General features: G+C 41.3%; 50 protein-coding genes and 1 rRNA gene. 17 read left to right on the top strand and 34 right to left on the bottom strand.

Annotated elements, in window-relative coordinates; all coding sequences use genetic code 11:
• The first annotated feature begins 217 nt into the window (after nt 1-217).
• Nucleotides 218-327 (top strand): 5S ribosomal RNA (gene rrf / locus LA313_RS05015).
• 635 nt (nt 328-962) lie between these two features.
• On the opposite strand, the gene LA313_RS05010 is transcribed toward rrf, so the two are convergent.
• From LA313_RS05010 to LA313_RS05000, 3 genes are read right to left on the bottom strand one after another with little or no spacing between them, the layout of a single operon-like run.
• Nucleotides 963-1760: a DUF4249 domain-containing protein gene (locus LA313_RS05010; protein ID WP_228913571.1), complete on the bottom strand. Its 798-nt coding sequence runs from the start codon at nt 1758-1760 to the stop codon at nt 963-965.
• Between the two features lie 2 nt (nt 1761-1762).
• Complete coding sequence (locus tag LA313_RS05005) at nt 1763-4126, bottom strand: TonB-dependent receptor (protein WP_228913570.1); 2364 nt, start codon at nt 4124-4126, stop codon at nt 1763-1765.
• Nucleotides 4127-4161: 35 nt separating this feature from the next.
• Nucleotides 4162-4383 (bottom strand): DUF6095 family protein, encoded by a 222-nt coding sequence (locus LA313_RS05000; protein WP_228913569.1) that lies wholly within the window; start codon nt 4381-4383, stop codon nt 4162-4164.
• Nucleotides 4384-4576: 193 nt separating this feature from the next.
• Between LA313_RS05000 and LA313_RS04995 the strand changes: the two genes are divergently transcribed.
• Genes LA313_RS04995 through LA313_RS04960 form a run of 8 tightly spaced genes read left to right on the top strand, consistent with a single transcriptional unit; the run spans nt 4577 to nt 11574 of the window.
• Nucleotides 4577-5473 (top strand): MerR family transcriptional regulator, encoded by an 897-nt coding sequence (locus LA313_RS04995; protein WP_228913568.1) that lies wholly within the window; start codon nt 4577-4579, stop codon nt 5471-5473.
• A complete protein-coding gene (locus tag LA313_RS04990; RefSeq protein WP_228913567.1) occupies nt 5473-6969 on the top strand; it encodes a phytoene desaturase family protein in 1497 nt (498 codons plus the stop codon). Before LA313_RS04995 ends, LA313_RS04990 begins: the two co-directional genes overlap by 1 nt.
• Nucleotides 6953-7789, top strand: a complete 837-nt coding sequence (locus LA313_RS04985) for a phytoene/squalene synthase family protein (protein ID WP_228913566.1) — start codon at nt 6953-6955, stop codon at nt 7787-7789. Before LA313_RS04990 ends, LA313_RS04985 begins: the two co-directional genes overlap by 17 nt.
• Nucleotides 7786-8280 (top strand): hypothetical protein, encoded by a 495-nt coding sequence (locus tag LA313_RS04980; protein WP_228913565.1) that lies wholly within the window; start codon nt 7786-7788, stop codon nt 8278-8280. Before LA313_RS04985 ends, LA313_RS04980 begins: the two co-directional genes overlap by 4 nt.
• Before the next feature lie 45 nt (nt 8281-8325).
• Nucleotides 8326-8793 carry a sterol desaturase family protein gene (locus LA313_RS04975; protein ID WP_228913564.1) on the top strand — a complete coding sequence of 156 codons (468 nt, stop codon included), beginning with the start codon at nt 8326-8328 and terminating at the stop codon, nt 8791-8793.
• Complete coding sequence (locus LA313_RS04970; RefSeq protein ID WP_228913563.1) at nt 8793-9515, top strand: lycopene cyclase domain-containing protein; 723 nt, start codon at nt 8793-8795, stop codon at nt 9513-9515. Before LA313_RS04975 ends, LA313_RS04970 begins: the two co-directional genes overlap by 1 nt.
• Nucleotides 9512-10279, top strand: coding sequence for a TspO/MBR family protein (locus LA313_RS04965; protein WP_228913562.1), 768 nt, complete (start codon nt 9512-9514; stop codon nt 10277-10279). The genes LA313_RS04970 and LA313_RS04965 overlap by 4 nt, the downstream gene beginning before the upstream one ends.
• Nucleotides 10264-11574 carry a cryptochrome/photolyase family protein gene (locus LA313_RS04960; RefSeq protein ID WP_228913561.1) on the top strand — a complete coding sequence of 437 codons (1311 nt, stop codon included), beginning with the start codon at nt 10264-10266 and terminating at the stop codon, nt 11572-11574. Before LA313_RS04965 ends, LA313_RS04960 begins: the two co-directional genes overlap by 16 nt.
• A gap of 411 nt (nt 11575-11985) precedes the next feature.
• On the opposite strand, the gene LA313_RS04955 is transcribed toward LA313_RS04960, so the two are convergent.
• From LA313_RS04955 to LA313_RS04930, 6 genes are read right to left on the bottom strand one after another with little or no spacing between them, the layout of a single operon-like run.
• The gene (locus LA313_RS04955) at nt 11986-13314 is read right to left on the bottom strand and encodes a DUF58 domain-containing protein (RefSeq protein WP_228913584.1); all 1329 of its coding nucleotides are present in this window, start codon (nt 13312-13314) and stop codon (nt 11986-11988) included.
• A 3-nt stretch (nt 13315-13317) separates the two neighbouring features.
• Nucleotides 13318-14316, bottom strand: coding sequence for an AAA family ATPase (locus LA313_RS04950; protein ID WP_228913560.1), 999 nt, complete (start codon nt 14314-14316; stop codon nt 13318-13320).
• Nucleotides 14317-15516, bottom strand: coding sequence for a DUF4350 domain-containing protein (locus LA313_RS04945; RefSeq protein WP_228913559.1), 1200 nt, complete (start codon nt 15514-15516; stop codon nt 14317-14319).
• Nucleotides 15500-16246 carry a DUF4129 domain-containing protein gene (locus tag LA313_RS04940; protein WP_228913558.1) on the bottom strand — a complete coding sequence of 249 codons (747 nt, stop codon included), beginning with the start codon at nt 16244-16246 and terminating at the stop codon, nt 15500-15502. The genes LA313_RS04945 and LA313_RS04940 overlap by 17 nt, the downstream gene beginning before the upstream one ends.
• A 2-nt stretch (nt 16247-16248) precedes the next feature.
• Nucleotides 16249-17166 carry a hypothetical protein gene (locus LA313_RS04935; protein WP_228913557.1) on the bottom strand — a complete coding sequence of 306 codons (918 nt, stop codon included), beginning with the start codon at nt 17164-17166 and terminating at the stop codon, nt 16249-16251.
• Complete coding sequence (locus LA313_RS04930; protein ID WP_228913556.1) at nt 17144-18121, bottom strand: stage II sporulation protein M; 978 nt, start codon at nt 18119-18121, stop codon at nt 17144-17146. Before LA313_RS04930 ends, LA313_RS04935 begins: the two co-directional genes overlap by 23 nt.
• A 33-nt stretch (nt 18122-18154) precedes the next feature.
• Between LA313_RS04930 and LA313_RS04925 the strand changes: the two genes are divergently transcribed.
• Nucleotides 18155-18868, top strand: coding sequence for an RDD family protein (locus tag LA313_RS04925; protein WP_228913555.1), 714 nt, complete (start codon nt 18155-18157; stop codon nt 18866-18868).
• On the opposite strand, the gene LA313_RS04920 is transcribed toward LA313_RS04925, so the two are convergent.
• The gene (locus LA313_RS04920) at nt 18869-19612 is read right to left on the bottom strand and encodes a peptidylprolyl isomerase (protein ID WP_228913554.1); all 744 of its coding nucleotides are present in this window, start codon (nt 19610-19612) and stop codon (nt 18869-18871) included.
• On the opposite strand from LA313_RS04920, the gene LA313_RS04915 reads away from it, so the two are divergent.
• Entirely contained in the window at nt 19611-20252 is a 642-nt protein-coding gene (locus LA313_RS04915; RefSeq protein WP_228913553.1) for an NUDIX hydrolase, read from the top strand. The two genes, LA313_RS04920 and LA313_RS04915, sit on opposite strands and share 2 nt — an antisense overlap.
• 47 nt (nt 20253-20299) lie before the next feature.
• The gene (locus tag LA313_RS04910) at nt 20300-21103 is read left to right on the top strand and encodes a lysophospholipid acyltransferase family protein (protein WP_228913552.1); all 804 of its coding nucleotides are present in this window, start codon (nt 20300-20302) and stop codon (nt 21101-21103) included.
• Between the two features lie 134 nt (nt 21104-21237).
• On the opposite strand, the gene LA313_RS04905 is transcribed toward LA313_RS04910, so the two are convergent.
• From LA313_RS04905 to LA313_RS04895, 3 genes are read right to left on the bottom strand one after another with little or no spacing between them, the layout of a single operon-like run.
• Nucleotides 21238-21684, bottom strand: a complete 447-nt coding sequence (locus LA313_RS04905) for a hypothetical protein (RefSeq protein WP_228913551.1) — start codon at nt 21682-21684, stop codon at nt 21238-21240.
• A 2-nt stretch (nt 21685-21686) separates the two neighbouring features.
• Nucleotides 21687-22325, bottom strand: coding sequence for a hypothetical protein (locus LA313_RS04900; protein ID WP_228913550.1), 639 nt, complete (start codon nt 22323-22325; stop codon nt 21687-21689).
• A 10-nt stretch (nt 22326-22335) separates the two neighbouring features.
• Nucleotides 22336-22830, bottom strand: a complete 495-nt coding sequence (locus LA313_RS04895) for an RNA polymerase sigma factor (protein WP_228913549.1) — start codon at nt 22828-22830, stop codon at nt 22336-22338.
• Nucleotides 22831-22951: 121 nt separating this feature from the next.
• On the opposite strand from LA313_RS04895, the gene LA313_RS04890 reads away from it, so the two are divergent.
• Nucleotides 22952-24262, top strand: coding sequence for an NAD(P)/FAD-dependent oxidoreductase (locus LA313_RS04890; protein ID WP_228913548.1), 1311 nt, complete (start codon nt 22952-22954; stop codon nt 24260-24262).
• A gap of 57 nt (nt 24263-24319) precedes the next feature.
• On the opposite strand, the gene LA313_RS04885 is transcribed toward LA313_RS04890, so the two are convergent.
• From LA313_RS04885 to LA313_RS04860, 6 genes are all read right to left on the bottom strand, one after another.
• Nucleotides 24320-25096: a carbonic anhydrase family protein gene (locus LA313_RS04885; RefSeq protein ID WP_228913547.1), complete on the bottom strand. Its 777-nt coding sequence runs from the start codon at nt 25094-25096 to the stop codon at nt 24320-24322.
• Between the two features lie 140 nt (nt 25097-25236).
• Entirely contained in the window at nt 25237-25839 is a 603-nt protein-coding gene (locus LA313_RS04880) for a superoxide dismutase family protein (protein ID WP_228913546.1), read from the bottom strand.
• 276 nt (nt 25840-26115) lie between these two features.
• Nucleotides 26116-27330, bottom strand: a complete 1215-nt coding sequence (locus tag LA313_RS04875) for a bifunctional alpha/beta hydrolase/OsmC family protein (protein ID WP_228913545.1) — start codon at nt 27328-27330, stop codon at nt 26116-26118.
• A gap of 149 nt (nt 27331-27479) precedes the next feature.
• The gene (locus LA313_RS04870; RefSeq protein ID WP_228913544.1) at nt 27480-28214 is read right to left on the bottom strand and encodes a hypothetical protein; all 735 of its coding nucleotides are present in this window, start codon (nt 28212-28214) and stop codon (nt 27480-27482) included.
• Nucleotides 28215-28232: 18 nt separating this feature from the next.
• On the bottom strand, nt 28233-28862 hold the full coding sequence (locus LA313_RS04865) for a hypothetical protein (RefSeq protein ID WP_228913543.1): 630 nt from the start codon (nt 28860-28862) through the stop codon (nt 28233-28235).
• 156 nt (nt 28863-29018) lie between these two features.
• Nucleotides 29019-29894 (bottom strand): diacylglycerol/lipid kinase family protein, encoded by an 876-nt coding sequence (locus LA313_RS04860; RefSeq protein ID WP_228913542.1) that lies wholly within the window; start codon nt 29892-29894, stop codon nt 29019-29021.
• A 65-nt stretch (nt 29895-29959) separates the two neighbouring features.
• Between LA313_RS04860 and LA313_RS04855 the strand changes: the two genes are divergently transcribed.
• On the top strand, nt 29960-30922 hold the full coding sequence (locus LA313_RS04855) for an App1 family protein (RefSeq protein WP_228913541.1): 963 nt from the start codon (nt 29960-29962) through the stop codon (nt 30920-30922).
• 51 nt (nt 30923-30973) lie between these two features.
• On the opposite strand, the gene LA313_RS04850 is transcribed toward LA313_RS04855, so the two are convergent.
• The 3 genes from LA313_RS04850 to LA313_RS04840 form a co-directional block, all read right to left on the bottom strand.
• Nucleotides 30974-32329 (bottom strand): M28 family peptidase, encoded by a 1356-nt coding sequence (locus LA313_RS04850; protein ID WP_228913540.1) that lies wholly within the window; start codon nt 32327-32329, stop codon nt 30974-30976.
• A gap of 94 nt (nt 32330-32423) precedes the next feature.
• Nucleotides 32424-32690, bottom strand: coding sequence for a YtxH domain-containing protein (locus LA313_RS04845; protein ID WP_228913539.1), 267 nt, complete (start codon nt 32688-32690; stop codon nt 32424-32426).
• A gap of 146 nt (nt 32691-32836) precedes the next feature.
• Complete coding sequence (locus LA313_RS04840; protein ID WP_228913538.1) at nt 32837-35053, bottom strand: bifunctional alpha,alpha-trehalose-phosphate synthase (UDP-forming)/trehalose-phosphatase; 2217 nt, start codon at nt 35051-35053, stop codon at nt 32837-32839.
• Between the two features lie 95 nt (nt 35054-35148).
• On the opposite strand from LA313_RS04840, the gene LA313_RS04835 reads away from it, so the two are divergent.
• Nucleotides 35149-36966 carry a glycoside hydrolase family 15 protein gene (locus LA313_RS04835; RefSeq protein ID WP_228913537.1) on the top strand — a complete coding sequence of 606 codons (1818 nt, stop codon included), beginning with the start codon at nt 35149-35151 and terminating at the stop codon, nt 36964-36966.
• Here LA313_RS04835 and LA313_RS04830 read toward each other — a convergent pair.
• The 7 genes from LA313_RS04830 to LA313_RS04800 form a co-directional block, all read right to left on the bottom strand.
• On the bottom strand, nt 36914-37981 hold the full coding sequence (locus tag LA313_RS04830) for a mechanosensitive ion channel family protein (RefSeq protein WP_228913536.1): 1068 nt from the start codon (nt 37979-37981) through the stop codon (nt 36914-36916). The two genes, LA313_RS04835 and LA313_RS04830, sit on opposite strands and share 53 nt — an antisense overlap.
• Nucleotides 37982-38106: 125 nt before the next feature.
• Entirely contained in the window at nt 38107-39927 is a 1821-nt protein-coding gene (locus tag LA313_RS04825; protein WP_228913535.1) for an acyl-CoA dehydrogenase family protein, read from the bottom strand.
• A gap of 111 nt (nt 39928-40038) precedes the next feature.
• A complete protein-coding gene (locus LA313_RS04820) occupies nt 40039-41232 on the bottom strand; it encodes an acetyl-CoA C-acyltransferase (RefSeq protein WP_228913534.1) in 1194 nt (397 codons plus the stop codon).
• Between the two features lie 40 nt (nt 41233-41272).
• A complete protein-coding gene (locus tag LA313_RS04815) occupies nt 41273-41626 on the bottom strand; it encodes a four helix bundle protein (RefSeq protein WP_228913533.1) in 354 nt (117 codons plus the stop codon).
• A 47-nt stretch (nt 41627-41673) separates the two neighbouring features.
• Nucleotides 41674-44079 carry a 3-hydroxyacyl-CoA dehydrogenase/enoyl-CoA hydratase family protein gene (locus LA313_RS04810; protein ID WP_228913532.1) on the bottom strand — a complete coding sequence of 802 codons (2406 nt, stop codon included), beginning with the start codon at nt 44077-44079 and terminating at the stop codon, nt 41674-41676.
• A gap of 38 nt (nt 44080-44117) precedes the next feature.
• The gene (locus LA313_RS04805; RefSeq protein WP_228913531.1) at nt 44118-44555 is read right to left on the bottom strand and encodes a MarR family winged helix-turn-helix transcriptional regulator; all 438 of its coding nucleotides are present in this window, start codon (nt 44553-44555) and stop codon (nt 44118-44120) included.
• A 158-nt stretch (nt 44556-44713) separates the two neighbouring features.
• Nucleotides 44714-45466: a carboxypeptidase-like regulatory domain-containing protein gene (locus tag LA313_RS04800; protein WP_228913530.1), complete on the bottom strand. Its 753-nt coding sequence runs from the start codon at nt 45464-45466 to the stop codon at nt 44714-44716.
• A gap of 154 nt (nt 45467-45620) precedes the next feature.
• On the opposite strand from LA313_RS04800, the gene LA313_RS04795 reads away from it, so the two are divergent.
• Nucleotides 45621-46592, top strand: coding sequence for a type I phosphomannose isomerase catalytic subunit (locus LA313_RS04795; protein ID WP_228913529.1), 972 nt, complete (start codon nt 45621-45623; stop codon nt 46590-46592).
• A gap of 73 nt (nt 46593-46665) precedes the next feature.
• Here the strand turns inward: LA313_RS04795 and LA313_RS04790 are convergent, their stop codons facing one another.
• From LA313_RS04790 to LA313_RS04775, 4 genes are all read right to left on the bottom strand, one after another.
• Nucleotides 46666-47556 carry an SMP-30/gluconolactonase/LRE family protein gene (locus LA313_RS04790; RefSeq protein ID WP_228913528.1) on the bottom strand — a complete coding sequence of 297 codons (891 nt, stop codon included), beginning with the start codon at nt 47554-47556 and terminating at the stop codon, nt 46666-46668.
• Nucleotides 47557-47593: 37 nt separating this feature from the next.
• Nucleotides 47594-48604, bottom strand: coding sequence for an L-glyceraldehyde 3-phosphate reductase (gene mgrA, locus LA313_RS04785; RefSeq protein WP_228913527.1), 1011 nt, complete (start codon nt 48602-48604; stop codon nt 47594-47596).
• Between the two features lie 199 nt (nt 48605-48803).
• Nucleotides 48804-50582 (bottom strand): AMP-dependent synthetase/ligase, encoded by a 1779-nt coding sequence (locus LA313_RS04780; RefSeq protein ID WP_228913526.1) that lies wholly within the window; start codon nt 50580-50582, stop codon nt 48804-48806.
• Between the two features lie 78 nt (nt 50583-50660).
• Nucleotides 50661-51839, bottom strand: a complete 1179-nt coding sequence (locus tag LA313_RS04775) for a class-III pyridoxal-phosphate-dependent aminotransferase (RefSeq protein WP_228913525.1) — start codon at nt 51837-51839, stop codon at nt 50661-50663.
• A gap of 197 nt (nt 51840-52036) precedes the next feature.
• Between LA313_RS04775 and LA313_RS04770 the strand changes: the two genes are divergently transcribed.
• Nucleotides 52037-52624, top strand: a complete 588-nt coding sequence (locus tag LA313_RS04770) for a DUF4136 domain-containing protein (protein WP_228913524.1) — start codon at nt 52037-52039, stop codon at nt 52622-52624.
• Between the two features lie 75 nt (nt 52625-52699).
• Here the strand turns inward: LA313_RS04770 and purL are convergent, their stop codons facing one another.
• The gene (gene purL / locus LA313_RS04765; protein WP_228913523.1) at nt 52700-56368 is read right to left on the bottom strand and encodes a phosphoribosylformylglycinamidine synthase; all 3669 of its coding nucleotides are present in this window, start codon (nt 56366-56368) and stop codon (nt 52700-52702) included.
• Nucleotides 56369-56656: the final 288 nt, after the last annotated feature.

The raw sequence follows: 56656 nt of genomic DNA, 5'->3' as shown, positions 1-56656 counted from the left end.
TAATAATCCGTATAGCTTAGTGCACTTCCCCGGTAGCAATACCGGGGAGGAACAACCTAAAGCTTCAAAATGACCTTGCTCAATACATGTTTTCTTATATTTTTACTTTCCAATTATGTCAACTTATTGGCGCCGCTGGCGCAGGTTAGTAGTGAATTGTTATTAGTTACGGGTCTTATCCAATTAACTAATCACGAATCACTAATAACTAAAATCTTAAGGTGGTTATAGCAACGGGGCTCACCTCTTCCCTTTCCGAACAGAGAAGTTAAGCCCGTTAGCGCAGATGGTACTGCTATCTTGTGGGAGAGTATGTCGCCGCCTTTCTTTTAAACCCTTCATCATGAATTTGATGAAGGGTTTTTTTATGGAATAAATTTAAATTAGATACGACTGCCAGCTCCCCCCTCCTTCCAGGGAGGGGAAGGCTCCGCAAAGCAGAGGCGGGGAGGGTCTTACTTCCCCAGAGATTATAACTAACCAAGAACTATTAGGTCCCATGCACCACCCCGGCCTTCGGTCACCCCTCCTCAGAGAGGAGGGGAACACTATAGCGAGAAACTTACTGGTAAATCACTGGTAGCTCTACCTTCCTCCAAAGGAGGAGGATTTCAAAACAAAAGTAAAATCTGGAAACGAATCTCAGCTCCCCTCCCTTCCAGGGAGGGGCAGGCTCCGCAAAGCGGAGACGGGGAGGGTCTAATTCCCCAGAGATTATGAATAACCAAGAACTATTAGGTTCCATGCACCGCCCCGGCGGCCTGCGGTCACCCCTCCTCAGAGAGGAGGGGTGACCTTAATCGAGAAGCTAAATCTGTAAACAAATCTTAGCTCCCCTCCCTTCCAGGGAGGGGAAGTCCGGCATTTGGCCGGACGGGGAGGGTCTTCTTTCCTCAAATTTGAATTCAGGAAACGGACGGATAGGACTTTACTTTTTAAAAGTGTCTAAACATGGAGAAGAATTACTCCACCTCATACGTCAAAACATCAACTTCAGAAAGCCTGAAATAACCAAAGGGAAAATTATCAGGATTCGTTTGGTTCACGATGTTTCCCCGTACAATACTTGGCTGCGTTTGGAAAGGCCCTCCATTGGCGTTGCCCGATTGTGACCTCAGAATGAACATGTATTCATAAAATCCTTTGGAGATGCCCTGGATTTCAAATAAAACCAGATCGCCGGGGGCTGCATCTTCATCGTTGAAAAATGCAAAAGTTTGGTTTCCGTTAGTGAATTCGTCATCATAGATCTGAATATTGAAACGTTCATTAAGGTACCGAAAAAGGTAAAAATTCTCCCTGTCTGCAGGATCCTCATAATAAACTTTAAATTCATATTCGTCACCAGAAAAGCCTCCCAGTTCCTGTTCTACGAATAGTAGGTCTGGCGTAGGGATATATTGTTCTGTTGCTGTGTAGACCTCTTCTCCATAGATCACCTCTAGTTGGTAATTTATATTTTCTTTGGGCACCAGCCGGTCATTTTGATAAATACCGTCTTTAACCTCCTCAAAAAGGTATTCTTCCCCTGTATCTGTCGAGACTTTCACCAAAGCTCCGGTAGCTGGAGGTACCTCCTCGTCAAAATAAGGAGCTGTGAAAGAGAGTTTGATGATTTGAAAGTTGGATTCATTTTCTTCATTCCACACCAATGATGCCTCTATTACTAATCTTGGCTCAGATTCTTCAAGGTCTATATCTACCACCTCTTCACAAGAGGTTATTCCAAGTAGCAGAAGTATAAAAAAGATCTTTTTCATTTTCAAAACTTAAAATTGTAAGTTACAGAAGGTACGATTCCAAACAGTGAAAGCCGTACAGCTTCGTTACGTAAAGTATCATCGTTTTCTCTAAAGCTTATAGAAACCGCATTTTTGCGGGCATAAACATTATAGAGGCCGAAATTCCAGGAGGAACTGTAGCCACTTGTCGATTCTCTTCTAGGAGTATAAGTAGCCGAAAGATCCAGCCTGTGATAATCTGGCAACCTACTGCTATTACGCGGGGCGTAAACCGGAATAGACATATTTTCAAATTTATATTGAGCTGTAGGATAAGTTGTGGGTAAACCGGTCTGATAAATAAAATTGGCATTTAGATCCCATTTCCGACTAAGTTTGTAAGAAGCAGTTAATGAAAGATCATGTGTTTTATCGTAGGCAGTTGCGTACCATTGAGAATTGTTGATTCCCGGTTCTGTTGCAGTTCTTCCGGGGGTACGCTGTTCAGATTTTGAAAGCGTGTAGGCAAACCAGCCGGTAAATCTTCCTTTATTTTTTTTCAGCAATAATTCTGTGCCATATGCACGGGCTTCTCCCGGAAGGATCACCTGTTCAATTGCATCATTGGCAATGAGATTAGCGCCGTCAATATAATCAATGCGGTTTCTGAGGGTTTTATAGTATCCCTCGATCTCCAGGGAATATTCTTCATTTGCAAAATTCCTGTAATAACCTGCTGCTACCTGATCCAGGGACTGCGGCTCAATATACCTGCCGCTTGGCGTCCACACATCCAACGGTGTAGGGGAACTGGTATTGGTAATGAGGTGCAGGTACTGGGTCATGCGGTTATAGCTAAGCTTAATGCTTTGATCCTCGGTAAAAGTGTAAGCCAGGGCAAGACGTGGCTCAAAGTTCCCGAAGGATCGCTCCACCTTGCTTTTATCAAGTTCCCTGATGCCTATGGGATCTGCTTTTTCATAGATCCCGAATCTTTCATTATAAATTACAGGTTCTCCCTGGTACAGGTTTAATTCTTCCTGTCCCATTCTTAAAAAATTGCTGTACCTAATCCCATATTCTGCGGAAAGATTTTTTGAGATCGTATGCTCCAGTGACAAATACAAAGCCGATTCCAAAGCGTATTTTTTAATGAGTTCCCCCGGAATAATACCTGAAGAAGAGGAGCTGGGTTCAATTTCCCCCGGATTAAATTCGTGCCAGGTAGTATGGAAACCATAATCAAGATTCAGGTTCTTGTTGAGATAGTGGTCAAGATCGTATTTGAAATTTAAATTCTTGATCCCGCTGTTCCAGTTAAATCCAACAAAATCCAGGGTGAGTCCATAGTAATAGTCACTGTAGATGAGAGAAAGGTTGCTGAAAATGTTATCCCTTAGAACATGGTTCCAACGTAGATTGAAAACCGAATTTCCATAGATGTTATTAAAGCTTTCGCTAATGTTAAACACATCCCTTCCAAAGTACCCGGAGAATAATATCGTGTTTTTCGGATCAAGTCTAAAAGTCAATTTTGTATTAAGATCGTAGAAATAGGCAGAGTTGTCGTTATCTGTTAATTTCAGAAATAAATGCGCATACGAACTACGTCCCCCTATTAAATAGGAACTTTTCTCCTTCACTATTGGTCCCTGGGCTAAAAGTCGGCTGGAGATAAGGCCTATTCCGCCATTGGCCTCAAAATGACGGCTGTTGCCATCCTTTTGATAAATATCCAGTACAGAAGAGACCCTGCCGCCATAATTCGCAGGAATTCCTCCTTTGTAGAGTTTCAGGTTTTTGATCGCATCGGGATTAAAGACCGAGAATAAACCAAAGAGGTGACTGGCATTATAGATGGTCGCTTCATCAAGAAGGATAAGATTTTGATCGGCAGCACCACCACGAACGTTGAATCCTGAGGAGCCTTCCCCGGCATTTGACACTCCTGTAAGCAGGAGCAATGATTTTACAATGTCCACCTCTCCAAAAACCACCGGTAGCTTTTGGATGGTGGAAATTTCGAGTTTATTGACACTCATTTCCGGTTTACTAATGTTCAGTCGTTCGCTGTCATCAACTATTACAACTTCAGCAAGATCCTGTGCTGCAGTGTTCAGCTCGAAGTTCAGGTTCAGATTCTCCTGGATGTCTACTTTTTCAGAAATGGATTGATATCCAAGATAAGAGATTTCCATCTTATGACTACCCGCCGGAACTTTTAAGGAGTAAAAGCCATATTCATTGGTTACTGTTCCGGTTTGAAGCTCGGGGAAAAGAATATTGACTCCAGAAAGCGTCTCATTATTTTCGGCATCTTTTATCACCCCATTAACGACAAAACTTTCCTGTGCCCAGGCCGAAATAGAGGACAGAAATAAACAGAAGAGAATTATATTTTTCAAAAAAAAAAGATTTTAAAAATTGCCACTTTTGGCACTTAGTCAAACAGAGCTTTCATTATTGTCTGAATTCCTTTGAACATAAGAAAGATCGCTGCGGCCATGGCTGCTAAAGCGAAAATGAGGACCGGAATAAACCATGGATTTTCCTGGTTCTTGAAGGAACTAAAAAGTACCACTGGTCCAACGAATGAGAGAGGTAAGGCGCCGGCGAGGAATTTAAGCCCTTTTAGCAGGAGATCCTTGTTTGTATGTTTCATATAGCCAAAGATAAATATTCCACTCCTAAATTTCTCCTGAACCTCTACATCTTTTAAAATCTTAATATTCAAATATTTAGTACATTAATGAGCTGTTGTAAAAACAGGCACCAACTTTAGGTTTGTAATATTAATTCAGAATTAACATATTTCAAAGGTTTTTATGTTTAATTTTGATTTAAATAATTTAAACATGGATCAATTCTCCATCAGTCAGCTTTCCCAGTTTTCGGGTATTAAACCGCACACCATTCGCATTTGGGAAAAGCGGTACAACGCTCTCAGGCCCCACCGGTCTGAAGGAAATACCCGGTATTATGACGGTGCCCAACTGCGACGCCTCCTCAATATCGTAGGATTGGCAGAGACAGGAGTAAAGATATCAAAGCTGTGCGCCATGAGTGATGAGGAGCTTTTCAAGATGAGAGCGGACTATGAGAGTGAGGCCGGTTTGAAAGAAGATTACCAGTATTTTATCAATCAGCTGGTTGCTGCGGGGATGGGATATGACGAAGCAAATTTTGAGAAAACCTTCTCTCATTGTTTATTGAAGTTTGGTCTGCAAAAAACCTATGTTGAAATTATACTTCCATTGTTAAATAGAATAGGTCTTATGTGGTCTGTAAACAACATACCTCCTTCACAGGAACATTATATTTCCAATCTTTTGAAGCAGAAAATGTTTACAGCCATAGATTCTATGCCACCGGTCAAAAAAGCCGAAGAGAACTGGTTACTCTTTTTGCCCGAAGATGAATTCCATGAGTTGGGACTTTTATTCACAAATTATTTTTTACGAAGCAGGGGCAAAAATGTCATTTATTTAGGCGCTAATGTTCCATTGTCTTCTATTAAGCACACCCTAGAGGGACTTGAAATAGATAATCTAATGCTTTTCCTGGTGCATCATGACCTGCCCGAAAAGATAGACACTTACTTAAAGGAGCTTCGTGATCTGGCAGGACAACGTCAAATCTTTATTGCCGGGGGAGGTGTAGATCCCAAGATTTTAAAGGATAAAAAAGATATAATCCTACTTTCCACTGTTGAAGACCTGGAGCGGGAGGTAAAAGAAATAAAATTAGCCTAATGTCAAAAATTGCAGTAATAGGAGCAGGTTTTTCGGGTTTAAGTGCGGCGGCATACATGGGAGCTGCAGGCCACGAGGTGCATATCTTTGAGAAGAACAGCAGTGCCGGTGGCCGGGCCAGGCAATTCAAAACTTCCAGCGGTTATACTTATGACATGGGGCCAAGTTGGTACTGGATGCCGGGGGTTTTTGAAAAGTTTTTTGGCGATTTTGGACACAAGGTAGAAGATCTTTATCAACTTGACCTGTTGGATCCGTCTTTTGAAGTGGTTTTTCCTCAGAATGAAAAATTAAGTATTCCCGAGAATTATACTAAGCTTCGGGAACTGTTTGAAGAAACTGAAGCCGGGAGTGCCGACAAACTCGATAAATTTATGGAGGAGGCACAATATAAATATGAGCAGGGAATGGAAAGACTGGTTTATATGCCGGGCATTTCCCTTACCGAATTTGTAGACCTGGATCTCATTAAAGGTGCCATGCGCCTGCAGGTGTTCTCTTCTTTCAGCAAACATGTGCGAAAATATTTCAAAGATCCAAAGTTGATCTCCCTTATGGAATTCCCCGTCTTGTTTCTGGGAGCTATGCCGCAAGATACCCCGGCGCTTTATAGTCTTATGAATTACGCCGGACTTAAGCTGGGAACATGGTATCCCCAGGGTGGCTTCGGAAGTGTGATAGATGCAATGGTAAAAGTAGCCCGGGAACAGGGAGTTGAGATCCATTTTGATGCCCCTGTGGAGCAGATCATTTCAGCTGAAAGTAGCGTAAAAGGCCTTAGAGTTCATGGGGAAGAAATAACATTTGATGCAGTCGTAGCAGCGGCCGATTATCAACATGTGGAACAAAAATTGCTTCCGAAGGAGTTTCAGAATTACAGCGAAAAGTACTGGAACAATAAAACTTTTGCTCCATCCTGTCTTATTTACTATCTCGGAATTTCAGAAAGAATTCCGGAGCTGGAGCACCATACCTTATTCTTTGATGAAGATCTTTATGATCATTCCGTCGAAATCTACAAAGATCCAAAATGGCCTGCTAAGCCTTTGTTCTATGTATGTTGTCCTTCAAGAACCGATGATTCGGTAGCGCCCGAAGGTCACGAAAACCTCTTTATGCTTATGCCACTGGCACCGGGATTGAAAGATGAAGAGGCCACCCGGGAAAAATTTTTCCAGATTATGATAAAGCGGCTCGAAAAACAAATAGGCCGCAGCATTTGTGGTAAGATTGATTATAAGAAGAGCTACTGTGTTTCAGATTTTATTACAGATTACAACTCTTATAAAGGCAATGCTTACGGGTTGGCAAATACTCTGCAACAAACAGCCGTGCTAAAACCCAAAATAAAGAACAAAAAGCTTAATAATCTCTTTTACGCGGGGCAGCTTACAGTGCCCGGTCCGGGAGTGCCGCCGTCGCTTATTTCGGGAAATATCGCGGCAGAACAAGTTATAAAAGAATTAAAAAAGAAGAAGTATGAAGTCACTGTTTGATGATCTGTCGGTACAGGTAAGCCGGCTCACTACACGCTCCTATAGTACCAGCTTTTCGCTCGGGATCTATTTCCTACACGACAGGCTGCGTGACCCAATTTACTCAATCTATGGATTTGTAAGGGTTGCCGATGAGATCGTGGACAGTTTTGAAGGTTATGACCAGGAGTACCTGCTAAAGAAATTTAGGGAGGATACCTATGAGGCTTTGGAACAGAAAATTTCTGCCAACCCTATATTGAACTCCTTTCAGGAGGTAGTGCATGAGTTTGACATAGACAGGGAACTCATCGATACCTTTTTGAAGAGTATGGAAATGGATCTTCAAAAAGTGGATTATACAGATGAAAAATACCAACAGTACATCCTGGGTTCTGCCGAGGTAGTTGGACTCATGTGTCTGCACGTCTTCACCGAAGGAGACAAAAAAATGTTTGCAGAGTTAAAACCTTATGCGATGAAGTTGGGGGCAGCTTTTCAGAAAGTAAATTTTCTGAGGGATCTTAAGGATGATTATCATGTGTTGGGAAGAACCTATTTCCCAGGCGTGGATATGGAAAATTTCTCGGCAGAGGCAAAACAGCAAATTGAAGAAGAGATAGAAGAAGACTTCAGGATAGCACTACAAGGGATAAAGATGTTACCGGCTTCTTCAAAGGGAGGGGTCTATCTTGCCTATGTTTATTATCAATCTTTATTTAAAAAGATCAAGAGATTACCTGCAAAAAGAATACTTTCGGGAAGAATAAGGATCAATAATGGCCGTAAAGTTGGCTTAATGATCAACAGTCTTGTAGAATGTAAAATGAGAATTATTTGATGAAGTATTTAATGGTTTTACTTTTTGTGATGACGGGGATGGTGATGCAACAATCTAATATTTCAGAAGCCCGCAAGCTTTATAACAAAGCTGCCGAGAATGAGAAGGCAGCAAGAAGCCTTTTGGAGCTTTCAGAAAATGAAGAGCTTAAAGATCCTGTGGTGCTGGGTTACAAAGGTGCGGGACATATGATGATGGCGAAGCACGTGGGAAATCCATTCAAGAAGATGTCTCACTTTAATAAAGGCAAGGATATTTTTAGCAGTGCGATAGCAGCCGATAAACAAAACCTGGAACTGCGGTTCCTTAGGTTTGCTGTCCAAGCCGAAGCTCCAGCTTTTCTTGGATACCGTGATAATCTTGAAGAGGATAAAGCTTTACTTATTGCAGGTGTAGACACTCTCGAAGATAAGGAACTTCAAAAAATGATCCTTAACTACCTAAAAGCATCCAAAGGCCTTACTGCGGCCGAAAAAGAAAAATTAAAATAAAAAATTGAATTTTAGTATCTTAATACTTGAATTAAAAATAAAAAAATGGAGACGATAGCAATAAATTTTCTAATAGTACTGGCATCTTTTCTTGCCATGGAAGGTGTTGCATGGTTCACCCATAAATATATCATGCATGGGCTGTTGTGGACCTTACATAAAGACCACCACAAGAAGGAATCGAAGGGATTTTTTGAACATAATGATTTCTTCTTTCTCATTTTCGCCATTCCGGGGATCATCTCTCTCTATTTTGGAATGGAGGCAGGCTTCAATTTCCTGTTTTGGATAGGTTTGGGAATTACCCTCTATGGAATGGCATATTTCTTTGTTCATGACATCTTTATACATCAACGATTTAAAGTGCTGCGCAAAGCAGATAATTCTTATTTCAAAGCCATACGTCGTGCTCACAAAATGCATCATAAACATATTGGTAAGGAAGAAGGAGAGTGCTTCGGAATGCTTTGGGTACCAATGAAATATTTTAGGGAACAAAGAAAAACTGCCTAATGCAATACACATATCTGCTGGTCAACTTCTTTACTATCATCATTCCCTTCCTGTTTTCTTTTCATCCCCGGCTGAAATTTCACAAAACCTGGTGTGCATTTTTCCCGGCCGTTTTCCTCACAGGATTAGTTTTCGTGCTTTGGGATATGTTATTCACCAAAATGGGAGTATGGGGGTTTAATGACCGCTATCTCACAGGTATAGAAATAGGCAACCTTCCGCTTGAGGAGGTGCTGTTTTTCTTTTGTATTCCTTATGCCTGTGTCTTCACGTTTCACTGTCTTGATCTTTTCATGAACGAAATAGGGGGATCAAAAATGCAAAAAATCATCACACTTTTTCTGGTGGCTTTTTTATTGATCTTCGGAACGATCCATTTCTCAAAAAGCTATACTGCCACTACTTTCTTCAGTTTTGCCCTTCTGCTTTTATACGCCCAATTTATTCTGAAGATCAACTGGCTCACCCGGTTTTATGTGATCTATGCGGTATTGTTGATTCCCTTCTTTTTCGTGAACGGGATCCTTACCGGAAGCTGGATCGAAGAACAGGTAGTATGGTATAATCCCGAAGAATTTATGAACTTCAGGATAGGGACGATCCCTGTGGAAGATGCGTTTTACGGAGCCGAATTGATCCTCATGAACCTGCTTATCTACAAATATCTTTTAAACAGGAAAAAGGCTGTCGCAGCGGCAAATCTTAAGACTACAGCATTATGAAAAAGATCTTGCAAATCTCCAACATTGTAGCTTTTATTGCAATGGTGACCATTAATTACTTTTCGAACACCGGAGCGATCAATGGTGAGACCATGGCAACGGTTTCTGCGGAATATGAGAATTTGTTTACTCCGGCAGGATATGCGTTTTCCATTTGGGGACTAATCTATCTTTGCCTTGCCGGCTTTGTGACTTTCCAGGCGATAAGTTCCCGCGGGAAGGAGGCAGCTGTAAAAATTGGCTGGTGGTTCGTGATCACCTGTGTCCTTAACATAAGCTGGATCTTTGCCTGGTTAAATCATCTTACCGGCCTTTCAGTAATTTTAATGTCTTTATTGTTATTTTCTCTAATAATGATCATTATCAAAACCAGGATGGAGCTTGATGACGAACCATTAAAAGTAATAGCATTTTTGTGGTGGCCGTTTTCATTTTATTCCGGGTGGATCAGCGTTGCTCTAATTGCAAATACTGCTGCTTTTCTCACTTCTTTGGGATGGGATGGCTTAGGGATTTCTAATGTCACCTGGACCCTTATTATGATCATTGTAGCTGCCTTTATTAACTTACTAATTACCTGGACTCGTAACATGAGAGAATTTGCTCTGGTGGGTGCCTGGGGCCTTGTAGCTGTTGGGGTTGCTAACCAGGGAGAAAATGAAGGGATCTTTTTAACAGCTGTGATCACGGCAGGAATATTAGTGATTAGCAGCGGAATTCATGGTTATAAAAACCGAAAATACTCTCCGTGGAAAAAGCTGTAGACAAGGAAATTGCTGTTTGCTGGCTGCGAAGAGACCTTCGGTTATTTGACAACACAGCCCTTTACCATGCTCTCGACAGTGGACTCCCTGTGCAAGTCATCTTTATCTTTGACCCCGAAATTTTAAACACGTTACCTCATAAAAAGGATCAGCGGGTGGCTTTTATTCATCAGGAGCTGGAGAAGATAAATTTAAAGCTTTTAGAATTTGGCGCATCTCTTCTGGTACTTCATGAGGTGCCAAAAAAGGCATTTGAAAAGCTCATTTTTGACACCCCTGTTCGGGAGGTTTATGCGAATCATGACTATGAACCTTATGCCCGAAAAAGGGATAAAGAGGTAAAAGATCTTCTGAATGAAAATAATGTTGGATTCACCACTTACAAAGATCAGGTGATGTTTGAGAAGGCAGAAGTAATGAAACCCGATGGTACTCCTTACACTGTCTTTACACCATACTCCAAAAAATGGAAGGAAAATCTTTACCGGCAATCTGTTCCGGAATTTCCTTCTGAAACTCTTTTATCTCACCTGCTGAAAAAGGCAAACGGGAGAATACCTTCCCTAAAAGAAATAGGATTTCAAAATGTGGAGCTCCATATTTCTGAAGCAGATCTTTCTGAAGGATTGATAAAAGATTACCATAAAAAACGGGATCTTCCGTTTGTGGAAGGGACCAGCAGGGCAGGTATTCACTTGAGGTTTGGAACTGTGAGCGTGCGACAGCTTGTAAAGCAGGCATTGCAACAAAATGAAACCTGGCTGAATGAACTCATTTGGCGGGAATTTTTTATGATGATCCTGTACCATTTTCCTCATGTAGAGCAGCATAATTTCCGAAGGAAATATGACCGTATTCCCTGGCGTAATAACGAAAGAGAATTTGAATTGTGGTGCAGGGGAGAAACAGGATATCCCATGGTGGATGCCGGGATGCGGCAGCTTAACCAAACCGGCTGGATGCATAATAGAGTAAGGATGGTGGTTGCCGGTTTCCTGTGTAAACATTTATTGATCGATTGGCGCTGGGGGGAAGCTTACTTTGCCGAAAAGCTTCTGGATTATGAACTGGCTTCCAACAATGGAAACTGGCAATGGGCAGCAGGCACGGGTTGTGATTCGGCACCATATTTCAGGATCTTTAATCCTGAATCCCAACTTAAGAAATTCGACCCCGATCTAAAATATGTTAAAACCTGGATTCCCAATTTTAGGGCGGGTTATTTAGAACCTATTGTAGAGCATAAATTTGCGCGGGCAAGAGCATTGGAAGTGTATAAGAAAGCTCTGAATTAAAAGTGAAGCTATCCTTCAGAGGTCAGCTTTTGCGGAGCGAAGAATCTCTCCCGTGCTGAAGATATTCCTCCTACGTCGGAATGACATTTGAGTCGTTTGTCATTCAGAGCGCAGCTTTTGCGGAGCGAAGAATCTCTCGCGTGCTGAAGAGATTCCTCCTTCGTCGGAATGACATTGGAGGAGTTTGTCATTCAGAGCGCAGCTTTTGCGGAGCGAAGAATCTTTCGTGTGCTGAAGAGATTCCTCCTTCGTCGGAATGACATTGGAGGGGTTTGTCGTTCAGAGCGGAGCATTTGTAAAACGAAGATTCTTTCGCGTGCTGAAGAGATTCCTCCTACGTCGGAATGACAATGAGTAAAGCACAGAATAAGCACCATTGAATCCTGCCTCTTCAAATATTTAATAAAGTAGTTACAGAATCCCTCTTTTTTTGATCTCAAGGTATTTATTGATCGTGTTGACCGTGAGATCTTCGGGTCGGGTAAGGATGGTTTGAATTCCGTGTTTTTGAAGTTCCTTTGCCATTAATCGTTTGTCATAGCTAAATTGTTCGGCAATGGTTTGGTTGAAGATATCTGGTACTTTTTCAGCTTTAGTGTGAATAAAGCTTTCCAGTTCGGTGTTTTCGAAAAAGATGACTACCAGTAAATGTTTTCTCGCCAAAGCCAGCAGGTAAGGAATTTGCCTGTGAAGTGCACCCAAATGTTCAAAGTTAGTGTATAACAATAGCAAGCTTCGCTGTGGTAAGCTGCGATTCATATGAGTATACAGAAGGCCAAAATCTGAATCTCTAAAGCGCGTGCCAACATTGTAAAGCGATTCCAAAAGCAGGTTTAGATGGCTTTTTTTAGAACTTGCAGGGATCATCTTTTCCATTTTATTGGAAAAAGTGATCAATCCGGCTTTATCCTTTTTCTTTAGGGCAATATTTGAAAATGCCAGAGCACTATTTAAGGCATAATCCAGCAACTTGAGGTTATTAAAGGGCATTTTCATGGTACGCCCGGTATCAATGACAGAATAGACCGGCTGCGACCGTTCATCCTGGTACTGGTTCACCATGAGATCTCCCTGTTTTGCAGTAGCTTTCCAGTTAATGCTTCGCACATCGTCTCCCGGCACGTAATCCTTGATCTGCTCGAATTCCATGGTGTGGCCAATCTTCCTTATCTTCTTTAAGCCCGGCTGTGAGATCTTTCGATCTATAGCCATGAAGTCATACTTCTTCATTTGAATAAAAGAAGGATAAACTTTCAGCATTTGTTCTTTGCCAAACTTCTTCCGGCGTTTTGCCAGTTTTAGGGACGTGGAGGCAAAGACATTTAGGTTTCCGAAGAAATATTCCCCGCGTTCTACCGGTCGCAAAGAATAGCTGAAGGATAAGGAATCCCCGGCAGGAACTTTTAAGAGCTTCAAAAAATCCCTTTTTTGGAACTGTACCGGGATCTCATCTATAACTTCAAGTCGGGTTTTAAAACCGTAGTTGTTCTGCAGTAAAATATCTACGGGATTTTGATCGCTATTCGAGAATTTGTCGGGCAGGATCCTTTCTGCAGTTATTCCGCGGTTTTTATATAATGCAATAGTATCTGCCAGAAAGATCAGTAGAAAAACTACGGTGATGATCCACAGCACGGGGTAGAGCCATTCAAGCCAATAGGAGAACAGGAAACCGGCGGCCAGGACAAAAACGGTCACGAAAAAACGCTGGTGCAGGTATAATGACTTGAAGAAGTGTATCAATTATCTCGGGATTTCTACAGAATGAGTTATCATATCTATTACACTAGCCGTGGTACTGCCTTCCATTTCGCGTTCGGGAGAAAGAATAATGCGGTGACCCAGCACGGGTTCCAGTACTTTTTTAATGTCTTCGGGAATAACGAAATCTCTTCCATCTACTGCCGCCACTGCTTTTGAAGCATTCATCACCGCAATAGACGCACGGGGAGAGGCTCCCAGGTACAAATGCGGATGATTTCTTGTTTTGCTTACGATTTCGGCGATATAGGTAAGCAGTTTCTTTTCAACTCTTACTCCCTGTATCTGAGAACGCAGTACCCGCAGTTTTTCGGGATCTAAAACCGCTTCAACCTCATTTTGAGGTGCGGCTCCCTGCCGTTCGTGATGTGTTTCCAGTATTCTCACTTCCTCTTCCATCGCCGGGTAAGCAACATTAATCTTAAAGAGGAACCTGTCCAGTTGCGCTTCGGGAAGGGCATAAGTTCCCTCCTGGTCAATAGGGTTTTGTGTGGCAATCACCATAAATGGCGGTGGCATGCTGTGCTGCTTTCCGTCAATGGTGATCTGCCTTTCTTCCATCACTTCAAAAAGGGCAGCTTGTGTCTTGGCCGGTGCCCTGTTGATCTCATCGATTAGGACAATATTGGAGAAAACGGGACCCGGTTTAAATTCAAAATCAGAAGTTTTTGCATTGAGTACCGAGGTCCCTAATACATCACTCGGCATAAGATCGGGGGTGAACTGGATGCGACTAAATCCGGTTTTTAAGGTTTTGGCAAACAGTTTTGCAGTGATCGTCTTTGCTACCCCAGGGACTCCCTCAATGAGTACATGCCCATCAGCCAGCAAACCAATGATCAAAAGTTCTATAAACTTCTCCTGCCCAATAATGATATGTGAAAGCTGAGCCTTCACACTTTCTACTGCCGACTTTAATTCCTCGAGCGGAATGCGGTTTTCAAAAGTGATCTCGTCGTTCTTGATTTCCTCGTTTTCCATTTATTTCTTTTTAAAAGCCTCCATGGCTTTGTTTAACTGTAGCAATTCCTCTTTTGACACAGACTGATTTTTTTCAAGTCTCTGCATGAATTGCCATAATTTTTTGACCTCTTCTTTACTATTATCGCTTAGCACTGCCAGGTTTTCATAAAAACTTTCATTTACATTCCCCGTGGGAACCCGGTAATGGGTACGAACATATTCCAAAAATAAAGTAATCTTTTTTGATGCAATACTACTGTAATCTTCCCGGTCCAGGTAAAGTCCTGCAATGGTTCGGGTGAAATCCAGAGTTTGATTCCGTAGCGGTTGGACAATTGGAATACTTCGTTGCTTACGTTTCCCTTCAAAAAGGATAAATAATACGCTGCCTATGATCACAAAATAATAGGCCCAGCGCAGGGCTTTACTGTTTAGGATCACGAAGAGGGGAGAGGTGTAGAATGATTTTCCCGTTTTATAATAATGATCCCAATAAACAACTTTTTGAGCAGGAAGGTAAGCCAAAACTTTTTCAACATACTCAGCATTGTTGTCCTGTAGCAGGAAATAATTGCTGAAAGCTTTTGGGGTGGAATGTAAATACACCAGGCCTTTTCCAACAGTATCCCTCAAAAAGTTAACTTTTGACGAAGTAATTTCAGCTGAATCCCCCTTAAGCTGGGTTACCCCAAGAACATCCTGAGGCAAAGAATCTGAAAGTATAAAAATATCCTGGTAAGTCTCTTTATCAAACAGGAAAGGCTGTGAGTTCTTGAGCGCAGGATTCTTGAGGTTCAATAAAGGTTTTGAGGAAAAACCTTTTTCGGGCGTAAGGGTTTCCTTTTTTAGATCAAGGGTATCGAGAAGATTTGCGCTAAATTGCTCGGCTATAAAAAAAGCAGTATTTCCCTTTGCCACCCATTCAAAGATCTTTTTAAGCTCATGTTTATCAAAGCCAAGCCCATTGTTAAGAAAGAAATAAGTGCCGGTGACAGTGGTGTCATTCAGAAATTCAAAAGGAGGAACATTGACTTCCTTTAATTCCAGGTCCTGTTCTTTAAGGTTATCAAAAAGCACTTTTGTTCCCAGGGGGATCTTATCAAGGGCCGAATAGCTGGGGCTCCAATTTAATTCCTGCGGTTCATTGGCCTCCAGCCAGGTGAGGAAAACCAGCAGCAGAACGAGCAGGGCAAGTGTGATCTTATATGCTTTGCTCATGCTGTGGCTGAATTATTTCTTCGGTTAATAGAAACTCATTTTTGATCTTGTCGTAATCCAGGGCTGTGGTGGCAAAATTCCCGTACCACACAAAATCATAAATACGATTAAGTCTTTTGAAACGGCGTTGAAGTTCGGGAGCTTTGATTTCCTGCACGTATTCCTCGTCGGTTTTGGAGGCATCGTAGATCACAAGCTCCTGACGCGACAATTGCTGAAGGATATAAAGAAAGTGATAGCGGATAGCCAGACGGTAATTTTCGGCCGCTACGGCTTTCTCAATTAGTTTTTTGATGTCTCTCGTTTTGATGATCTTTTCCTCTTCATTGAAATGAAGTTCGCCACGAGATGGTGTCCCAAAAAGGTAATTTCCGGGGTTCATTTTTCCGAAGAGATAGAGAATGAGTGCGAGCAACAAACCCAGCAGCAGATAAGGCAGGATATCAAGAAGAATGGCCAGCAGCAGGGGAGCCTCATAATCCCCAAACATCCAGTTTAGGAACCGCTCCCATTGTAGCCCAATATATCTTTTAAATTTGCTCCACCAATGATCTTCGGCCGTTGCTTCGGAATAATCGTAGTAGGGATCCTGTTTGAACTCCTTAATAGTTTCTTCAGAAAAGTCTAAAGGTACCAGCTCTTCTTCCGAAGTTTGTACCGGCATCACCAACTCCCCGGCAGATACCGAAAGATTGAAGCCGAAAAGGAAAAAGAGGAGGAATTTTGCCATTTTTAAGACCCCAGGTTTGAGATACGTTCATAAGTACCCGTAGCATTTTTCTTTTCGTCCAGGTGGTAATAAATAAAAGCAGAAGCTACTACGCCTATAACCGAAAGCAGGTACTGGAAGAGTGACGAGAGCACGTTAAAAAATACGTACACCCAATCCACAATATCGGCGGGACTGGAAATACTTCCCTCCTGGGACATTACCAAAGCCTTAATGAACATATAGATCATAAGCGGAAATTGAAAAATGAGACCAATGATGTATATGAGCAGGGTGATTACAAAAAGAGTAAAAAATGTTGCCCACCAGTTGTCTTTAACAAGCCTGAAGGAATAGCTTATGGAATCCATGATCGATGTACGTGCAAAGATGAGTATAGCCGGCGCAAGGGCTAATGGAACCCAAAGGTAGATTACTGGTAATATACCTACCAGAACCGAAAGAATTGGGTGGATACCAGCAAAAATCAGTAATGTGATCAGAATTCCTAAGACTGTAACAAAGATGGTCCCAGAAACTAGTGAAAGTCCTAACATGCTTCCAAAGTCTCTTTTCACACCTCTTGAAACTTCGTTATGATCTACTTCTCCCGAATTTTCAATATAACTTTTAATATAATGCAGGACTGTATTGTAAAGAAGCACATAAAATGCCACCAGGGAAACGAAGAGGATAAACACCGAAATGAAGAAGGTCTCCACATTTACCTCGGAAGTCTCCACTAAAAATGGATTGGAGAGTAGATCCATCCCCAGGTATGAATAATATCCTATGGCAAGAATGAGGATAACAAAAACTGGCCCTGTAATTTTAAAAATATTTATAAACAGGGGCTTCAGGTTTTGACGGAGAAATTTAAAGGTATCGGTAATGATATCTCCCAGCTCACGCTGTTTTCTAAATTCGATTGGTTGGGACATTGGGTGGTTTTCTATTTAAATAAATGGGATAGTAAACGTAGTAAAATAATATAAGTGCCAGGGAGCCAGTGATGATGAGTATGGCCAGCCAATCGGGCATCTGGGTTTGCCTGGTAACAAAACCTTCCAGGAAACCGGCTATTACAAAGAAAGGAATAGTGCTAATTACGATCTTGAGTCCGGCCTTTATTCCGTTTACAAAAGAGGTGAGCCGGGAATAGGTGCCGGGAAAAAGAATGCCCTTCCCAACAACGAGACCGGCACAGGCAGCGACTATGATCACCGAGATCTCTATGGTGCCGTGAATCCAGATGGTCCTTACCGATTCCCATAATAATCCTTTTTCATAAAAGAAGTATTGGAAGGAACCCAGCATAATTGCATTCTGCATGATGATATATAAAGTCCCCAATCCCGCAAAAATGCCAAAAACAAAGGCCATTAAAGCTACTCTTACATTGTTGATCGTTATCCCGAGAAACATTTCCATTTCCCCCATTTTTTTATAAACAGCCATGGGATCATCATTGGCAATGTTCTCTAAGGTCATGTTGACATAAGCATCACCCAGGATAGAGCGAACAAAAGCTCCGTCACTCGAAGCAGAGAAACTTCCTGCTGCTACAAATAGTACAAAAACCAGGAAGGCCAGCAACAACTGCTTTTGATACCGGTAAAATTCCCGCGGAAACTCTTCAGTGAAAAAAGTAATGAACCTGCTCTTGGGTTCCTTTTTGTTGCGGTAGATCTTTTGATGTGCCCTTGAAGAAAGGCCATTTAGGTAGTGAAATGTATTGCTGCCGGGATAGAAAGTCTGCGCATAGCTAAGATGATCTGTCACCTCGAGGTATAGTACCGATAATTCACCGGGAGACAATATTGCATTATTTTGCAGGGCGCTTTCAAATCTTTGCCATTTATCCTTATTTTGCTTCACAAAAGCAGCCTCACGCATTCTTTGCTATTTTGTCTCAAAGAAACATATTAAATGGATAATTTTCAAATTGAAACTGCCCAAAATATAAGCATTACTCAAAATGTTGCCGGGGTAGGGGAGCGAATACTGGCATATCTTATTGACGGGCTCATCATGCTGGCCTACATAATAGTTGCAACTATGCTAATGGGTGGTCTTGACGCCAGCCAGGGACAGGAATGGCTTTTTGTAAGTGTAGTTATTTTACCGTTATTGCTATATTTTTTGTTATGGGAGAGCCTGTGGAACGGTCAATCGCCAGGGAAAGCTGCTTTGGACCTTAGGGTAGTAAAATTGGATGGTTCGAAACCTGCGTTTTCAAATTACCTGGTGCGGTGGCTTTTAAGAATTGTCGATATTACCCTAACCAGTGGGAGCGTTGCGGTCGTTACCATTTTAATGAATGGTAAAGGGCAGCGCCTGGGAGATCTTGCTGCGGGTACGACTGTTATTTCTGAAAGAGTGAGGACAGGGCTTGACAGGACCCTCCTGGTAAATGTTCCCGAAGATTACCGGCCGGTATACCCGCAGGTTACTACCCTCTCAGACCGTGATGTGCAGGAGATTAAGGATATCTATAAAAATTCTCTTCATAATTCAAACTACAGAGTTATAGCGAAACTGGCGAACCGGGTGTCAGAACTACTTCAGGTCACACCAGAAGAAAAACCGGTCCAATTTTTAAAAACTGTTCTTAAAGATTACAGTTTCTATACCAGACATTAATTAGTCAATAATTTCCATTTCAATATGGATATTCCGTAATGGCCACTCGCTCTCATCTGTAGGGACTTTGTTTATCTCATCTACCACGTCCATACCCGAAATTACCCTTCCAAAAACAGTGTGGTCATTGTTTAGGTGTGGTGCACCTCCGGGATCCTGAACAATATAGAATTCATAGGGAGAAGAGGCTTTACTCACGTTTTGTTCAGAATATTTTGCAGCAGCAAGAGCACCCCGAACGTGTCGATGTCCGGCTTCAAATTCACTGGGTATAAGAAATTCTCCTATACGATGGCGTTTTTTATTTGTGTCGGGATTGTCTGAATTTCCTCCCTGAATCACAAAACCTTCTGAAACCCTGTGAAAAAAAGTACCATCATAATAATCCTGATCGACCATATAAAGGAAGTTGGCACGGTGCAGTGGCGTATCCCGGAATAGTTCAACATCAATATCCCCAAACCGGGTCTTTATTCGTACCCTGTTCTCGTCATGCTCTTTAGCATATTCCATAAGAAAGGGAATCAATTCTTCCTGTACCAAAAGAGGTCCTTTCCTTTTTTCCTGTTCTACCTCGGCTTCCACAACCTCTTCCACCTTTGTGTTGTCTAGGCGGGAACTATCTGGTTGGATAGGTTCTTCGAGCATAGTTTCAACCTCGTTTTGTGTTGAAGTTTTTTTATCTTCACAACTTGCAAAAACGGCTGCCGCCAAAATCAATATCAGGAAAAATTTCGATCTCATGGATTTTCAGAATTTTCTAAGTTTAAGCCCTAAATTAAGGAAAATTACACTTCCGGGAGAGGAGGCGCATTTTAAATTGGCCCCCACGCTACGCATGAAGGAACTGGAAAACCTTGATGTCGATAAGCAAAACCCGAAACAGGCTGCGGTTCTTTCGGTCTTTTACCCGGGAGAAAGCGGGGAGACACGGTTTGTTTTGATCTTAAGAAAAACCTACAAAGGTGTACATTCCAATCAAGTAGGATTTCCCGGAGGCAGGGTAGAAGTAGATGATCGGGACCTGGCACATACTGCCCTGCGGGAGACAGAAGAAGAAGTGGGTATTCCCCAGCACGAAGTAGAAATAATGAGAGAAATGTCACGCTTGTATATTCCTCCAAGTAATTTCTGGGTTCATCCTTTTATGGGAGTGATGAAAAAAACTCCTGTTTTGATACCACAGGAGGAAGAGGTGGAATCTGTACTGGAAATAAAACTTGAAGATTTTATGCGAGACTCCTGTTTGATCAGGGAAACTTTAAGTACATCTTACGCCCGGGAAATCGAAGTGCCCGCTTTTTTACTTAATGGCCATGTGGTGTGGGGAGCTACTGCAATGATGTTGAGCGAAATGAAGGAAATCCTGAGGCAGCTTCTGTAAGTTATAATTAAGTATATTTGTTCTTTCTTTAAAATGTAAGGGAACAAATGGGGATATTGAAAAAGAATCCTTTTGGACACTATTTATTTTTCAAAAAATGGTTGATCCGAATCTTTGGAGTGCTCTCGCACAGACGATACAGAGGATTTAACGAACTTAACATTGAAGGTTCTGAGATCATCAAAAACCTGCCCGACAATAATGTTCTCTTTGTCTCTAATCACCAAACTTATTTTGCCGATGTTACTGCTATGTTCCATGTCTTCAATGCGGCATTAAGCGGTAGGGTAGATTCTATTAAAAATGTGGGATACCTGTGGCAGCCCAAACTCAATATTTATTACGTGGCTGCCAAAGAAACTATGAATGCCGGCTTTCTCACACGAATGATGGCTTATGCAGGGGCAGTTTCGGTCGAAAGGACCTGGCGGGAAAAAGGAAAAGAAGTACAACGGGAAGTAAACCCCGATGACCATAAAAACATTGGGACTGCCTTACAGGATGGTTGGGTGATCACTTTCCCGCAAGGAACAACCAAGCCTTTTAAACCTATTAGAAAAGGAACTGCTCACATAATCAAACAGTACAAACCAATAGTGATCCCAATCGTTATTGATGGGTTTAGACGTTCTTTTGATAAAAAAGGTCTGAGAATACGAAAAAAAGGTATTCTGCAGAGTTTCCAGATTAAAGAACCACTTGTTATCGATTATGATAATGAAACTGTGGAAGAGATCGTAGAGAAGCTGGAATATGCAATTGAACAACATCCTTCTTTCCTGAAAGTTATTCCGAGAGAAGAGCTCGAAGTCATGGAAGAGTTGAACAAGACCCGCCAATGGGAATATTAGATTTCATACTGAAGTTGGTGATCAGTGTTCAGGAGAAGGCTGTGCGCCCCGGTTTATTTGCAGTACCTTTTTATTAGGTTCCGGAAATGACATTTTTGGAAGATATTTCCCCGGCTTCAAAAACGGAACTTCAGCTACTGCTTATCAATATTAAGAACCCGATCTTCTTTTTCAGCTTTTTTGTCTAGGCTTGAACCGTAGTAGCTGCCAACAGCCATTCCTATTGGCAGGCCGATACCTATAAAGGCAACATTTCCAGTTATAGCAAAGATTGCGGTTCCAATGGGTAGCCCAAAGGCGCTCATTCCAAGAGGAAGCCATAAAGTGGTATAGTAATTCTTCGGAACAATTCCGGGTCCTTTTGCAAGGAGGTTTAAAATCCTGCTTTCGGCCGTTTTTATTTTCTTACTAAGGTTCTTAGCTTCAGGAGAAAGATTGTTCACTTCTTTGATCTGCTCATTAATTAGAGCTACCGTGTTTTCGGGAAGTTCCCGAACCTCAAGGTCCTTCAAAAGTAACTCAAGCTCTAAGGCTGCCCCTACTTTTTCGAATTTTTCAGAATTTAAACTTAGAAGTTCCATTACTATATTTCCAGTCTTTTTAGCTCCCTGTAATTTTTCTTGAGTCGGCGCAGGAGAATTCCGTAGATAAGCCTGTAAAAAAGCCAAAGGGCCAGAAGAAAAACAGCTAGAATGATACCAAATACTACTGTGAATTTTACCCAGTCCATAGCATCAAAGGTGTATTTAGAAGTATCTTCTATATTCTGTATCAATTGGTGATTTTGTACAGTGAGATAACCAATGACTAAATAATATATTCCTGTTGAAATAAGAACATAGGCGATATAAGTCCTTACAGTTTTACGGGTTCTAAGAATGTTGTGCATGAGCGTGGCAGCATCATCTGTAGTAGAAATTCTTTTGTAGTTCCTGTAGAAACAGTAAATAAAGTAGAAGGTTATGAGGTAGCTAATTACATACACAAAAATAGTCACCTTCTTTAGATGTAATTGCTCCAATTGATCCCAGTAATTGGCATCGGCCATGAAAATAGTGAATAAAGTGGAAATTAGTAACTCCACAATGCTTATCACAAAGATCCACTTAACTATGGAAGAGGATTTCTTCCATATCATACTGTAAATATCATCATAGGAAAGCCTTGGAAGATTTTCCTCCTGCTTTTTCCAGTTTTGTTTTAAAAATTCAAGTTCATCCATATCGTAGGTACTACGGATTTAAAATATTTCTAAGGGTTTTTTTGATCCTGTTCATCTTCACGCGTGCATTGACTTCAGATATCCCCAACATTTCTGAAATTTCTCTATAAGACTGGTCTTCCAGGTATAAAAAAACCAGTGCCTTATCAATGTCATTTAATTCTTTTACAGCTTTATACATTAGTTGCAGTTGTTTCTCAACTTCATCATTATAAGCCTCTGCCTTAATTTTAAAGCTTATCTCATCGTAGTTTTGGGTATGCAGCTCTTTTTTAGATTTCCTGTAAAGGGTAATAGCGGTATTTAGTGCAACCCTGTACATCCAGGTACTAAATTTCGAATCACCTCTAAACTTTGGATAAGCATTCCAAAGCTGTATTGTTATCTCCTGGAACAGGTCGTTATGTGAATCCTTATCATTGGTGTACATGCGACATATCTTGTGCACAATATTCTGGTGCTTTTCAAGATTACTCACAAATTCATGTTCCAGTTGTTTCTTCACAAGGCTGTTTAGACTATTATAAGTAGCGAAAGTAATGTACTTGTTACAATTCCCTTAAAATTTATTTATCTTCTGTTTTCTGTGAGGAAAGCTCTAACTTTGAAATAAAGGTTCATAAAGGATGAATATTCCAATTTCCGAGTACCCCCGTGTTGTCATTGTTGGTGGCGGCTTTGCGGGAATTTCAATTGCAAAGCATCTTCTAAAGGAGAAAATACAGGTGGTCCTGCTGGATCGTCATAATTACCACACTTTCCAACCTTTATTATACCAGGTTTCCACCTCGGGGCTGGAACCCGATTCCATTGCTTACCCTCTTCGAAAGATCACGCGTCACAGCAAAGACGGTTATTTTAGGCTCACCGAAGTACAGCGTATTATTCCTGAAGAGAACAAGATCAAAACTTCAATTGGCGAACTTGCTTATGATTATCTTGTTCTGGCTACAGGCTCTCGGACAAATTTCTTCGGAAATAAAAGTATTGAGAAGAATGCCATGTGGATGAAAACAATTCCGCAGGCATTGAATATTCGGAGTTTGATCCTGGAAAATCTTGAGCAGGCTGTAATCACCGAAGATCCCGAAAAACGGAAGGCGCTTCTTAATTTTGTGGTGGCCGGGGCAGGTCCAACCGGCGTTGAACTTTGTGGTGCTATAGCCGAAGTGCGAAATCACATCGTGCCAAAGGATTTTCGGGACCTGGATCCCGCCGAAATGGAGATACATCTCGTGGAAGGGCTTGACAGGGTACTGCCTCCCATGAGTGCCGAAGCATCTAAAAAAGCCGAAAAGTTCCTGAGGGAACTTGGGGTGGATATTCATCTTAATGTCATGGTGCAGGAGTATGATGGTAATAAGGTGACAACAAATAAAGAAGATCTAACTTTTTATACTTCCACTTTTATTTGGGCAGCAGGAGTATCGGGTGCACCCGTGGAGGGATTGAATGCCTCTGCACTTGTCGATAAGGCCGATCGATATGAAGTGAATGTATTCAACCAGGTGAAAGGTTATGAGAATATTTTTGCTATTGGGGACATTGCTTTAATGAGCAATGAAGATTATCCAAAAGGTCATCCTATGGTTGCACAACCGGCAATTCAACAGGGAAAACATTTGGCAAAAAATATAAAGAGGATCCTGAATAAGGAAAAAATGCAGGCTTTTGAATACAATGATAAAGGCACTATGGCAACTGTGGGTAGAAATAAAGCTGTAGTTGATCTTGGAAATCTAAAATTTGGAGGCTTCTTTGCCTGGTTCATCTGGATGTTCATTCACCTCTACTTTTTGGTAGGTTTCAGAAACAGGCTTATAACCTTTTTCAACTGGGTCTACAACTATGTAAACTTTGATAAAGCAGCAAGATTGATCATCAGGCCTTTTAAAAGTAATAAGGAGAACCTGGAAGTAGATCAGAAAAAGGTATAAAAAAAGCCGGCTCAAAAAAGATCCTTTTGAGCCGGCTAAATTTTTATGGTGAATATTTTATTCTAACCAATCTACGCGTCCTGTATCCACATCATAAACAGCTCCTACAATTTTTATCTCTCCATTTTCGGCCATTTCGGCTATAATGGTGCTTTCATTCTTCATCACATCTATAGTGTGAAGCACGTTATTTCGGGTTACTGCGTCAACGAACTCCTTGTTCTCAACAGTTCTTTGATCATCAGAAAAACCTTCGGTCATGTCGATTGCCGGTTCAATATGGTTCAGCATTCCAGTAATATTTCCAAGCTCCACGCCTGCAATGGCAGATTTTACTGCGCCACAACTTTCATGGCCCATTACCACTATTACCTTTGAACCTGCAACTTTGGTTGCAAATTCCATGCTTCCAAGCATTCCTTCATCTGCGAAATTACCCGCTATACGACCAACAAAAATATCACCAAGTCCCTGGTCGAATATTTCTTCTACAGGAACCCTGCTGTCGATACATGAGAGAACCATTCCCGTGGGATATTGTGCCGATCCAGTTGCTTCCCTTCTGGCTTCCCGATTTCTTGGGGTAAGGCTGTCCTGAATAAATCGAAGATTTCCTCCCTTAAATTCTGCTACTACATCAGCAGGCATTAAGGCATCACGTTCCGCCTGTGTTAAGGTTACATCCGCTTCTCTTTGGGTTTCCAGGGCGGTGTTTTCAGTATTTTCAACTTCTTCAACAGGCTCATTTCTTTCCTCTGCTTCTCCACAAGAAACCATGAGAAATGAAATGAATAAAATAAAGCTCCAATAATTAATAATCTTTGTTTTTTTCATTGTTTTTAGTGTTAGCATTAGTGAATAAAATAAAATTTTTAATTACAGATATTTGTTTAATAGTTGTGAAAAAGGCTTAAAACTGCAATAAAAAAAGCGGCCTCCAGGCCGCTTTTTGTTAATTTGTGCTTTAATGGCCCTTATAACTTTATCTCTGCACAACCTATTCTTGAACCTGCATTCCCACTAGGCTGAGAAGTGAAATCGTCTACACCGGCGTGTACGATCACTGCTTTATTCAGGATGTCTTTCTTTTCATCTTCGCAGCCAATACACCACTCATCTGTAGTAAATGTAATACTGCCTTCTCCACTGGAGTTCACGTCAAAGTTGCCTATGTCTCCTCTATGGTAACCGCCTGCATCTCCCCATTCACCATGATCTTCAAAAGTAGGGTTCCAGTGTCCTCCGGCAGAGGATCCATCTTCTGCAGAACAATCGGCATTTTCATGAAGGTGGATAGCATGCATTCCTTCCTCAAGTCCTGCAAGTTCTGCTGTCATAGTCACTTCTCCGTTCTCCTGAGTAAATGTTATTGTCCCCGATACATTACTACCGCTGCGAGGCTCCATTTGGACAGTAAGTTCATCCTGGACGTAAGTATCACCAGGTCCCACCTCTTCTTCCTGCTGAGTAAGATTAGTGTGTTCATCTACGCGCTCCTCGGCAGATTCTTTCTCATCTCTGCAACCGGTTAATGTTATAGCGGTAATAAGAAAAAGGGATAGTCCAATTCGTTTCATAGTTGGTATTTTAGATTATTTTTCAGCCCACTAAATTAGAGTATGCTACCTCATTTGCCAAAAAATTAAGGAGAGCTTAACAATAGCTGAAAATTTCGGAAGAAATCTCGGCTAAAGGCCATAAAATTATCAGGTGATTTTCAGGCTTTTACTAAGCTTTAATTTTCTGCTCCAACTGCATTGAAAGAAAACCATTAAGAAAAAATATAAATCTCTTCTGCTTTTTTAAAAAGCTGATAAATGCAGCTCAAGACATAAATTCTTTCCGATGTAAGATTAAATTTTCTTCAATTGCGTCGTTATCTTCACCTTGTTTGAAAGAGTGCGATGAACAGGGCATTTATCGGCAATTTCCAAGAGCTTTTGTTGCTGCTGTTCGTCAAGATTTCCTTCAAGAACTATTTCCCTCGCAAAAACGTCGATTTTCGCAGTGTTTCTTTCACAGTTCTCACAATCTTCCGCGTGACTTTTTTGGTGATCTACGTGGGTCTCAACATTAAGAAGGGGCCATTTTTTACGCCGGGCATACATCTGGATGGTCATGGAGGTGCAGGCGGCAAGACCGGCAGAAAGAAGTTCGTATGGAGAAGGACCAAAGTCCTCTCCTCCAAAGGATTTTGGTTCATCGGCCGTGAAGTAATGTTTGCCTGCCCTCATCTGGGTAGTGAATCCTTCTTCGCCCAAATTTGCAACCACCTGATGTTTTGTCGCCAAATCTTTTTCTTCTGGGATCTCGAGATATCGGGATGCCCAGGAGGCTATAACGCTGCCTGCATATTCTGAATCCTCATTATTGGTTAACAAGTGATCTGCGCCATCCAGCGAAACAAAACTTTTAGGATGTTTCACACTTTTGTATAAAGCTTCTGCATTGCTAATTTCTACTACGGAATCCTGCGGGGAATGCATAATCAAAAATGCCTTTTTTAGATCCCGTGCAAAACTGGTAAGGTCATGGGTATTGATGTCCTCCAGGAATTTTTTCTTTATGGTAAAATTCCTGCCTCCAACATTCACTTGAGCTACACCTTTTTCCTCAATTTCCTCGAGACTGGATTTCAGTAAGTTTTTTACATGAACAGGGGAGGAGGGAGCTCCAATGGTGACTACACTTTTTACAGAGGATAATTTTTCTGCAGCAAAAATAACTGCAGCCCCTCCCAGGGAATGACCAATGAGCATTTCGGGTGCTTTATACTCTTGCTTCAGGAAATCGGCAGCTGCAAGCAGGTCTTCCACATTCCCGGAAAAAGTGGTATTGGCAAATTCGCCATCACTTTCTCCCAGACCCGAAAAATCAAAACGCAGTACGCCATATCCTTTTGCGGAAAGTGCCCGTGCAATATTTTTAACTGCAAAGAAATTTTTATTACAGGTAAAGCAGTGGGCGAAAAGAACGTAACTGTGAGGATGCCTGTTAAGAGGAAGTTCCAGATAACCTGAAAGGTCCAGGCCTTCTGAATTTTTGAATTTTATTTTTTTATAGTTCATAGGTAATTTATTGAATTATAAAAAAGGCTTTTAAAAAGCATCCTGGATCCCATCTCTTCATTAAAGTCCAATTGGTTTCTTTAATGCTTTCTAAAAATGGAAACAGTGAATACTTTTTAAAAGCCCTGCTTTCTACAGGTAACTACCTGTTATCTCCGATATTTGGTTTGATCGAATTCTCCTCTATCATAGAAAGAATCATCTTCGGGAATTGTTCCGCTGCCGCGGCGGTCAGAATGTTTTCCAGATTCATTTCCGGTAAGCGGGTCACGATCGCGATCTACAGCTCCACGATCTCTGTCTGTAAGGGTTCGGTCACGGTCACTTACGTTACGATCTCTATCAGAAAGGTCATTTTTTCTATCGGCATCTCTCATTCTTTTTCTTTCCTCATCCTTATCGTGTGAACCAAGATCTCTGTCTCTGTCATTTCGATCTTCGCGGTTGTACGATTCAAGAACAACCATTTCATATTCACGGTCTACGTCATATCCTTTTTCCATCCTTTTTGTCTCGGCAAAGGTGCGGTGGTCAATTTTATCTGTATAGACAAATTTGTCATCCACATTTAATCTTGCCAGTCCTACAGGAAGGATCAAATGATTTTCTCCTTCTTTATTTATAAACTCGTGTACGTCTCCAGATGCAGACTTTCCATATGGATCATGGTTTGCATCAATTATGGATTTATCTACTTCCACGTCGAGATATACAACTCTCCTTTTTTCTTTGCTTACCAACAGGTTATCTACTTTCCCTATTACTTTGTTGTCAACATCCTTCACAGGCCATCCTCTTACATCTGGATCATCACTGTCAACTTTAAAGTCGGAAAGCTCATTGAGGTAAAACAAATGTTTTCTATTTTCTTTTCTATCTGTCATAATTTCTTTCTTTTTTGGTTAGCTCATTTTCTCTAGTAAGTCTCCTGCTTCGTCAAAGAACTTTTTTACCTGATCTTTTTGGTCAAGGGTAGGAGTAGATCCCTCAATGTTTTGTGCTGCAGTTTTTACTTCAGTTACATCACTGGAAAGATTAGGAAACTCTTCCATTTGCATTTTTTCCATCACATTAGCCAGTTTGGTCCCTGCAGATTTAATAGTATTTGCATGGGTTAAAGCCATTGGGTCACTTTTTATTGCCTGTGCCTCCTGTCTTACAGATGCCATATCGGCGCTAATGTCGAAGTTCATCTCATCTGCTTTTGCCTGTACGGCATTAATAAGCTCAATAAGAGCATTATTAGTGTATTGATGATCTATACCCATTTTCTCCTGATCTGAGATGTAGGCCAAATAACCTTCAACTCCCCCACTGGTATCCCATTCTGTGGTATCAGTCTGGTCTTCCCAGGTGGTGGTTTCGGCGTCTTCTTCCTCCCAGGTAGTTTCTTCAACCTGTTCAGTTTCTACCTCGTCTAAGTCATCATCGTCATCGGCAAATACTAAAAAGTATAGTATTGCAAGGATAACCAGTACCAGGATAATCCAAGGCCAAATTGGTTTCTTCTTTTCGATCTTAATCTCTGCCATAATTGTTCTTTTTTTAATTAGTTAGATTGTACATCTAAATTACTCATTTGGCAGCCCAATTTAATTAAGGGCAGCCTAAATTATTGTTAATTAAGCATTAAAATAGCTAATTATTTGCGAGAATGCTAGCGTAGTTGAAGATGTGGAGAGTTATTTTTAAGGAACTGCAATTTTAATCTTTACCGGTGATATGCTGGCAGTTACATCACTAATATCTCCCCTGTATTCGCCATCTATTTGGAATGGGATCTTTTTGTCACTGTAAATTCGGGCTTCTTCGGCAGAAATGATTTCCAGAAAATCTTCATCAAGTTCTGCATTTTCGCTGAAGGTTTTAAGGATCTCGGGAATATTGAATTCTTTAAATATGAGGATCTCGAACTTGCCGTCATTATACCTGCCATGAGGGTTAATATTGGCACCAGTACCATATTTCCTGGCATTGGCAACAGCTATAAGAACTGCGTTGCGGGAGATTATTTTTCCGTCCACCTGAATTTCGAACTGGAAAGGAAAATCACTTTTTATAAGGGTTGGGATAGACTTTAATAAATAACCCAATTTTCCGCGGATATTACCTTCCTGATAATTTTTTATCAGTTCAGCATTTAATCCAATATCGCTTATATGTAGACAAAGCTCATTATTTATGAGAATAGAATCCATAATTTCAAATTTATCCCCCAAAGCTACTTCCGCAAGATATTCATCACTGCCGTGAAGGTTGAAGTTTTCGGCGAGACCATTTGCAGAACCGGCAGGGAATATTCCAATAGGAACAGAATCATCTTTAAGAAGCTCGGCAATCAATTTTATAGTTCCATCACCACCTACAGAAACAATACGATGAGGGGCATAATTTTCTATTTTAGAAAACAGGGCTTCTTTATCGTCCTTGCCGGTGGTGTAGTAGATATCCAGGTCGTAACCCTTCTCCTTTACCTGTTTTTTAACCTCCTCGATGATATCTGATTTATCTATTCCACCCGAGATCGGGTTAACTACCATTAAAACCCTGCTAAAGTCTGTCATTTTTATTGAGCTTGTGCCTAAAAATAACTAATTTGGGAGGGATAGGTAGTTAAAAAATATTAAATATGAGGTTAGACATTAAGCTCTACCGGGGTTATGTGAATGATCAGGAATTAGTAGTGTTTGGACATGTTTTTAAGTCCTGGGCACCAGATAAATATGAAATTGACCGCAGGGGCTACAGGCATGCAAAATCTGTTTACAAGATGTTTACGATTAGTCCCATAAAAAATGCCACAGTGAAATTGAATTTTAGAAGCCTTGAGGTGGTTACAAAAACTACAGATGACGGGTACTTCAGGTTTAATCTGCCTTATAACAAATTCCTGGAGAGCGGTTGGCACGAATACTCGGTCACCTGTCAATTTGGAGAGATTGGAGTGGTTGAGACAGGAGAGTTGCTTAAGCCGTTTAAAAGTAAACTGGGAATAATATCAGATATTGATGATACTTTTCTAATTTCTCACACCCAGAATTTTTTCAAGAAGCTATATGTGATCCTTACCCAAAATATTGATAACCGTGAGATTTTCGACGATGTTGTTCCCCATTACCAGGCTTTAAGCCGAGCCGGGCAGGAAGAAGGACAATTCAATTCATTTTTTTATGTTTCCAGCAGTGAATGGAATTTATATGAATTTATTCTGCAGTTTGCACGTAAACATAAGCTTCCCAAAGCTGTAATAAAATTAAAAAGTATTAAAACCGGTCTGGGGGATTTTCTATTTACCGGTAGAGGTGGTCATGATCATAAATTTATCAAGATCAAAGATGTTATTTCTTTTTATCCACAACTTCAATATGTTTTAATGGGAGATGATTCCCAGCAGGATGCTTACCTGTATGAGCGCATAACAAAAATGTTCCCCTTGAACATTAAAGCTATTTACATTAGGCAAACTTCAAAACGGCAGAAAGAGAAAATAATTCAGGTATTAGAAAATATCGAGGATCTTGGAGTTGCCACCTGCTATTTTAAAGACAGTGGAAAAGCCATTGGACATTCAAAAAAAATAGGGATCGTTTGATCCCTATTTAAAATTTCAAAAAAAATTTGCTTCCGGAATTATTGTTTGACCCTAAAAGGTGCCGGATGGAAACACTACCACACTTTCATTTCCATTCTTCCCTACGGTCGAAACACCAAAGAAGAAATTATCTATTACTATTCCCTCGAGGGTAAAGTTGTCTACATTCCCGACAAATCGGGAATGCTGCCATTGAGGGGAGGTCGTTTCCCTCCAGTAAATCTTATAACCGGCTACATTATCGCCTGTCACTTTTTCCCATTTTAATTTGGCCGAAGGTTCTACAATTCCACCAATCATTACTTCTTCAGGTGCAGGTGGTGCCCATGCCAGACTTGCCATAGTGATTGCGTTCACAGCGGTTAGCTTGGCAGCGTAATCAAAATTTACATGTTCAATAACATCTCCATATTCGATCCCATCTTCAGTACGAATATCCTGATGCTGCTGGTTATAGTTCTCATGGGCTTCCATGATCCTAATTCCTGCAAATCCAAGATCATTGAAAGGCCGGTGATGGCCTCCACGCCCAAACCTGTCAAGTCTGTAGATCATCATTGGGTTCATTTCAGGCATATAGGTTTCGGTAGTACGATGAACATAACGGGCTAATTGTCGTGAAATACCGTCTACTTCTCCTCCGTAATACCTTCTCATTCTTCTTTCGTCCTCGGTTTCTGTGGGAGGAACTGGTTCAGAAAAGATCCTGAAGCTACGGTTATCAATTACTCCGTCAACTCCTTTAATATTGCCGATCATATCATTATTTAGAACTCCTATGATGTCCCAGCCTTCGTCTTTAGCCATTTTAGCAAAACCCTGTCCCCCAAACAATCCCTGTTCTTCTCCAGATAGTCCAAGGTATATAATGCTGTTCTCAAAATCATATTTTGAAAGCACACGTGCCGCCTCCATAACTCCTGCCATTCCGCTGGCATTGTCATTGGCTCCCGGAGCATCTGTGTTGAAATCCATAGTGTTGCTCGCGCGGGAATCAATGTCACCGCTCATGATAACATAGCGGTTTGGATATTTAGTCCCTTTTTGCACGGCCACTACATTTACTACCCATGCATCTTTGGGAACGCGATTATTCCCTTCTTTGGTGACAAAATCCTTCTGGTAAAATACATCGAGACAGTTATTACACTCATTGGAAATTTTCTCAAGATCGGCTTTAATAAACCTCCGGGCAGCTCCAATTCCGCGGGTATTTGAAACGGTATCGCTAAAGGTATTTCGTGTTCCAAAACCGGCGAGGCGACGAATATCGGCTTCAATTTCATCGGCTGAAACGGATTCAATTATATCATAAATTCTAAGGTCTACCTGTGGTGGTGCAACCTCTTGAGAAAAGCTGGTAAGACCACAAAAAAGAAAGGTGGCAAAAATGGCACTTTTAAGCATATTAATTTTTTAGATTCCTGGTTACAAAATAGGAAAAATAATACATAAAAAAAGCTGCATGAAATGCAGCTTTAATTTAGATCTTCAAGAAGGCTTAGTAGATGATCTTATCATCTCCGTCCATTTCTGTTTGAAGTTCTTTAGACTTTCCTTTAATCTTTGATCTTACAGAATCATATCTGTGAGAAAGATTATCGCTTAGGTCATTGTATTTGCTTTTGGCTCCATACATATATTCGTTGCCTTTATCAGCAATGTTTTTGCGTGTTTCAGATCCTTTTTTTGGTGCGAATAATAATCCTGCTACAGCACCAAGAGCAGCCCCTGAAAGTATTCCTGCTAAAATTTTTCCTGTTTTCATGTTTCGTTGTTTTCTAAATTCGATAATGGTTAAATATCCAATTGCTAATATACCTTATTTGCAGGTTCCGTATGGAAAACCAGAGTTAAGGTTGATTTAAAATAACAATTAATATTTACTCCTTTTTAACAGTTTTTGTTCCTATATCAACGGGTAAGGCTTACAAATTGCCCCAATAATTCAAGCACCTCATCTACATCATCTACGTAGTATTTTGCCTTAGTCTTATTCCTTCCCACTTTAACACTTACTGTTTGATCCGGAAGTTCAGTAAACAGGTATTCATCGGTCCAGTCATCACCTATGGCAAAGATAAAATCGTATTTTTCTACCAGCAATTTATTGGCTGCCTTACCTTTATTTACTCCGCTATTCTTAATTTCAAGAACCTTATTTCCCTGTAACACGGTTAAGCCATGATTAGAGATCATGTCCTTAAGGACTGCCGAAAGTTCATTCGCTCTTACTTCGCCTAATTCGGGATTTGCTTTTCTATAATGCCACGCAAGAGAGAAGTTCTTTTCTTCAATGAAGGTGCCGGGAGTTCGATCTACATAAGTCTCCAAAACAGGACGAACAGAGGACATCCAGTTATTGTTGAGATTTTCTGTTAATTGCCAGCTTTCATTTACCGGTCGGTTCCAGACCCCGTGTTCAGAAATTAATTCTATGGGAACATTCTTCCACCAGGTTCCAAGGGTTTCTTTGTCTCTTCCGCTTATGAGTACTACCCGTGTGTTTTTTTGTTCCCCAAGTCTTGTAACCAATTGAAGGAGATCAGGATCGGGCATGGCGTCATCGGGCTTGTCCACAAATTTACGAAGGGTGCCATCATAATCCAGGAACAGGATGCGGCGCTGTGCCGCACTATATTTATCAAAAAGGTCCTTTTTAATATTCTCTGTAATTTGTATAGCCTTGAAAGCTTTTCGGGAATCTTTGGTTTCCCGCAGGCTCTTCATAAAATCTTTAGCCCACTTCTCTACATTATACCGCTTAAGCCTTTTTTGAAGCAGCTTATTACGACGCACCTGCTCTTCTTTGGGCATTTCGAGAGCCAGTTTTATGCTGTCTACTATTTGTTCAAAATTATTAGGGTTAATGATAAGCGCCTCATTTAATTCATGTGCCGCACCTGCCATTTCACTAAGAATTAGCACTCCTGTTTGGTCTGTCCTGGTGGCGACGTATTCTTTCGCAACCAGGTTCATCCCGTCACGGGTAGGGGTGATGAGTGCAACATCACTGGAGGTGTAAAGATCAATAAGATTTTCAAAGGGCATTGAGCGGTAAAAATACCAGATAGGTGTCCAGTTTATTGAAGCAAACTTACCATTGATACGGCCCACCAGCTCGTCAATCTCTTTTTTCAATAGTTGGTACTGCGGAACATTTGTTCGCGAAGGCACCGCCAGCATAATAAGCCTCACTTTTTCCTGATACTCGGGGTACTTCTCAAGGAAATATCCAAATGCCCTGATTCTGTTGGCAATTCCCTTGGTGTAATCCAAACGATCTATAGAAAGTATCAATTTGGTGTTGCGGGTCACATATTTGTGATAATCCAGCTTTTTTTGGATATCGGAGTTCTCACTTCGCGGCTGATTAAAATGCTCTTTTGCGGCGGTTCTGAATTTCTTGTAATCTATTCCCATCGGGAACGAATCCGACCTCACTATACGGCCGCCAATATTGACACTATTAAAGTTAATATCGTGGCGAAGTATTCGATTGACAGAGCGCAGGAAGTGTCTCTCATAATCATAAGTGTGAAAACCAATAAGATCGGCCCCCAGCATACCTTTTAATACTTCTTCCCTCCACGGGAGGGTCCTGAAAACTTCAGAAGAAGGGAAAGGAATATGATTAAAAAAGCCAATAGTTACCTTCGAATTTTTCTTTCTAATATACTCGGGTAATAACAACAGCTGGTAGTCGTGAACCCAGACCACATCGTCATCATCAAGGTGCTCTACAACTGCCTCGGCGTATTTTTCATTTACTTGTTTATAAGCCTCCCAATGATCGGGGTGAAATTCTGTGTATTCCATAAAATAATGGAACAAAGGCCAAATGGTGCGGTTACTGAAGCCGTAATAAAATTTTTCAATTTCTTCTGTGGTTAAAGTGACGGGTATACATCCCTGTTTCCTGGCTTCAGATTTCACTTCCTCCTCCATCCCTTCGGGAATATCATCAGCAGAGAGGCCTGTCCATCCAATCCATATGCTGTCTCCTTCCTCATGAAAACTTTTTAATCCTGTGGCAAGTCCTCCGACACTGGGTGTAACTTCTAATTTTTCATCTTCAGTAATATTTATTTGTAAGGGTAGGCGATTAGAGATTATTATTGTTTTGCCCATAGTAAATTTTAAGCGGGTTCTATCTTATTCATTTTGCTTAAATTTCCGAAATTTAAAATAAGCCCCCTACCATTTTAAAAGAACTTTAAGACTAAATGAAAACATTGGATTATGGATTGATCGGCAACTGCAAAAGTGCTGCCTTGATCACGAAATCAGGCTCCCTCGACTGGTGTTGTTTGCCTAATTTTAATTCGGCTTCGGTCTTTGCAAAATTGCTCGATAAAAATATAGGAGGACATTTTTCTTTTGAAGTGTCTTCAGATTATGACATTTCTCAAAAATACCTTCGGAAGACTAATATATTGTGTACCACCTTTGCTTCGGAAGAAGCTGCATTTCAGGTGATAGATTTTATGCCTCGCTACAAGGAGGAGGATGGAACTTTTTATACCCCGCCAGATGTGGTAAGATATGTTAACCTTTTAAAAGGTTCCCCTAAATTTAAGGTAGGCTATCAACCCCGCCTGAACTACGCCCGGGAAGAAACAATTACCGAAAATCATCGCTATTATCTTAAGAGCTTTACCAAAGAAGGCACTTATGATTCCCTGTATCTATATAGTAGCCTGGACCTGGACCAGGTATTAAACGGGGAGGAGATAACCCTGGAGGAGAATGCCTATTTTTTAATGGGATATCATGAAAAACTCAGGGAACAAAATCTGGAAAGAGCCTATTTAAAGTTTCAGCGAACCAAGACTTATTGGATGAACTGGAGCGAAGCTACCACCAAATTTCCGCATTACGATGAGGCCATAAACCGAAGTGCTCTTGTACTAAAGGCTATGACCTATCAAAAGACGGGAGCGGTTCTTGCAGCTGTGACCACCTCCCTGCCCGAAACCATTGGGGAAGTGCGCAACTGGGATTACCGTTTTTGCTGGATTCGCGATGCTTCCATGGTGATAAAGGTAATGAGTAGCCTGGGGCACCGGGAATCGGCTGAGCACTTCCTGCAGTTTATTATCGATCTTATTCCGAATAAGGATGAAAAACTGCAGATCATGTATGGGATCAACGGTGAAAAGGAATTGACCGAACATATCCTTACTCACCTCGATGGCTATGAAGGTTCAAAGCCGGTACGCATTGGGAATGCTGCATATATTCAAAAGCAGAATGACATCTATGGAATTCTCATGGAAGTGATCTATCAGCAATTTCTAAGGTTTGAAACCACCCTGGCTAATAGCGAAGAACTTTGGACCATTGTTCGGGGTATTGTGCGTATTGTTGAAGAGCACTGGAAACAACCGGACAAGGGAATATGGGAATTCAGGACCGAAGAGCGGCATTTTACTTTTTCTAAATTGTTATGCTGGGTAGCTGTCGATAGAGCTGTAAAAATTGGAGAGATCCTTAGGAACGGGATCAACGATCAGAAGTGGAAGGACCTGCGGCAGGAGATATATGAAGATATTTATCACCGCGGCTGGAATGAGGAGGTCCAGGCTTACACCCAGTCATACGGTTCCAAAGATCTTGATGCCTCTACTTTATTGATGGAGAATTATGGCTTTATCAAAGCTAAAGATCCCCGATATATAAGTACCGTGAAGGCTACAGAAAGAGAGCTTAGCTATAACGGACTTTTATTCAGGTACAAAAACAAGGACGATTTTGGGACTCCTTCTTCATCTTTTACTATTTGTACCTTCTGGTTTATAAACAGCCTTTACAAAATTGGAGAAAAGGAAAAAGCAATGAAGATGTTCGATCAATTGCTTTCCTACAGTAACCATTTGGGCTTATTTAGTGAAGATCTCGATTTTGAAACCAAACGTTTGCTGGGCAATTTCCCACAGGCTTATTCACACCTGGCACTAATTGAAACAGCAATGAATTTCTCTCAGAATATTACGTCTGAGGCTCGTTTGAAGATCCTTCTTGGGGAGGAAGATCTTCTTTAATATTAATACGGGTACGCGGTAAACTGTCGGGGTAATTTTCCTGGATGAATTTAAGGAGATTTTCCCTGGCATACACCCGCAGGTCCCAGGCCGTGGGTGCATCTTTTGCACTCATTAATGCCCTTAGTTCCATGGTGTTTTCGGTAAGATCGGTGACCTGTATGACATTCACTTCTCTATCCCATAGTTCTGTGGCATTGAGCAGGCGCGTAAGTTCCTCTCTTAGTTTGTCTATAGGAAGGTCAAAATCTGTATAGATGAAAACGGTGCCAAGAATGTCCGATGAATTCCTGGTCCAGTTCTGGAAAGGTTTCTCAATGAAGTAGGTAGTGGGAAGTACAAGCCGTCGCTTATCCCAAATTTTTACTACCACATAGGTGAGTTTTATTTCTTCAATTTTCCCCCATTCCCCTTCAACTATAACAACATCATCTATACGTATGGGTTGTGCAATCGCTATCTGAATACCGGCGAAAATAGTTCCAAAGACTTTTTGAGCAGAAAGTCCCAGAATTATACCGGCAATTCCGGCAGAGGTGAGGATGCTTACACCAATTTCTTCAACTCCGTCAAAAGTGAGGAGTGCAATCCCCAAGGCAAAAAGTACGACGACGAAAATCGAAATTCTTTCAATAATGTTGAACTGAGTATAGAATTTACGGGCCCTTAAATTATTTTGAGTGGTGACATCAAACTGCTTTAAAAATTGATTTTTGGCAACCCTTATAGCCACCACGATAAACCAGGTAAGACTTAAAATAAGCAGAATGGAACGCAATTGCTGAAAGAAATCTACCTGCCCTTCATTTGTTATAATTTCTCTGCGGATAAGAATGGCCTGTATGGCAACCACCAAAAAAAGAATAATGATGGGGATCTTTAAACGGCTGGCAATATTATGAGGTAATATATTACTGGGATCCTTTCCCAGTCTCTTCAATACAAAATGCAGCAAAAAGTATAATACAATTAATGCTGCTAAAAACAAGAGGATGTTGCGGGTTGTATCTCCCATAGGTGTGGTATTTCCGTTTCTATCAAGCTAAAAAATGGAATTCATATAGGCTGTTAAAGAAATACCAAAAAGAAAAAGGCCGCCAGTGGCGACCTTCATCAGATTTAATTGACGCAAATTATATTTTAGAAAGGATATTTATTTTCAGAAATTACTTTTTCCGCAATTGTCTTACGCAGTTCCACTACGTTTGGATGGTTCTCATATTTGGTGAATCTCTTCAAGCCCATCAACATCATTCTTTGTTCATCACCTTCAGCAAAAGAAACAATTCCTTCCTTGGCTTTTTGGTTTATAGTGTCAACAGCGTGATATAAATACAATTTCGACATTGCAATTTGTTCTTTCTGGCTGTCGGCACCAAAACGGTTTACATTTTTCTCTGTCCTAAGAATAGTAGACTCGGCCATATAGATCTCGATAAGAATATCGGCAGAAGCCAGCAGCAACTGTTGGTGATCTTCAAGCTGAGGTCCAAATTTTTGAACAGCACTACCTGCAACCATCAAAAATACTTTTTTCAACTTTTTCACCATTTCCTTTTCTTCGGCAAAAAGCTCTGAATAATCTGGCTTGTCAAAAGAAGGAATTCCGGTGAGTTCTTCTCCAACTTTAGTCGCTGGTCCAAGAAGGTCCACGTGTCCTTTCATGGCCTTTTTCACGAGCATTCCCACACAAAGCATGCGGTTGATCTCATTAGTACCTTCATATATCCTGGTAATTCTCGCATCTCTCCATGCAGATTCCATAGGAGCATCGGCCGAGAAGCCCATTCCTCCAAAGATCTGTATTCCTTCATCTGTACAATTCTGAAGATCTTCTGAAGCTGCAACTTTTAAGATAGAACACTCTATGGCGTATTCCTCAACTCCTTTCAATTCGGCTTCCTGGTGAGAATTTCCTTCTTCCTGACGGATTGAAATCCTGTCCTCAATATCTTTAGCAGCACGATATGAAGCAGATTCCCCGGCATAAGCCGAAGTTGCCATTTCGGCTAATTTCGACTGAATTGCACCAAAATTGGCTATCGGAGTTTTAAACTGTACGCGATCATTTGCGTACTTCACTGAAGCATCGATTGAGCGGCGTTGTGCGTCCAAACAAGCTCCGGCTAGTTTTATACGTCCAACGTTCAAGGCATTCATCGCGATCTTGAAACCGCTCCCTCTTTCTGAAAGCATATTTTCTACCGGTACTTTTGTATCGTTAAAGAACACCTGTCGGGTAGAGGAGGAGTGGATTCCCAGTTTCTTTTCTTCTTCTCCCAGGGAGATTCCATTTGGGTTTTCGGAATCGTATTCCACAATAAATCCGGTGATGTTCTTATCATCTTCGATTCGGGCGAAAACGATCATCATATTGCAGAAGCCCGCATTGGAGATCCACATTTTTTGTCCGGTGATATTATAAAATTTTCCATCTTCAGAAAGAACTGCCTTGGTCTTTCCTGAATTTGCATCACTACCTGCTCCCGGTTCTGTCAAAGCATAAGCTCCAAACCACTCTCCTGTGGCAAGCTTCGGAAGATATTTTTTCTTCTGCTCTTCATTACCGTAAAGCGTGATTGGAAGTGTTCCAATCCCCGAGTGTGCTCCAAAAGCTGTGGAAAAAGATCCCGTAGCTCCCGAAATATAATCTACCACAAGCATAGTAGTGACAAATCCCATTCCCAGGCCATCATATTCTTCGGGGACCGAAACTCCTAAAAAGCCCATTTCCCCGGCCTTTTTCATAAGGTCTTCGGTAAGCTCATAATTCTTCTTTTCGAATTCTTCCCTTTTCGGCATCAGCTCGCGGTTCACGAATTCCTGTACCGAATCCCGCATCATTTTTTGCTCATCGGAGAAATCTTCTGGAGTGAAAACATTCTCTGCACTGGTTTCCTTTACCAGGAATTGCCCTCCGCGTAGAAGGTCTTTCTTGTTACTATCTGTTTGTGTGCTCATTTTGTTATAGATATTAGACTTTAGATATGAGATGTAAGAATCTTACCCAAAGCTGATTGTTATAAGTTGTTTAAAGTATCTGAAATCTCAGATCTCATTTCTCAAATCTTTTTACGATAAGAATTCAAAAACTCCCGCGGCTCCCTGTCCTGTTCCAACGCACATGGTTACCATTCCGTATTTATTTTTCAGTTCACGTTTGCGCATTTCGTCAAACAGCTGAACGGATAATTTGGCTCCTGTACATCCCAGCGGGTGACCCATCGAAATAGCTCCTCCATTCGGGTTCATGCGGTCCATATCCAGTCCAAGTTCTCGAATTACTGCTAAAGACTGAGATGCAAAGGCTTCGTTAAGCTCGATCAACTCAAGATCATTTAATTGAATTCCGGCTTGTTTAACAGCCTTTGGAATCGCATAAACAGGTCCTATCCCCATTATTCTTGGTTCAACCCCAACAGCCGAATAACTTACAAGTCTTGCAACCGGTTCAAGATTTAATTCTTTTACCATTTCTTCACTCATTACCATAACAAAAGCAGCACCATCACTCATTTGAGAAGAATTACCGGCTGTAACGCTTCCGCCTTCTTCAAATACAGGACGCAGTTTAGCAAGTACTTCCTTTGAAGTATCTGCACGCGGACCTTCGTCTTTATTTACAGTATATGATTTCGTTTGTTTTTTGCCATTTTCATCGACATAGGTTTGATCTACCGTAATTGGTACGATCTGGTCCTGGAAACGGTCTTCTTTTTGGGCTTTTAGAGACTTCTGGTGAGAGTTAAATGCAAACTCATCCTGGTCTTCTCTTGAAACCTTGTATTTTTGAGCAACTGCTTCCGCAGTTAATCCCATTCCCCAGTAATAATCTTCTTTTCCGGCTTTTGCCAGTTTGTAATCGGGTACAGGTTTATAACCTCCCATAGGGATATAGCTCATGCTTTCTGCACCACCTGCAATTATACAGTTGGCCATACCGCTTTGGATCTTTGCTGTGGCGATTGCTATAGTCTCCAAGCCTGAAGCACAGTAGCGGTTTACGGTCATCCCGGGCACGTCTTCGGTCTTTAATCCCATGAGAGAGATAAAGCGCCCAACATTAAGTCCTTGTTCGGCTTCGGGCATCGCGTTCCCCACGATCACGTCATCAATTCGTTTTTTATCAAATTCGGGCAGCTTATCCATCATAAACTGGATAGTTTCTGCCGCTAATTCATCTGGCCTTTTAAATCTGAATACCCCCCGTGGTGCTTTTCCCACTGCAGTTCGGTATCCTTTTACGATGTAAGCTGTTCTATTCATTTTCTAGTATTTAGTAGTTAGTAGTGAGTATTGAGAATACTTACTTTTCTAACGATTTTATCAATGCATAATTCATTTTCTGTATTTCGATAACTTCAGAGATAACTTCTCTAGTATCTTTTTCAGGTACCAGTTTGAGTCTATGAGATAATATAAGTTGAGTTAGAAGCTCATAAGAAGATCCATTTGCAATGCTGAGGAAATTTTTAAATTCTCCTTTGGTCGATCTGCCTGCTCCTTCAGCAACATTGGAAGGAACTGAAATTGCACTGCGCCTAATCTGACTTGTTAAACCAAATTTCTCTTCTGAAGGAAATTTAGCTGAAAGTAAATAAGTCAATTCAGCTACATCCATGGCTTTATTCCAGATCTTAAGGTCGCTTAATTTGTGCATAATCAATACTTCTTAATTACTCAATACTTAATACTCATTACTCAATACTAATTCCTAAGTGGTTTCCCTTTCTGCAACATATGCTGCAATCTTTCCAAAGTCTTTCTTTCTCCGGTTAGAGATAAAAATGCTTCTCTTTCAAGATCTAATAGATATTGTTCACTTACATAAGAGTTTTCAGAAAGATCTCCTCCGGCCATTACGTATGCCAGTTTGTTAGCGATCTTTTTGTCATGTTCGCTAATGTATTTACCGGCGAACATCTGATCTGTACCTACTAAAAAGGCTCCCAGTGCTTGTTTACCTAATACCTTAATGTCTTTTCTCATAATAGGCCTGGTATAACCGTTCTCTGCCATGAGCAGCGCGTGTTTCTTAGCAATTGCTAACTGACGATCGGGGTTTACTACCACAATGTCTTTACCTTTCTGAAGAATATTCAGGTCGTAAGCCTCGTAAGCCGAAGTTGAAACCTTTGCCATACCAATAGTGAGGAAATGTTCCCGCAGTCGGTTTAATTCCACATCATCCTTCTGAAAGGTATCGGCAGCACGCACCGTCATCTCCTTGGAACCTCCACCGCCGGGAATTACCCCAACTCCAAATTCTACAAGTCCGATGTACGTTTCAGCCGCGGCGACTACTTTATCTGCGTGTAAGGAAAGTTCACATCCACCACCCAAAGTCATCGCATGTGGTGCTGCAACTGTTGGAATAGAGGAGTAGCGCATTCTCATCATGGTATCCTGGAAATATTTTATAGCCATATTAAGCTCGTCATATTCCTGCTCTACAGCCATCATGAAGATCATCCCAATATTGGCTCCTACAGAAAAGTTCTTTCCGGTGTTGGCTACAACCAGTCCCTGATAATCTTTTTCTGCCATATCAATGGCCTTGTTCAAACCATCGAGTACATCGCCTCCAATAGAGTTCATTTTACTGCGGAATTCCACATTCAGGATCCCGTCACCAAGATCTTCTACCACAACTCCGCTGTTGCTAAATACTTCTTTGGATTCCCTGATGTTGTCAAGGATTATGAAAGCATCCTGGCCCGGGATCTTCCTGTATTCCTTTGAAGGAATATCGTAATACCAGGTATTTCCTTCTTTTACCGTGTAGAAACTTTTATTGCCTTTTTCAAGCATTTCGTTTACCCAGGCTGCAGGCTCTTTACCTTCAGCTTTCATGATCTCGATCCCTTTTTCAACACCAATGGCATCCCAGATTTGGAAGGGTCCATGTTCCCAACCGTATCCGGCTTTCATGGCATCATCGATCTTGTAAAGTTCATCTGTAATTTCAGGAATACGTTTTGAGGAATAAGTGAAAATTGCGGCGAAATTCTTTCTGTAGAATTCCCCGGCTTTGTCTTTTCCGTCAACAAGAACTTTAAATCTGTCTTCTACTTTATCAATCGTTTTCGTTTGTTCAAGAGTAGAAAAATTTGCTTTTTTCTGAGCCCTGTATTCAAGAGTGTTGAGGTCGAGTGATTGTATCTCACTGGAACCGTCGTCTTTCTTTATCTTTTTATAAAAACCCTGTCCGCTTTTGCTCCCAAACCATTCATTCTCGACCATAGTATTAATATAGTCGGGCATGGCGTAGAGATCGTGTTCTTCATCTGTGGGTACTCCTTTGTGAAGACCTTCAGCAACATGTTTCAGAGTATCCAGTCCTACAAGGTCTACGGTTCGAAAAGTGGCAGATTTTTGTCTTCCTATAACGGGACCTGTAAGTTTATCGACCTCTTCAATAGTAAGGTCCAGTTCCTTCACCATATGGAAAAGGCTCATGATACTATAAGTACCAATCCTGTTCCCAATAAACGCCGGAGTATCTTTTGCTACTACAGATTTTTTTCCAAGGAATTTTTCTCCATACTCATTCAGGAATTCCAAAACTTCTTCGGAAGTGTCCGGCCCCGGAATGATTTCAAAAAGCCTTAAATAACGCGGTGGGTTGAAGAAGTGGGTTCCGCAGAAGTGCTTCTGGAAATCTTCACTTCGGCCCTCATTCATCTGCTGAATTGGGATACCCGAAGTATTTGAAGTTATTAAAGTACCTGGCTTGCGGTATTTCTCAAGGTTATCAAAAACCTTCTTTTTGATATCCAGTCGCTCCACAACCACTTCCATGATCCAGTCAACTTCCGAAACTTTGGAGATATCATCCTCCAGGTTCCCGGTTTTAATACGATTTGCAAAGTCTTTATGATAAATAGGAGAGGGCTTGGATTTTAGGGCGTCCTGTAAAGAGGTATTTACAATTCGGTTTCTTACCTGCTTGTCATCCATGGTAAGGCCCTGTTTCTTTTCCTTTTCAGTTAGCTCTCTCGGCACAATATCCAGCAGTAAAACTTCCACTCCAATATTGGCGAAGTGACATGCAATCCCGCTGCCCATGATACCCGAGCCTATTATTGCAACTTTGTTAATTCGTCTTTTCATGTTAATATAAATTTTGACGATCACCGCGGTGACCTTTATTATTCGTTATAAATTTTTCTGGACGCGATAAGGTCCATGATCTTGGAGGCTACTTCAATAAATTTATCCAGATCTTCCTGTGGAATTTCTTTTCTCACAGCTTCATCAAAGGTTAAAACCACCTTTTTTGAATAGTCTCTCATCTCCTTACCAAAATCGGTAAGACAAATGAGCACACTTCGGCCATCAACGGGATTTTTCTTCCGCGTAATGAGACCTTTGTCTTCCATAGTTTTAAGGGTGCGCGACAAACTGGTCGCTTCCATTCCCATTTTTGGACCCAATGAAGTGGAGGGGGTACCATTTTCTGGATCAATACTCAAGAGGGCAAAGCCTGTAGCCATTGTACTTCCTTCTTTACCTGCCTCCTCATTATACATTTTTGAAATTGAGATCCAGGTCGCCCGGAGGACATAATCAATGGTTTTTTCTTTCATAGAATCTCAAAGTTAAGAAAATTTTGTTATGCACGCATAGTAAATAAAAAAATATTTTCCTTCTATGGAATACCTCTCCTAAAATAATTAGAAAAACACAAAGAAACTCCCCGTTAAAGAGGAGTTTGACAGTTTTTTCGACAATTAGCTTAGAGGTCCTATTGGGAAGTGCCCTGCATCTTATCCTTTAGCTGAAACCAGGAATCGTGAAGAAAAAGCTTGATCTGGGCATCATTGTTCTCCTCCAAAAGACGGGGCAATTCTTTCCTTTCCAGCATGAAATCTATGAGAAGTGCCGATTCCTGCTGACTTAATTCCATAGCTTCTTCCATATAAGATTTATAATTTATCTCAAAAAAGGCAATATTTCTTTGCGCTTTTTCAATCTTGATGTTCCGTTTTAATTTTTTGGTTCTGCCGTTAATTGCATTTAAAATTGGATCGATTTCCAGGGATCCTCCCAAAAGGCTTAATAAATGAATAGGTTTAAAATCCCCGGCAGTTCTAAGCCGCCTTTCATTCATGGAAAGCTTTTCTATTTTCTTCGGAATGATACCCAGGCTCACGACATTTATTTCTGAAGTTTCATTGACTACCACTTCTTTAAGTTCCATCGAACTTTCCACCATCTCAAAAACAACCGGAAGTTCCTGAAGGTCATCCTGTTTTATGAACCTTATAAGGTCCTCCATTCCCACATGCGACAAAACAAGGGTGTCTCCCAATTTGATGTTCAGTTCAAATTCCCCTTTTTCACCCGAAACCGAGTATTTTCCTGAAGAAACATTATTTATATGGACGTTTTGCAGCAGACTTTCCTGGCTTTTAACTATTCCCCGCACCGGGCCTCTCTCCTGTGCCTGAAGATTGAGAGAGAAAAGTGTGCAAAAAATAAAAATGAGATACTTCAAGATTTTTGTGCTAATCAAGGACAAAATAGAACTTTAAAATAAAATAGGTAGAGAAAATGACATTTTTGAAGGTTATGTGCCTGGTGTCTTCATTAAAAATCCTTTAAAAATCCAGCCTTACAATTATTATCTTTACCACATTAAAGAAGATTAGATGCTGAATTACCCAATACGTTTTGAACCCATTCTTAAGGAAAAGATATGGGGAGGAAATAAACTGAAACAAATCCTACATAAACCCTCAACCTCAGAAAATACCGGTGAAAGCTGGGAAATTTCCGGAGTGAAAGGTGATATTTCTGTAGTGGAAAATGGTCCCCTTAAAGGACAGAGCTTAAATGACCTTTTAGAGAGGTATAAAGAAAGATTGTTGGGGAAGAGGAACTTCAAAAAGTTTGGAGAAGAATTTCCTCTGTTGATCAAGTTCATAGATGCAAAGACCGAGCTTTCGGTGCAGCTGCATCCGCACGACAGTATTGCAAGAGAACGCCACAACTCCTTTGGAAAGACCGAAATGTGGTACATCATGCAGGCAGATGAAGGCGCAGAGATCAATGTAGGTTTTAAAAAGAGCATTTCTGAAGCCGAATATCTCGAGCACCTCAATTCGGGAAGAATCACAGAATTGCTAAACTTCGAAAAAGTTCAAAAAGGAGACTCTTTTTTCATCAACACCGGAAAAGTTCATGCCATTGGCGCAGGAGTACTTTTGGCCGAAATTCAGCAGACATCAGATATTACTTATAGGATCTATGACTGGGACCGGGTGGATTCAGAAGGAAATTCGAGGGAATTGCATACAGATCTTGCACTGGATGCTATAGATTTTGAGAGAAAAGAGGATTTTAAAATGGAATATTCCCGGGAGGAGAATAGTTCCACCAATATTGCTAACTGCGAATATTTCACCACCAACTTCCTTCCGGTAAAAGGAAGTATTACAAAGGATTATTCAGATTTGGATTCTTTTGTCATTTTTATGTGTGTAAGCGGGGAAGCAGAAATAAGCATTGAAGGAAATTCAGAAAAAGTTTTCCAGGGGCAGACGCTGCTAATTCCGGCAGAAAATTCTGAAGTAAAAATAACCGCGAATGGAGCAGAACTTCTTGAAGTTTATGTCTCCTAAGTCCAAATGCTAGAATCAAAAAACACCTTCCAAAAATGGCATTTCTGGAAGGTGTTTTTGATTTAAGCGGCATTTAACGGCCACTTACATTCATCTCCAGACTATATAAGGAGTCCATAGCCGTAATGAACAATGTCTTGTTTTCCTTACCGCCAAAAGTAACATTGGCAGTCCACTCTTTATCTACGGGAATGTGAAGGATCTTTTCTCCTTTTGGATTGAATACTGTAACACCGTCGCCGGTAAGGTAAAGATTCCCCTGCTCATCTATGGTCATTCCATCAGATCCCAATTCAGTAAAAAGGGTTTTGTCTTCCAGTTTTCCATCTTTACCAATAGAGTATTTCCAGGTTTTATTGTCCTCAATGTCGGCTACATATAATGTTTTACCGTCCACAGTCCCAATAATGCCATTTGGCTTCACAAGATCCTCGGCAGCGATGAAAAGACCTTTGCGGTTTGGGGTGAGATAATACACCCGCTGCTCCTTGATAGGCTGTTCAGTATGCTTCCAATAATCTCTTTTGTAGAAAGGATCTGTGAAAAAGATCCCGCCATCGGGGGCGATCCATAGATCATTAGGTCCGTTAAATCTTTGTCCTCTAAAACCTCCGAGCAGCACACTCACCTCCTTATTGCTGTTAATCATCCAGATCTCCGAATGTTTATCGGCAGCGGCGTAGAGATTATTATCAGCATCAAAGTAGAGACCGTTCGCACGGCCTGCATCTTCCATAAAGACATTTATTTTGTTGTCCTCCACAGACCATTTGTGAATGCGATTGTTCGGCTGATCTGTAAAATAGACATTTCCCTGAGAATCGGCAGCAGGGCCTTCGGTGAATTCAAAACCGTCGGCAACAAGCTGCAATTCTGCGCCATCGGCAATAAGGTTGTTGTCCTGGGCTTTTCCAGAAATACTGAACAAAATTGTAACGAGAAAAATATTACATGGTATTTTCATAGAGGTATTGTATTTTCAATGTGGGTTCTACATTTTTTCAATTGTCCTGGTTACTTCTTTTAAGAATTCCCTCAATTTTTTCCAGTTCTTCTTTGCTGAATTTGAGATTCTGCAGCCCTGCAATATTGTCTTTAAGCTGGGAAACCTTACTCACTCCTATTAAAACGGAGCTGATTCTCTGATCTTTTAGTAACCATGCAATTGCCATTTGAGCTAGGGATTGATTGCGACCTTCGGCAATTGCATTTAGTTCTTTAACCTGCTCCAGAAGTCGGGGAGTGATTTTGGTTTTATCCAAATAGCCGCCTTCAATTGCTGCACGGGAGTCTTCCGGGATTCCATGCAGGTATTTTGAGGTCAGTATTCCCTGTTCCAGGGGCGAAAATACTATGCTGCCCAGGCCTTCTTTCTCAAGGGTGTCAAGCAATCCATCTTCAACCCAACGATCGAACATGTTATAGCGGGGTTGATGGATTATAAATGGAGTGCCAAGATTGCGCAGTATTTCGGCAGCTTTGGCTGTCTGCCCGGCCGAATATTGTGATACGCCAACATAAAGTGCTTTTCCCTGCCGCACGATCTGGTCCAAAGCACCCATTGTCTCTTCCAGGGGAGTGGAAGGATCTGGCCTGTGGTGATAAAATATATCTACATAATCCAGTCCCATTCGTTTAAGCGACTGGTCCAGACTTGCAATAAGATATTTTCGGGAGCCGAAATTCCCATAGGGTCCCGGCCACATATCCCAGCCTGCCTTGGTGGAAATTAGCAGCTCATCGCGATATTGCTGGAAATCTTCTTTGAAGATCTTTCCGAAGTTAGTTTCTGCCGAACCGTAAGGAGGCCCATAATTATTGGCTAGATCGAAATGGGTAATCCCATGGTCGAAAGCTGTTCGCAGGAGTTGTTTTGAATTATCAAAACTGGTGGTATTTCCGAAGTTGTGCCAAAGGCCAAGAGAAAGCAGAGGTAGGTTTATTCCGCTTTTTCCACAACGGCGATATTCAATTTTTTCGTAGCGGTCTTCGGCCGCAGTATATGAACTCATAATTTATTATTGTTGAGAATTTTTTGATAGAAAGGCTTTAATTTTTCTGAAAATAATAAGTGTCATTTATTACTTTTTTGGGACTCTAATTTACGGTTTTCCTGTAGATCCTCTTTTAACGATACCTTCAAATTCAGATATTATTATAAGAAAATGTCCGGGATATTACCCGGACATTTTTAATTAGTTTTTCACCAATTTAATACTTCTCATATATGCCGTCATACAGGTTCTGGTAAAGCTTAATAATATTCCTGCGCTTCAGCTTCATAGTAGGAGTGAGGTGTTCCCCTTCAATGCTCCAAACATCGGGAGTGAGTTCAAATTTTTTAATCTTTTCCCAGCTTCCGAATTTTTGGTTGTAGAAATCCACTTCCTCCTGGATCCTGGCTTTGACCTGAGTATTATTTATGAGGTCTGCGTTGGTTGGTCCTACTTCAATATGTTTTCTTTTGGCCCATTCCCTTAAAAATTCAAAGTCGGGCTGAATTAGAGCTGCAGGCATTTTTTCGCCTTCCCCAATCACCATGAGTTCGGCAATAAAGCGGGATTGCTTCATTTGATTTTCAATGACCTGAGGAGCAACATACTTTCCGCCAGAAGTCTTGAACATTTCCTTTTTACGATCTGTGATCTTGAGGAAACCTTCGCTGTCCACTTCCCCTATATCTCCCGTGTGGAAATAACCATCACCATTAATTGCTTCTTTGGTCTTTTCAGGTTCTTTATAATAGCCTTTCATAACATTAGGGCCTTTACAAAGGATCTCTCCGTCTTCGGCAATTTTCACTTCCACATCTCTAAGGACCCTTCCTACCGTTCCAATTTTAAAACCATGGTTTCTCTGGTCATTAACAGCTATTACCGGAGAAGTTTCGGTTAATCCATAACCTTCCATTACCGGAATTCCCGCAGCAGCGAAAACCCTTGCAAGTCTTGGCTGTAAAGCCGCGCTACCCGATACTATAAGTTCAATTTTGCCTCCCAAACCTTCTTTCCATTTAGAGAAAACCAATTTACGGGCAAGGCTAAGCTGGGTTTCATACCACCAGCCTTTAGCGCCATAAGGTTCGTATTCCAGACCGAGTTCTACTGCCCAGAAAAATAATTTTTGTTTGATCCCGCCAACTGTAGAACCTTTTGCGATGATCTTATCGTATACTTTTTCCAGAAGTCTGGGTACAGCCGAAATTACATGAGGTTTTACCTCCTTTAGGTTGTCACTAATTTTGTCAATTGATTCGGCAAAATGAATGGATACACTGTAATATTGATACAAATAAAGGATCATCCTTTCAAAAATGTGGCAAACAGGAAGGAAACTTAGAGAGACGTAACTTCCAAAATCAAAAGGTACCCGCTCTGAGCTTAGCAGCACATCACTTACAATATTTTTATGGGTAAGCATAACTCCCTTTGGTCTCCCGGTAGTTCCAGAGGTATAAATAAGGGTGGCAAGATCATCTTCTTTAACCGCCTTTTTCCTGGCTTCAACCTCTTCCTGGTTGGACTTGTCTTCACCCAGTTTCAGGATCTCAGTCCAATTTTCGGCTCCTGCGATCTCATCAAAGGTGTACACACCTTTTAATTTTGTGTTTCCACGAATGGAATTAAGCTTGTCAAGGATCTCCTTGTCTGAAACAAAACAATATATTGACTCACTGTGGTTGATCACATACTCATAATCTTCCTCAGAAACTGTGGGATATATGGGCACGTTTTGGGCACCGAGCTGTAAGATCCCAATGTCCATTATGTTCCATTCGGAACGGTTACTGGTGGAGATCACCGCAATTTTATCATTTGGCTGGATCCCCAAACTAAGCAGTCCGCGGCTTACAGCATTCGCTTTGTCAATGTATTCCTGTGTAGAAATGGCTTCCCACTTCCCATTATACTTAGTGACCAGGGATTTTTCAAGAGGGGCATTTTCCAATTGAAAATATGGAAAATCAAAGAGTCTTTTAATTTCAATCATTTATTGATTTGTTACAATAATCTCTGCAAAATAGCAAAAGAAGCATCTATTTCAAATAAAATATTAAAAATCTCTTTTTTAGACACAACTTTTTAATATATCGATTCCTTTGAAGGCAGTTTCTTTAGTCATTTGAAAATTGGGTAAAAAGAGCAGGCTGGGACCTTCAGTATTCATTAGCAGCCCCTTTTTCATGGCTTTTTCCTTAATTGTAGAAGCATAATCTTCATCTTCAAGATCTACACCTATTGCAGCTCCTTTGATCCGCACTTCAGACGTATTTTTAAAATTTACTTCTGAAATACCTTTTTTGAAGGTCTCTGCAAGCTGATTAATATTTTCAAAAAGTCTTTTTTCGTGCTGCCGAAGGTAATCTAAAGCAGCCAGCGAAGCATCTACTGCGATGGGATGCCAACCATAAGAGGAATACAAACCAATTTTATCACCCACCTTATCATCAATTTCCTCTGTAGTAATTACCGCGCCCATCCCGGCATGCCCCGCAGTTATTGCTTTTGCCATGCACAGAATATCCGGTTCAATATCAAAGTGTTCAGAAGCAAACATTTTTCCCGTGCGTCCAAAACCGGTAATGGCTTCATCCATGATCAACAGGGTGCCTGTTTCTTTGCAGATTTGATCTAAACCTGCCATAAAATCTTCTTCCGGGATCACCACTCCCAGATTAATAATTACCGGTTCCATGATGACGGCAGCTACTTCTTTTGAAGAAAGGAGGGAACTTACCTGTTCCAGCTTCTCCTTATTTAGGGGAAGCTCCAATTTCAAACAGTCTTCAAGCAGATTAGGAAATTTCTCCCTTTTTTTGCTGGCACCGATACTGAGGGCGCCTATAGTATTCCCGTGGTAACTGCCTTCGATAGAGAGGATCTTCTTGCGACCGGTATACATGGTGGCCATTTCAAGGGCTGCTTCTACTGCCTCAGACCCCCCGGTCATCCTGTAGCTCTTTTTCAATTTTCCGGGACTGAGTTTGGCTAAAGTTTCTGCCAATTTCGTCCAGGGCTTGTAATAAAAATTAGGGTATATATAGGAAGGACGTTCGCCATTGCGAATTGCATCCTCTATCTCGCCGACTCCCCAGCCAAGATTTCCTACTCCGGCACCGCCAAGGAAATCAATGTATTCTTTACCGTCGGCACCATATATATAACTTCCTTCTGCTTTTACAACTTTCAGGTCCATAGCCGGATTCCCTCGTCCAAAGTATTGTTTGTCTTTTTCTTTTACAGTCATTTCTTAAGCTTTTCCTAAAAGTTAAGGAATAAATGCTGGCAGGAATGTTAGTAAAAGGTGAAATCTGGAGAATACCCGGTTTAAGTTTATTTGATGAAAATTTAGAAATATGGTTAAATTCATTTTAAATGTTTTAATAAATTGATTGTTAAGGGTATAAATGTTTAAATTATAGGAAATCACAAAAAAAATTGACTATGAAAAAATTGAACATTTTAATGCTACTGTTATTTTCTTTGGCCATTCTAAGTTGTGGTCCCAGGGTAGCGACTCAGAAAACTACTTCTAAAGACCTTAGCTCTTATAATTCCTTCGCTTATCTCCCCAACGCAAATGTGAGTGCCCAGGGGATGCAGATGAGTTCAGAAGATGTAAGTCGTGCAGTAATTGAAGCAGTAAACACCAACTTACAACAAGCCGGTTATAATCTTAACCGTCAAAATCCAGACCTGCTGGTTTTAATTAGCACAGAGACCGATACAGAAGTAACTACTACCACAGATCCTGTTTATGCTGCTTATCCTTATACTACAGGGGTAAGAACCATAAATCCTTTGTACAACAACTATTACTACGGAGGTTATGCGGGATATAATAATATCATTGGCTATGACACCGATACTTATACCTATGAAGAAGGGACGGTAGTAATTAACCTGGTGGACAGAGAGACCAAAAATACTGTATGGAAAGGAGTAGCTTCAGAAAGTATTACAGGCCAGACTTCGACCCAGGGAATAAGGGATCTGGTAAATGCCATTTTTGAAGAGTATCCTGTGGAATAACCAAAACGAAGTGATCTGAAATAAAAACGTCCGACGAAATTAATCTGTCGGACGTTTTCTTTGTTTGAACTTTTTTTAATTTTTTTCCAGCCACTTTCTGGCATTTACAAAAGCTTCAATCCAGGGACTAATTTCATCCTCTCTATCCTTTGGATAGTATGCCCAGTTCCATGGAAAGGTAGAGCGCTCCAGGTGTGGCATCATTGCCAGGTGCCGGCCGTTGTCACTTACGATCATTGCAGTATTGTAGTGAGAACCATTAGGATTGGAAGGATAGGTCTCATACCCATATTTTCCAATGATTTTATAACGCTCTATTTCATAAGGAAAACTGAATTTTCCTTCCCCGTGTGCAGCCCATATTCCAAGGCGGCTACCCGATAATGAAGACATCATCACCGAATCATTTTTTTCGATCTCCATAGAGGTGAAGTTACATTCAAACTTATGAGATTCGTTGTGCAGCATTTTTGGTTTCTCCTCATGGTCCGGGTGCAGTAATCCCAGTTCCATGAATAGTTGACAACCGTTACATACACCCAGGGATAAGGTATCTTCTCTCGCGAAAAAGTTGTCCAGGGCAGCCTTGGCTTTTTCATTGTATAAGAATGCTCCGGCCCAGCCTTTTGCGCTTCCCAAAACATCTGAATTTGAGAATCCACCTACCGCTGCGATGAATTGAATATCCTCCAGATTTTCTCGCCCGGTGATCAGATCGGTCATATGTACGTCCTTCACGTCAAAGCCGGCAAGGTCCATAGCGTAAGCCATTTCCCTTTCTGAATTCGATCCTTTTTCCCGGATAATTGCCGCTTTAATCCTTTGTTTGTCACCTCGAGCGGAGTCGAGAGGTAACTTACCGCTGAAACCTTCCGGAAACCTGAAGTGTAGTGGCTGTTTGGCGTAATTCTTATAACGTTCGGTGGCATTGTCTATTCCGCTTTGCCTCTCATCAAGCAAGAAAGAAGTTCGGGACCAGGTATTTCGTAGCTTCGGAATATCAAATTTCAGGTTTTCTCCCCCGTTCTTGATCTTCAGGGTTTTGCCTTCAGTTGCTTTTCCAATCTTGAAGAACTCTACTTTCTGTTCCTTTAAAATGGCTTCTACACTCTTATCTTTTGCCTGAAAAACTATTCCGCAGTTTTCAGCAAATAGCAATTTCACGCTGTCTTCTTCTCCCAGTTTGGTAAGATTAAGTTCGGCAGCAAGATCTACATCTGCAAAGCACATTTCCAGAAGGGTGGTGATCAATCCTCCCGAAGCCACATCGTGACCTGCAAGGATAAGATCTTTTCGAATCAATTCCTGAACTGCATTAAAGGCTGCAGCGAATTTTTTGTCGTCTTTTACAGTAGGTGTCTCAGCACCTACCTTGTTGAGGATCTGTCCAAAGGAAGAGCCTCCAAGTTTAAAAGTATCCTGAGAAAAATTGATATAGTAAATAGGTCCACCATCTTTTTGCAATACGGGTTCCACAACCTTAGTGATCTCATCACAATGTCCAGCTGCAGAAATGATCACTGTGCCCGGGGCCAGCACATTTCCGTCTTCATATCGCTGCTTCATGGAAAGAGAATCCTTTCCTGTAGGCACATTTATTCCAAGGCTAATAGCAAAATCTGATACTCCCTGCACTGCCTCATAAAGTCTCGCGTCTTCCCCTTCGTTATTACATGGCCACATCCAGTTAGCCGATAAAGAAATTGACTTCAAACCTTTTTCAAGAGGTGCCCATACGATATTTGTAAGTGCTTCGGCAATGGAGTTCCGGGAACCGGCTACAGGATCGATCAATGCCGAAACAGGGGAGTGGCCAATAGAAGTAGCCACGCCATTTTTTCCTTTGTAATCAAGAGCCATTACTCCGCAGTTGTTGAGTGGTAACTGCAAGGGCCCTGCGGTTTGTTGTTTTGCCACTCTTCCCGTGACACAGCGGTCAACCTTGTTGGTAAGCCAGTCTTTGGAACCAACAGCTTCCAGGAGCAGGACACGGTCAAGGTAGCTGTGCAGGTCTTCCTGCCTGTATTCTACATCGGCATATTTCCTGTCAACGGTCTTGTCTTTCATGATCATTTTCGGCGAGCTGCCAAACATATCACCCAAAGCAAGGTCCATAGGTTTTGCACCGGTTTTTTTGCTTTCAAAGGTGAACTGCCTGTCCTCGGTTACATTTCCTACAGAATATAGGGGAGTCCTTTCCCTTTCGGCGATCTTTTGCATTTGCTTTAGATCCTTTTCAGAAATGATAAGGCCCATTCTTTCCTGAGATTCATTTCCTATAATTTCCTTAGCGGAAAGAGTAGGGTCTCCAACGGGTAATTTATCCAGATCAATATTTCCGCCGGTATCTTCTACCAGCTCGCTAAGGCAGTTGAGGTGCCCACCGGCACCGTGATCGTGAATGGATACGATTGGGTTTTCATCGGCCTCTACCATTGCACGAATGGTATTAGCGGCACGTTTTTGCATTTCGGGGTTCGATCGCTGGATGGCATTGAGTTCAATACCACTGCTGAATTCCCCTGTATCTGCCGAAGAAACTGCGGCACCACCCATTCCAATCCGGTAATTTTCTCCTCCTAAAACAACGATCTGATCTCCCTTTTTTGGAGCTCCTTTTATCGCCTGGTCGGCTTTTCCGTAACCAATTCCGCCGGCCATCATGATCACTTTGTCATACCCGAGCGCTCTTCTGTTTTCGGAATGTTCGAAGGTAAGGACCGAACCCGCAATAAGGGGCTGCCCGAATTTATTTCCAAAATCAGAAGCTCCATTGGAAGCTTTGATAAGAATGTCCATCGGAGTCTGGTAGAGCCATGGCCTTGCCGGGAAAGCGTCTTCCCATGGTCTGTTTTCTTCAAGTCGGGAGTAGGAAGTCATGTAAACGGCAGTTCCCGCCAGGGGCAGTGAACCTTTTCCGCCTGCGAGCCTGTCGCGAATTTCCCCTCCACTTCCCGTAGCAGCTCCGTTAAAAGGTTCTACAGTAGTTGGGAAGTTGTGGGTTTCGGCCTTTAGGGAAATGACCGAATCAAAATCTTTCTTTTTATAGAAGTCGGGTTTGTCTGCCGATTGTGGGGCGAATTGTTCAACTCTCGGACCTTTTACGAATGCAACATTGTCCTTGTAAGCCGAAACTATGTCATTCGGATTTTCTTCAGAAGTCTTTCTTATGAGTTTGAAGAGGGAAACCGGCTTGGCTTTTCCATCTATTTCAAAGGTGCCGTTAAAGATCTTGTGGCGGCAGTGTTCAGAATTAACCTGGGAAAAACCAAAAACTTCAGAATCGGTTAGTTTGCGACCAATCCTTTCTGAAAGCTTTTCAAGATATTTAACTTCCTCATCATTAAGAGCCAGTCCTTCTTTATTGTTGTAAACTGCGATATTTTCTACTTCGCGAACAGGTTCGGGTTCTATGTTGATCGTGAAAATATCCTGGTCCAGCCCATTGTACTTTTGAGAAAGCATGGGATCAAAATCATGGTAATTTTCATCAACTTTATAGAATTCTTCGATCCTGCGGATGCCTTCAATCCCCATATTTTGGGTGATCTCCACCGCATTTGTACTCCAGGGAGTGATCATGGCGGCACGGGGACCAACAAAAAAATCTGCCAGGGCAGATTTTTCTAAATATTGAGCGTTTCCAAAAAGCCAGTCTAATTTTGCAATGTTTTCGGCCGAAAGTGCCTTATGCGTGTCAACCGCATAGACCTTGTTTGGACGATTTCCGAAGAATAAGATCATTCTGAGGGTTTTGTGTTGTTGAGGAGCAAATTTACATTTTTTGAAGGAACTCCTTCAGCCTCAAAACAAAAAGAAAGTAAAAATATTAGCCTTTAAAAGTGACATTTTTGAGGCTGCTTGTTTTGTCGATTTTTAATTGGGCTAAAGCCCTGGAATGGCCTGATCTTATCCTCCGCCTGAAGGCGGAGGCAATTCATTTCTTTCTGAAGCTTAAGACAGGAAAAAATATACCTCTCAAAAAAGGCATTTTCGAGACTGCTTATTTTGTCAATTTTAAAGTTGGGCTAA

The organism is Salinimicrobium sediminilitoris (assembly GCF_020866905.1).
GTDB lineage: Bacteria > Bacteroidota > Bacteroidia > Flavobacteriales > Flavobacteriaceae > Salinimicrobium > Salinimicrobium sediminilitoris.
Note: the sequence above shows the minus strand (reverse complement) of the source record. Positions and strands in the feature narration are given on the sequence as shown.

Excerpts from the sequence above, each read along its gene's own strand:
- LA313_RS05010 (WP_228913571.1), bottom strand. The coding sequence starts at position 1,760 with ATGAAAAAGATCTTTTTTATACTTCTGCTACTTGGAATAACCTCTTGT.
- LA313_RS05000 (WP_228913569.1), bottom strand. The coding sequence starts at position 4,383 with ATGAAACATACAAACAAGGATCTCCTGCTAAAAGGGCTTAAATTCCTC.
- LA313_RS04995 (WP_228913568.1), top strand. The coding sequence starts at position 4,577 with ATGGATCAATTCTCCATCAGTCAGCTTTCCCAGTTTTCGGGTATTAAA.
- LA313_RS04990 (WP_228913567.1), top strand. The coding sequence starts at position 5,473 with ATGTCAAAAATTGCAGTAATAGGAGCAGGTTTTTCGGGTTTAAGTGCG.
- LA313_RS04985 (WP_228913566.1), top strand. The coding sequence starts at position 6,953 with ATGAAGTCACTGTTTGATGATCTGTCGGTACAGGTAAGCCGGCTCACT.
- LA313_RS04975 (WP_228913564.1), top strand. The coding sequence starts at position 8,326 with ATGGAGACGATAGCAATAAATTTTCTAATAGTACTGGCATCTTTTCTT.
- LA313_RS04970 (WP_228913563.1), top strand. The coding sequence starts at position 8,793 with ATGCAATACACATATCTGCTGGTCAACTTCTTTACTATCATCATTCCC.
- LA313_RS04965 (WP_228913562.1), top strand. The coding sequence starts at position 9,512 with ATGAAAAAGATCTTGCAAATCTCCAACATTGTAGCTTTTATTGCAATG.
- LA313_RS04950 (WP_228913560.1), bottom strand. The coding sequence starts at position 14,316 with ATGGAAAACGAGGAAATCAAGAACGACGAGATCACTTTTGAAAACCGC.
- LA313_RS04945 (WP_228913559.1), bottom strand. The coding sequence starts at position 15,516 with ATGAGCAAAGCATATAAGATCACACTTGCCCTGCTCGTTCTGCTGCTG.
- LA313_RS04940 (WP_228913558.1), bottom strand. The coding sequence starts at position 16,246 with ATGGCAAAATTCCTCCTCTTTTTCCTTTTCGGCTTCAATCTTTCGGTA.
- LA313_RS04935 (WP_228913557.1), bottom strand. The coding sequence starts at position 17,166 with ATGTCCCAACCAATCGAATTTAGAAAACAGCGTGAGCTGGGAGATATC.
- LA313_RS04930 (WP_228913556.1), bottom strand. The coding sequence starts at position 18,121 with ATGCGTGAGGCTGCTTTTGTGAAGCAAAATAAGGATAAATGGCAAAGA.
- LA313_RS04925 (WP_228913555.1), top strand. The coding sequence starts at position 18,155 with ATGGATAATTTTCAAATTGAAACTGCCCAAAATATAAGCATTACTCAA.
- LA313_RS04915 (WP_228913553.1), top strand. The coding sequence starts at position 19,611 with ATGGATTTTCAGAATTTTCTAAGTTTAAGCCCTAAATTAAGGAAAATT.
- LA313_RS04920 (WP_228913554.1), bottom strand. The coding sequence starts at position 19,612 with ATGAGATCGAAATTTTTCCTGATATTGATTTTGGCGGCAGCCGTTTTT.
- LA313_RS04910 (WP_228913552.1), top strand. The coding sequence starts at position 20,300 with ATGGGGATATTGAAAAAGAATCCTTTTGGACACTATTTATTTTTCAAA.
- LA313_RS04905 (WP_228913551.1), bottom strand. The coding sequence starts at position 21,684 with ATGGAACTTCTAAGTTTAAATTCTGAAAAATTCGAAAAAGTAGGGGCA.
- LA313_RS04900 (WP_228913550.1), bottom strand. The coding sequence starts at position 22,325 with ATGGATGAACTTGAATTTTTAAAACAAAACTGGAAAAAGCAGGAGGAA.
- LA313_RS04890 (WP_228913548.1), top strand. The coding sequence starts at position 22,952 with ATGAATATTCCAATTTCCGAGTACCCCCGTGTTGTCATTGTTGGTGGC.
- LA313_RS04885 (WP_228913547.1), bottom strand. The coding sequence starts at position 25,096 with ATGAAAAAAACAAAGATTATTAATTATTGGAGCTTTATTTTATTCATT.
- LA313_RS04880 (WP_228913546.1), bottom strand. The coding sequence starts at position 25,839 with ATGAAACGAATTGGACTATCCCTTTTTCTTATTACCGCTATAACATTA.
- LA313_RS04875 (WP_228913545.1), bottom strand. The coding sequence starts at position 27,330 with ATGAACTATAAAAAAATAAAATTCAAAAATTCAGAAGGCCTGGACCTT.
- LA313_RS04870 (WP_228913544.1), bottom strand. The coding sequence starts at position 28,214 with ATGACAGATAGAAAAGAAAATAGAAAACATTTGTTTTACCTCAATGAG.
- LA313_RS04865 (WP_228913543.1), bottom strand. The coding sequence starts at position 28,862 with ATGGCAGAGATTAAGATCGAAAAGAAGAAACCAATTTGGCCTTGGATT.
- LA313_RS04860 (WP_228913542.1), bottom strand. The coding sequence starts at position 29,894 with ATGACAGACTTTAGCAGGGTTTTAATGGTAGTTAACCCGATCTCGGGT.
- LA313_RS04855 (WP_228913541.1), top strand. The coding sequence starts at position 29,960 with ATGAGGTTAGACATTAAGCTCTACCGGGGTTATGTGAATGATCAGGAA.
- LA313_RS04850 (WP_228913540.1), bottom strand. The coding sequence starts at position 32,329 with ATGCTTAAAAGTGCCATTTTTGCCACCTTTCTTTTTTGTGGTCTTACC.
- LA313_RS04845 (WP_228913539.1), bottom strand. The coding sequence starts at position 32,690 with ATGAAAACAGGAAAAATTTTAGCAGGAATACTTTCAGGGGCTGCTCTT.
- LA313_RS04840 (WP_228913538.1), bottom strand. The coding sequence starts at position 35,053 with ATGGGCAAAACAATAATAATCTCTAATCGCCTACCCTTACAAATAAAT.
- LA313_RS04835 (WP_228913537.1), top strand. The coding sequence starts at position 35,149 with ATGAAAACATTGGATTATGGATTGATCGGCAACTGCAAAAGTGCTGCC.
- LA313_RS04830 (WP_228913536.1), bottom strand. The coding sequence starts at position 37,981 with ATGGGAGATACAACCCGCAACATCCTCTTGTTTTTAGCAGCATTAATT.
- LA313_RS04825 (WP_228913535.1), bottom strand. The coding sequence starts at position 39,927 with ATGAGCACACAAACAGATAGTAACAAGAAAGACCTTCTACGCGGAGGG.
- LA313_RS04820 (WP_228913534.1), bottom strand. The coding sequence starts at position 41,232 with ATGAATAGAACAGCTTACATCGTAAAAGGATACCGAACTGCAGTGGGA.
- LA313_RS04815 (WP_228913533.1), bottom strand. The coding sequence starts at position 41,626 with ATGCACAAATTAAGCGACCTTAAGATCTGGAATAAAGCCATGGATGTA.
- LA313_RS04810 (WP_228913532.1), bottom strand. The coding sequence starts at position 44,079 with ATGAAAAGACGAATTAACAAAGTTGCAATAATAGGCTCGGGTATCATG.
- LA313_RS04805 (WP_228913531.1), bottom strand. The coding sequence starts at position 44,555 with ATGAAAGAAAAAACCATTGATTATGTCCTCCGGGCGACCTGGATCTCA.
- LA313_RS04795 (WP_228913529.1), top strand. The coding sequence starts at position 45,621 with ATGCTGAATTACCCAATACGTTTTGAACCCATTCTTAAGGAAAAGATA.
- LA313_RS04790 (WP_228913528.1), bottom strand. The coding sequence starts at position 47,556 with ATGAAAATACCATGTAATATTTTTCTCGTTACAATTTTGTTCAGTATT.
- mgrA (WP_228913527.1), bottom strand. The coding sequence starts at position 48,604 with ATGAGTTCATATACTGCGGCCGAAGACCGCTACGAAAAAATTGAATAT.
- LA313_RS04780 (WP_228913526.1), bottom strand. The coding sequence starts at position 50,582 with ATGATTGAAATTAAAAGACTCTTTGATTTTCCATATTTTCAATTGGAA.
- LA313_RS04775 (WP_228913525.1), bottom strand. The coding sequence starts at position 51,839 with ATGACTGTAAAAGAAAAAGACAAACAATACTTTGGACGAGGGAATCCG.
- LA313_RS04770 (WP_228913524.1), top strand. The coding sequence starts at position 52,037 with ATGAAAAAATTGAACATTTTAATGCTACTGTTATTTTCTTTGGCCATT.
- purL (WP_228913523.1), bottom strand. The coding sequence starts at position 56,368 with ATGATCTTATTCTTCGGAAATCGTCCAAACAAGGTCTATGCGGTTGAC.